Origin of the sequence: Pseudomonas sp. HMWF021 (assembly GCF_003061005.1) — a bacterium.
Classification (GTDB): Bacteria; Pseudomonadota; Gammaproteobacteria; order Pseudomonadales; family Pseudomonadaceae; genus Aquipseudomonas.
This window is the reverse complement of the sequence record NZ_QAIK01000164.1, coordinates 1278-58948: the sequence shown is the minus strand read 5'-3', so window position 1 is coordinate 58948 and position 57671 is coordinate 1278. Positions and strand designations below refer to the sequence as shown.

Here is a 57671-nt window from a genome sequence, read left to right as displayed (position 1 = left end):
GGCAGGCTCAGCAGAGCCTTGCCCGCCTTGTTCTTGGCTTGCAGATCTTCACCTTTCACCACAAAGCCGTAACCGGCGTCGGAGGCGATCACGTACAGCGCATCGTCTTCGGGCATCAGCACGCATTCGAAGGTCGCGCCCGGTGGCGGGGTCAGACGTCCGGTCAACGGTTCGCCCTGGCCGCGGGCCGACGGCAACGTATGCGCGGCGACCGAATAGCTGCGGCCAGTGGAGTCAATCACCACGGCAGACTGGTTGGAACGCCCCGCCGCCGAGGTCTTGAAGCCGTCGCCAGCCTTGTACGACAGGCCGGTGGCGTCTATATCGTGACCCTTGGCGGAACGGATCCAGCCTTTTTCCGACAGGACAACGGTGACTTTTTCGTTCGGCAGCAGATCGTGCTCGGTCAACGCTTTCGCTTCAGCGCGCTCAACGATCGGCGAACGACGGTCATCACCATAGGTTTCGGCATCTTTCAGCAGCTCGGTGCGCACCAGCTTCTTCAGCTTGGCTTCGCTGCCCAGCAAGGCTTGCAGCTTGGCTTGCTCCTTGAGCAGTTCATCCTGCTCGTCGCGCAGCTTCATCTCTTCCAGGCGCGCCAACTGCCGCAGACGGGTGTCGAGGATGTAGTCGGCCTGAATCTCGCTGAGGGCGAAACGCTCGATCAGCTTGGCTTTCGGGTGTTCCTCGGTACGGATGATGTGGATCACTTCGTCCAGGTTGAGGTAGGCAATCAGCAAACCGTCCAACAGGTGCAGGCGACGCTCGACCTTGTCGAGGCGGAATTGCAGGCGGCGGCGCACGGTCAGTACGCGGAATTCCAGCCATTCGACCAGCAACGCACGCAGGTTTTTCAGCTGCGGCTTGCCGTCCAGACCGATGATGTTGACGTTGACCCGGTAGGTCGACTCCAGCTCGGTGCTGGCGAACAGATGCTGCATCAGCGCTTCGTGATCGACGCGGCTGTTGACCGGAATGATCACGATGCGGCACGGGTTTTCGTGGTCGGATTCATCACGCAGGTCAGCGATTTGCGGCGCTTTCGAGGGCTTGGCCTGCATCAGTGCGGCGATCTGCTCCAGCACCTTGGCCCCGGAGACCTGGTGCGGCAGCGCGGTGACGATGATGTCGCCGTCCTCGACGTGGTACACGGCGCGCATGCGCACCGAGCCCTTGCCGGTTTCGTACATTTTCAGCAGGTCGGCGCGCGGGGTGATGATTTCCGCTTCGGTCGGGTAATCCGGGCCTTGAATGTGCTCGCAGAGCTGTTCGACCGTGGCTTTGGGCTCATCGAGCAGACGCACGCAGGCCGTGGCGACTTCGCGCAGGTTGTGCGGCGGCACGTCGGTGGCCATGCCGACAGCGATGCCGGTGGTGCCGTTGAGCAGGATATTCGGCAGGCGCGCCGGCAGAACCAAAGGCTCCTGCAGGGTGCCGTCGAAGTTCGGTCCCCAGTCGGCGGTGCCTTGGCCCAACTCGCTGAGCAGCACTTCGGAATAACGCGACAGGCGTGCTTCGGTGTAACGCATGGCAGCGAAGGACTTGGGATCGTCCGGCGCACCCCAGTTGCCCTGGCCGTCGACCAGCGTGTAGCGATAGCTGAACGGCTGGGCCATCAGCACCATCGCTTCGTAGCACGCCGAATCGCCGTGCGGGTGGAACTTGCCGAGCACGTCACCGACGGTACGCGCCGATTTCTTGTGCTTGGAATCGGCGTCCAGCCCCAGCTCGCTCATGGCGTAGACGATACGCCGCTGTACCGGTTTCAGACCGTCGCCGATATGCGGCAGGGCGCGGTCCATGATCACGTACATGGAGTAGTTGAGGTAGGCATTTTCGGTGAAGTCAGCCAGCGAGCGGCGTTCTACACCGTCCAGGCTGAGATCAAGGGAGTCGCTCATGCGGGCCTCATCGGTTCGTTGTCTGGCGCAGCAGCATGGTGCCACCGCGCTGGGTAAATTCAAGTTTGTTCAGGGCGCTCATGCCGAGCAGCACCTGATCGCCATGCAGCCCCGGCGCCACCAGTGCACGGACATCCCGCAGCACGATGTCGCCCAGTTGCAGGCGGTCGATCTTTGTCCGGTAACCCTGGCTCAGGCCGTTGGCCGTGCTCAGGGTCACACCGAAGCCTTCTTCCAGTTTCAACCGTTTGGCCAGATCCGCCGGGATCGCCACATCGGTGGCGCCGGTGTCGAGCATGAACTCCACCGGCTCCCCGTTGATCTGACCGCTGGCGACAAAATGCCCTTGGGCATTGCCCGCCAGTTTTACTTCGATCACGCCGTCATGCTGCTCGGAGCTGACCACGACATTCGGATTCTGCTGACGCTCTTCCCACTGGCCGAAAAACCGCGTGGCCAGAAACAGCCCGGCGCACCAGGCCAAAATCATCAATACCCGGCCGGCGCGTTTGCCCGGCGGTTGCTGGCTCACGGCTTGGCGCTCCAGCCGCCTTCAGGCGCGGCGAAGCGCCAGACGACCGGGCGAACCTCTCCGTCTGCCCGCGGGCCGAAATTATTGTCGACGCCGACCCACGCACCCTCAGCGTCAACGATCAGCGCCTCTTCCAGCCCGAAGTTCTGCGAGTAACGGCGGTTGGCCTGCAACAGTTCAGCGGCGTAGGACCAGCAACGCTCGACCTTGGCGGTCTGCGCATCGCGCCGACAAATCTGGAAGGCGTTGCGTTCAAGGGTAAACAATTTGCCGTTGAACAACGAAAGGTCGGAAAAATCGCGGTCGACCGCTTTGGCATGCGGGAACTGCGGCGGCTGCATCTCCTTGCCGCCCTCGCTGAGCAGCACGCAACGACCGTCGCAATCCCACACCGTCTGCTGACGCTTGATCAGCAGCAAGCCACGGCTTTGCCGTTCGGCGGCCAGCCACATCTGATCACCCGCCGGGTTGATCGCCAGACCTTCGAAGATCGCATTGAAATGCAGGAGCATGCCACTGGCCCGCGCTTCGCGAACCATCATCGGCGAGATCTTCAGCCAGTTGACCGGGCCGCTGACGGGCACCTGCAAGACCGCCGCGTGGCCCTCGCTGACAATGTAGCGATTGCCGGCGCTGTCGCAGCTGATGCCTTCGAAATCCAGGTCGCCACCGCGCACGAACGACGCGGCCCAATTGCGCGAGCGCAATCCCCACGGCAAACCGGTCTCCGGCACCAGAGGCACATCAATGTGCAAGGCTTCGGCCTGCCAGACCTGATCGGCGGTATTGAGCCGATAGATCTGGTCGTCATCGCGGTCCGACACCGTCCACAACTCGCTGCCACACATGGCCAGGCCCGACAGGTTACCGCCGCGCATGCCGTCGACCGGGTGTTCGGAGAGCACACGCAGTTCCTGCAGCGGTTCAGCCGATACGCTCATCGCACTCAGCAGTAACGCACCCGCCAAGGCCCAGCCAAGCCGCATCAGGCCGTCACCTCAGCCAGATTGCCCTTGGATTCGAGCCAGGTTTTGCGGTCACCGGCGCGTTTCTTCGCCAGCAGCATGTCCATCATTTCCGAAGTCTCGGCGTAATCTTCACCCAGCGTCAGTTGCACCAGACGTCGGGTGTTCGGGTCCATGGTGGTTTCACGCAGCTGCGGCGGGTTCATTTCACCCAGACCTTTGAATCGGGTGACCTGTGGCTTGCCGCGCTTCTTCTCGGCCACCAGACGGTCGAGAATCCCGTCGCGCTCGGCCTCATCAAGGGCGTAGTAGATCTCTTTGCCCAGGTCGATACGGAACAGCGGCGGCATCGCCACGTAGACGTGACCGGCATCCACCAGCGGGCGGAAATGCTGGACGAACAACGCGCAAAGCAAGGTCGCGATGTGCAGACCGTCGGAGTCGGCGTCGGCGAGGATGCAGATTTTGCCGTAACGCAGCTGGCTCATGTCTGCGGCGCCCGGATCAACCCCGATGGCCACGGCGATGTTGTGCACTTCCTGGCTGGCGAGCACTTCGCTGCCGTCGACTTCCCAGGTGTTGAGGATCTTGCCGCGCAACGGCAGGATCGCCTGGAATTCCTTGTCCCGCGCTTGCTTGGCGGAACCACCGGCGGAATCACCTTCGACCAGGAACAGCTCGGAACGCATCGGGTCCTGCCCGGCACAGTCCGCCAGTTTGCCCGGCAGCGCAGGGCCCTGGGTGACGCGCTTGCGCTCGACCTTTTTGCTTGCCTTGAGGCGGCGACCGGCGTTGTTGATCGCCAGTTCGGCCAGCGCCAGACCGGTTTCCGGGTTGGCGTTGAGCCACAGGCTGAACGCATCCTTGACCACACCGGAGACGAACGCCGCCGCCTCACGGGACGACAGACGCTCTTTGGTCTGGCCGGAGAATTGCGGTTCCTGCATCTTCATCGACAGCACGAAAGCGATGCGCTCCCAGACGTCTTCCGGCGCCAGCTTCACGCCGCGCGGCAGCAGGCTGCGGAATTCGCAGAACTCGCGCATCGCGTCGAGCAGGCCCTGACGCAGACCGTTGACGTGGGTCCCGCCCTGCGCCGTCGGGATCAGGTTGACGTAGCTTTCCTGCACCGCGTCGCCACCTTCCGGCAGCCACAGCAGCGCCCAGTCCACCGCTTCCTTATTACCGGCCAGGCTGCCGCAGAACGGCTCGTCCGGCAGGCGTTCGAATTCGCTGACCGCGTCCACCAGATACGAGCGCAGGCCATCTTCGTAATGCCACTCGACTTTCTCGCCGGTGCCCTTGTCTTCGAAGCTGACCAGCAACCCCGGGCACAACACAGCCTTGGCCTTGAGCACGTGCTTGAGGCGACTGATGGAGAATTTCGGTGAATCGAAGTATTTCGGGTCCGGCGCGAAGTACACGCTGGTGCCGGTGTTGCGCTTGCCGACAGTGCCGACGATTTCCAGTTCGGTGGCCTTGAAGCCATCCTTGAAAGTCATCTGGTATTCGTTGCCGTCACGCTTCACGCGTACCCGGACTTCGGTCGACAAGGCGTTGACCACGGAAATACCCACCCCGTGCAGACCGCCGGAGAACTGGTAGTTCTTGTTGGAAAACTTGCCGCCCGCGTGCAGCTTGGTGAGGATCAGCTCGACACCCGACACACCCTCTTCCGGGTGGATGTCGACCGGCATGCCGCGACCGTCGTCGCTGACTTCCAGCGAGTGATCGGCGTGCAGAATGACCTGCACCGATTTGGCGTGGCCGGCCAGGGCTTCGTCGACGCTGTTGTCGATGACTTCCTGGGCGAGGTGGTTCGGCCGACTGGTGTCGGTGTACATGCCGGGGCGTTTGCGCACCGGGTCGAGGCCCGAGAGGACTTCGATGGCGTCGGCGTTATAAGAGCTAGCGCTGGGAGTGGCCATAGGGTCTCGTCGTCAGTGATTCAATGAAAAAGGGGCAAGACTTCACAGTGCGGTGAAATCGATTGCCTGATACAAATCGGCGCCAATGCCGGCAAAACTCAGCAACGCCGGCAATTGCCCGGCAAAACCCTGAAAACTGTGGTCGCCGCCGGCCTGAATGCGCAAGGCACAGGCCCGGTAATACTGCTGGGCGAGGCGATAATCCAGTGTTTCATCACCGGTCTGCAACCACACCTGATAGCGCTGCGCGTCCACGGGTGCCGGCACTTCCAGCTCGGCCAGGGCCGTCACATGGTCGTGGGTCAGTTCCCAAGTTTCATCGGTATACAGGTTTTTCTGCATGCCCAGATAGCCGTCGAACATCCGGTGCGGGCTGACCGCCGGGTTGACCAGCAGGGCTTTCAAGCCGTGGCGCTCAGCCAGGTGAGTCGCATAGTAGCCGCCGAGGGAGCTTCCCACCAGTAACGGCCGGCCGAGTTCGGCAATCGCTTGCTGCAACTGACCGATGGCTTCACGCGGGTGGTGGTGCAGCGCCGGGACACGCAATTGCTCGCTCAAACCCAGCCGCTCCATCACCGCGACCAGCTGACAGGCCTTTTTCGAGGCCGGAGCGCTGTTGAAACCGTGGATATAGAGGATCGAACCGGACATTTGAGCTCCCTGGGTGTCGGCGAAAGATAGCGGAGTTTACAGGGAGTCGCGGTGGGATGGGCCATACAAATGATGTGCATGCCCGCGATGCAATGCTGCCCTCCCGGCCCCCGCTACCTCCTGTAGGAGCTGCCGAAGGCTGCGATCTTTTGATCCTGTTTTTAAAATCAAAAGATCGCAGCCTTCGGCAGCTCCTACAGGGAGTGTCAGTAACCGTTTGAGCCGTAATCGACGGTGAACTCGAAGCCGGTCACGCGCTCCACGACGGTTTCCAGCCGCCCGTCCGGCCACAGCCGCAACCAGCGATACCCCGGCGCCTGTTCGCCAACCTTGAAGTCATGACTGCCCGGTTCGAACTGAATGCAGGTCGAAGGCGAGGCCAGCAGTCGCACGCCGTTGCGTTCGCGGTCGATTTCCTGATGCACATGGCCCCACAGCACCGCGCGGGCCTGCGGGAAACGGTCCAGCACCTCGAAGAACGCTTCAGGGTTACGCAAACCGATCGGCTCCATCCACGGGCAACCGATCGACACCGGATGATGGTGGAAGCACACCAGATGATGACGCTCCGGGGCTTCGCTCAGCGAACGCGCCAGCAGTTGCAACTGATCGTCCTGCAGATAACCGGGCACAGAACCCGGCACCGCCGAATCGAGCAAGGTCACGCGCCAGTTGCCGACATCGACCACCGACTCCAGCAATGCACTTTGCACCGCAGCCTCAGCCATGATCAGCGGCTCATCGTGGTTGCCCGGAATCCAGCGCGCCGGCGCATTGATCTGCGCGCTCATCTGGCGAAATTGTTGGTACGACTCCAGCGTGCCGTCCTGGGATATATCACCGGTGGCGAGGATCAGATCGATCTGCGGCTGCTGCCCCAGCACCAGTTCAATGACCTTTTGCAGGCTCTCGCGGGTGTTCATGCCCAGCAGCGTGCCGTCCGCCTCGGCGAACAGATGACTGTCGGATAACTGCACCAGCAACGCCGGATCGGCGGTGGTCAATGCGGATACGCTCGGCAAGGCGTTCTCCCAGGGCAAAAGCACGGAATCGGTTGAGTGCCGCAATTATGCTGGGGGAAGACGCAAAGGGGAAACCGGCGAACCGGACGCAGTTCACAACTAGCGTACGACTTCGTACTCGTGCCCCAGGGCCAGACAATGGCTCAGCCATTCCCCCAGGAACAGATTGAGCTGGGCCTTTTCATCCGGCTGATGCATCGCGGCGTTCGGGTAAGAATAGATGCCGCGAAAGCGTCGTGCATGTTCGGCGCTGATGACCTCGGCCATGCGTGCGTCGTGATACACCTGCACTTCCAGCTGCGGCACCGGCAGCCACGGCAGGCTGTGTTCCTGACGCACCTGCAAAGTGGTGGTGTACGGGCAGGTCTGCAGCACTTCGAGGGCCAGCACGCCGAGCATCTGCTCGCCCTGGGTCACGGCGATGCGCCGCGCCTCGGGGTCGTTGCGCATGTCTGGCACCAGCCGCATCAGGCGCGCGTAGTTAGCCTCGCAGGCGGCCTGCAGCCCCGCAAGGTCAACCCGATAACGATCGCGCAGCTTGTTTACGACCATAACCCCCTCACTTCGGCGCGGTTGAGCGCCAGCCATTGCAAGGCGATGATGCTCGCCGCGTTGGCAATGCGTCCGTCACGGACGGCCTGCAAGGCATCTTCGAAGGCCCAGACCGTGACGCGGATATCTTCTGCTTCTTCCTCCAGCCCATGCAGGCCGCCTACGCCTTCGGTGCTGCAACGCCCCAGAAACAGATGCACGAATTCGTTGCTGCCACCCGGCGACGGGAAATATCGAGTCATCGGCCACAGGGCCTTGATGTCCAGCCCAGCTTCCTCCTGCGCCTCGCGGTGAGCAACTTCTTCCGGCACTTCGGCCTTGTCGATCAGACCGGCGACCAGTTCGACCAGCCACGGGTTATCGGTCTTGCCCATGGCACCGACGCGAAACTGCTCGATCAGCACCACTTCGTCGCGCTGCGGATCGTAAGGCAGCAGGCACACCGCATCGTGACGCACGAAGACTTCGCGGTTGATTTCACGGCTCATGCCGCCGGCGAACAGTTCATGGCGCAGGTGCAAACGGTCGAGCTTGTAGAAGCCCTCGTAGCAGCGCTCGCGCTTTACGACATCGACGGTGGCCGGCGTGGCGGTGGCAAAATCTGTCATGAGCATCCTCTCTTGCTGCAAATCCAATACGAGGTTGCTTGTTGTGACTGGCGACCTCGACTTCGCGCCATCCTAACGCGCCCGCGATGATTGATGCAGCCCCTTTACCGTCAGCGGGATGGACGGTGGCGGCGAAACCCACTCTAATTAGCTTAGTGGCGAACTGACTGCTTCGGCGAGAGTCGAAGCGGATAACTTTTTGCCTTCCCCTGTTTCAGAAAGGACGCCCATGTCGCTTTTCAAAATTGCCTCCGTGGCCGCCATCGCCCTGACCCTGGGCGCCTGCGCCAACCTGTTCCAGCCCAACTACCGCACGCCGCTGGACACCACCCGCGACGCCTCGGAAACCCTGAAACCCGGTTGCTCCAACCCGGACTGCCCGCTGGTGAACATCGACACCCTGCACTTTGCGGCTGAACCTGCGCTGGACGGCATCATCGAAAAACGTCTGCTGCAAATGACCCGCACCGAGGCCAACGCCCCGGTTGCGCCGACGCTGGCCGCCTATCGTGATCAATTCCTGCGCAACGCCGGCCCGCGCAACAGCAGCTATCTGCAGGCCAAGGTACGCGAGCAGCATGACGGCTTGGTGATCATCGAACTGTCGAGCTATCTCGACACCGGCGGCGCCCATGGCACGCCGGGTCGCGGCTTCATCAACTACTCGCGCCAGCAGCACAAGGTGTTGAACCTGTCGGACATGTTGCTGCCGGGTCAGGAAGACGCATTCTGGAAAGCCGCGCAGGTCGCGCACAACAGCTGGCTGATCAGCACCAAGCTCGATCAGGAAGCGGATTTCGTGAAGAGCTGGCCGTTCGTGAAAACTCCGAACGTGGCGCTGACCTACGGTGGCGTGATCCTCAAGTACGACGTGAGCACCATCGCGCCTTACGCGCTGGGTCACGTCGAACTGAAGATTCCTTACCCGCGTCTGAACGGCATTCTCAAGCCTGAGCTGTTTCCCGGCCGTAACTGAAGGCCCGGCCAAGCACCAGCTGCAACAGCCCTGCCAGCACCAGTGCCGGCAGGGTCGCGCCGATGTCCGGATACAGATTTGCCAGCAAGTGGTAGGTGCTGATACCGCCCAGCCACGCCAACAGCGCCGGCCAGCGCAACGCGGCCGAAGCGACCTGGCCCCGGCGCTTGCGCAGGATGAAGTGATCCACCAGCACCACGCCGAACAGCGGCGCGAACACCGAGCCGATCAGCAACAGGAAGTTCTGGTACTGCGCCAGTGGCGCCAGCAGGGCGATCAGGGTGCAGAGCACGCCGATGGCCAAGGCCAGATGCTCGACTTTCAGGCGCAACAGAATCCCGCTCGATACCGCTGCCGAATGAATGTCGGCGAAGGCGTTTTCCGATTCGTCCAAAAGAATCAGCAACAGCGGAATCCCCAGGCCGGCACCGGCCAAAGCCAACAGCAGCGCATTGACTTCACCACTCGGCGCGAACGCCAGGGTGTAGGCCACGCCTAGGCTCATCAACCAGAAATTGCCGATGAAGAACCCGATGGCGGTGCCGCCGAATACATTCTTCGCACGCTTGCCGAAACGCGAGTAATCGGCAATCAACGGCAGCCACGACAGCGGCATGGCGATGGCAATGTCAAAGCCCACGGCGAACGGCATCGAGCCATCACCGCTGCGCGCCCAGAGTGCCGCCAGATCAGCCTTGGCGAACAGATTCCAGGTCAGCCAGATGCACGCGGCCAGAATCAGCCAGATGCCCCATTTGCGCAGGATCTTGCGCACGAACGTCAGCGGCCCGCTGACCGCGAGCAGAGTCGCCAGCGCACCAAAGCACAAGGTCCACAACATCGGGTTGGCCCACAGCGAACCTTCGCTGAACGCGCGGGTGCCGAGCAGGCTGGCGGCATCGCGCATGACGATGATTTCGAACGAGCCCCAACCGATCAGTTGCAGCAGGTTGAGCAGCGCCGGCAGGCTTGCGCCTTTGCTGCCGAGGCTGAGCTTGAGGGCAGCCATCGATGACAGACCGGTGTCGCTGCCGATCACGCCAACGGCGGCCAGCAGCAGCACGCCAACCAGGGTGCCGAGGAAAATCGCCAGCAACGAACCGGACAGCCCCAGACCGGGGGCGAGCAATGCGCCGGTCTGCAAGACCATCAGGCCGATGCCGAGGGAGAACCACAGGGAAAACAGATCGCGACCGCCGAATACCCGCTTGTCGGCGGGTACGGCGAGGTCGGGGGAATAAGTGCCGGGTTGAATGCTCAAGGGTGTTATCTCGGAGGAGTATTTTTGTCATTGAGATCCTTGGTGCCTGTTCTGACGTCTTCGCGAGCAAGCCCGCTCCCACACTGGATCGCCTGTGAACACAAGTTTCGTGAACAGCTGGATTCAAATGTGGGAGCGGGCTTGCTCGCGAAGGGGCCAGCACAGACACCGCAGACTTCAGGTCAGATCAAACTTTCTTGTACAGCTGACTGCCTTCCTTCTTGAACCGCTCGGCCTGCTCCGCAAGGCCCTGGGCGACGTCCACGTCGACCGCGTCGATCCGCTGGTTGGCCGCGTATTCGCGGACTTCCTGGGTGATCTTCATCGAGCAGAATTTCGGCCCGCACATCGAACAGAAATGCGCGACCTTGGCCGAGTCCTTCGGCAGGGTTTCGTCGTGATACGAACGCGCGGTGTCCGGGTCCAGGCCGAGGTTGAACTGGTCTTCCCAACGGAATTCGAAACGCGCCTTGCTCAAGGCGTTGTCGCGAATCTGCGCGCCCGGGTGGCCCTTGGCAAGGTCGGCGGCATGCGCGGCGATCTTGTAGGTGATGATCCCGGTTTTCACGTCATCCTTGTTCGGCAAGCCGAGGTGTTCCTTCGGCGTCACGTAGCAGAGCATGGCGCAACCGAACCAGCCGATCATCGCCGCACCGATACCCGAGGTGATGTGGTCGTAACCCGGCGCGATGTCGGTGGTCAGCGGGCCGAGGGTGTAGAACGGCGCCTCGTCGCAGCACTCCAGCTGCTTGTCCATGTTCTCCTTGATCAACTGCATCGGCACGTGGCCCGGGCCTTCGATCATGCACTGCACGTCGTGCTTCCAGGCGATTTTGGTCAGCTCACCGAGGGTTTCCAGTTCGCCGAATTGCGCTTCGTCGTTGGCGTCGGCAATCGAGCCCGGACGCAGGCCGTCGCCCAGCGAGAAGCTGACGTCGTAGGCCTTCATGATTTCGCAGATTTCGTCGAAGTGGGTGTAGAGGAAGTTCTCTTTGTGGTGCGCCAGGCACCACTTGGCCATGATCGAACCGCCACGGGAGACGATGCCGGTCACGCGCTTGGCGGTCAGCGGCACGTAGCGCAACAGCACGCCAGCGTGGATGGTGAAGTAGTCGACGCCCTGCTCGGCCTGCTCGATCAGCGTGTCGCGGAACAGCTCCCAGGTCAGGTCTTCGGCGACGCCGTTGACCTTCTCCAGCGCCTGGTAGATCGGCACCGTACCGATCGGCACCGGCGAGTTGCGGATGATCCACTCGCGGGTTTCGTGGATGTGTTTGCCGGTGGACAGGTCCATCACGGTGTCCGAGCCCCAGCGAATGCCCCAGGTCAGTTTCGCCACTTCTTCTTCGATGGACGAACCCAGGGCGCTGTTGCCGATGTTGCCGTTGATCTTCACCAGGAAGTTACGGCCAATGATCATCGGTTCCAGTTCGACGTGGTTGATGTTGGCCGGAATGATCGCGCGGCCACGGGCGATTTCTTCGCGCACGAACTCGGCGGTGATTTCTTTCGGGATGCTCGCGCCGAAGCTGTGGCCGGCGTGTTGCTGGTTCAGCAGGCCGGCAGCGCGGGCCTCTTGCAGCTTCATGTTTTCGCGGATGGCGACGTATTCCATCTCGGCGGTGATGATGCCTTTGCGCGCGTAATGCATCTGGCTGACGTTGGCCCCTGCCTTGGCCCGGCGCGGGTTATTGACGTGGGCGAAACGCAGTTTGGTCAGCTCAGGATCGGCCAGGCGTTCCTGACCGAAATTCGAACTCAGGCCCGGCAGACGCTCGGTGTCGCCACGGTCGTCGATCCACGCCGAACGCACGTCGCCCAGCCCCTTGCGCACGTCGATCACCACGTTCGGATCGGTGTACGGGCCGGAGGTGTCGTAGACGGTGACCGGTGCGTTGATTTCGCCGCCGAAGTCGGTCGGCGTCACATCCAGGGTGATTTCGCGCATCGGCACGCGGATGTCCGGGCGCGAGCCCTGAACGTAGACTTTTTGCGAACGGGTGAACGGCTTGACCGATTGCTCGTCGACCTTGGCCGAGTCACTCAGGTTGATCGCGTTTTTTGCTTTTGTCGTCATCACGGGCTCTCCAGACAGCATCCAGGCAGTGGATTGTCGGAGCAGAACCTGAAAGGCACGGACGCACCAGGACTGGTGCTGTGCATCGTCGTCGAGCGTTCGATTGTCGAACAATTTCCCGGACGAAGCACAAGAGGACTCGCCGGGTGACGAGAAATCTTGTTCCCTACGCAGGCGCTAACCTGATCAGGTTCAACGGGATCCGAAATTATTCGATCTCAGCCTCATAGCAAGGCACCCCGACAAGAACCCGGCCAGTCTAGACACAACCGGCAAAGAACGCCAACACCGCGGCAAACACCATGATGAATGGCGCAATTACCGGGACTTGCAGGATTGTTGCCGCACGTTTGCACAACTACACTCGCTGTGCTTCGCGCGCCTTGACGCTGCGGGGGCTGCGCCGTAGCCTTGGCGCGCACATTATTTTCATAATATTTTTTTGCTAGGGATCGCCTCATGCTGCGCAAACTTTCACTGGCTCTTGCCGTGTCTTGTGCGTCCAACGCAATGGCCTGGGCAGCAGAAGCGCCCTTGTCGACCAAAACCGATCTGGTCAGCGTCTATCAGGAAGCGGTCGACAACAACGCCGATCTGGCCGCCGCCCGCGCCCAGTATGGCGCCCAGAAAGAAGTGGTGCCCCAGGCCCGCGCCGGCCTGCTGCCCAACCTGTCGGGCGGTGCCGAAGTGGCGGACGTGCGCACCTCCATCGATCAGCCTTCGGCCATCGCCAATCGCAGCGCGCATTCCTATCAGGCGACCCTCGCCCAGCCCTTGTTCCGCGCCGACCGCTGGTTCCAGTACCAGGCCGCCAAGGACGTCAACGAACAGGCCGCCCTGCAACTCTCGGCCACCGAACAGAACCTGATCCTGCAATCGGCCGAAAGCTACTTCAACGTTCTGCGCAGTCAGGACAACCTCGCCTCGACCAAGGCCGAAGAAGCCGCGTTCAAGCGTCAGCTCGACCAGTCCAACGAGCGCTTCGATGTCGGCCTGTCGGACAAGACCGACGTGCTGCAATCGCAAGCCAGCTATGACACCGCGCGCGCCAACCGCATCGTCGCCCAGCGTCAGGTCGACGATGCGTTCGAAGCGCTGATCACCCTGACCAACCGTCAGTACAACTCGATTCAGGGCATCGTCCACACGCTGCCGATCCTGCCGCCGATACCGAACGACGCCAAAGCCTGGGTCGACACCGCGGGCAAGCAGAACCTCAATCTGTTGGCGAGCAACTTTGCGGTCAGCTCCGCCGAACAGACCCTCAAGCAGCGCAAGGCCGGCCACCTGCCGACCCTCGATGCCGTGGCCAAATACGAAAAGGGTGACAACGACGCTCTGGGCTTCGCCAACCCGAACGCCTTCGGTACGCCGTACAGTGGCAACGTCGAGCAGAGCACGCTGGGCCTGCAACTCAACATTCCGATCTACAGCGGCGGGCTGACCAGTTCGCAAGTGCGTCAGTCCTATGCGCAACTGGATCAGAGCGAGCAACAGCGCGAATCCCTGCGCCGGCAAGTGGTGGAAAACACCCGCAACCTGCACCGCGCGGTGAACACCGATGTCGAGCAGGTGCAGGCACGCCGTCAGTCGATCATCTCCAACCAGAGCGCGGTGGAAGCCACGGAAATCGGTTATCAGGTGGGTACGCGCAACATCGTCGACGTGCTCGACGCCCAGCGCCAGCTGTACACCTCGGTGCGCAACTACAACAACACCCGCTACGACTACATCCTCGACAACCTGCGCCTGAAGCAGGCGGCGGGGACCTTGAACCCGGGTGACCTGGAAGATCTGCGGCGTTATCTGAAAGCCGACTACAACCCGGACAAGGACTTCCTGCCGCCGGATCTGGCCAAGGCAGCCGAGGCGCAGCTCAAGGCTCGGCCTTAAGTCTTAAAAGCAAAAGATCGCAGCGTGCCGCAGCTCCTACAGGAAAATGCATTCCAATTGTAGGAGCTGCGGCACGCTGCGATCTTTTCGCTTTTGGGTGTGAAAACTTACTTGATCAACCGGCCCAGCCCATCCAGCAACCGCTGCAACGCACCCTGATTACGCCGCATCACTGCCAGCCCGGCCTCGGCCATGCGTTGCGCATCGCGGGGCAATTCGAACAGCCGCTGCACTTCCACCGCCAGCCCTTCGGCGTCATCCACTTCGGCCAGCGCGCCGGCTTCGCGCAACTGCGCTGCGATGTCGAGGAAGTTGAACAGGTGCGGGCCGCTGATCACCGGTTTTGCCAGTGCCGCCGGCTCCAGCAGATTGTGCCCGCCGTTCGGCACAAGGCTGCCACCGACGAAAGCGCTGTCAGCCAGTGCATAGAGAAACAACAACTCGCCCATGGTGTCGCCGAGCAGCACCGAGGTGCCTGCATCGACATTGGCACCGGTGGAACGGCGCACCGTGGCAAAGCCTTCGCGCTGGCACAACTCGAACACCGAGTTGAAACGTTCGGGATGACGCGGCACCAGAATCAGCAACGCATTGGGGTAGTTCGCCAGCAGGCGACGATGGGCGTCGAGCACCACTTCGTCTTCGCCTTCGTGGGTGCTGGCGGCGATCCACACCGGACGCTCCAGCGCCTGCCACTGGCCGCGCAGTTCATGGGCGCGCTGCAGCAGTTGCGGGTCGATGGTCAGGTCGAACTTGATCGAGCCGGTGACCTCGACCGTTTCCGGGCGCGCACCCAGATCGCGGAAACGCCGGGCTTCGGCCTCGGTCTGCACCGCAAAAAAACTCATTTCAGCGAGCATCGGCGCAGTCAGTTTGCTGAAGCGGCCATAACCTCTGGCGGAACGCTCGGACAGTCGGCCGTTTGCCAGCGCAACGGGAATCCCGCGCATGGCGCACTGATGAATGTGATTGGGCCACAGTTCGGTTTCCATGATCACCGCCAGTTTCGGCTGGGCGCGATCCAGAAAACGCGCCGCTGCGCACGGCAAGTCATAGGGCAGATAACAATGCTGGATACGCGGCTCATTGGCGAACAGTGCCTGAATCCGTTCCGAACCGGTCGGAGTCATGCAGGTCACGGTGATCGGCAGCTGTGGATAACGTTGCAGCAAGGCGCGAATCATCGGCGCAGCGGCAATGCTTTCGCCTACCGACACCGCGTGCACCCAGATCCCGCCGGGCTGCAGTGACGGCATCCCGCAGGAAAAGCGCTCGCCAATCCGTTTGGCATATGCCGGGGCCTTGCGCGAGCGCAGCCACAGCCGAATCGCCACCAATGGCAGCCCCAGGTAAAACAGCGCGGTGTAGAGAGTTCTATTCATGGCGGCGGAGTTTATCGACTTTTGTCGCCAATCGCCCGCAAGTGCACGGCAAAACGTTCCGCCAGCCAGCGCGCCGCCGGCCCCAAAGGCTCATCCCGACGCCAGACCAGCTCCACCACCAGCGCCGGCGGAGTCCATTCACTGTCCAGCTCAACCATCAAACCCTGATAAGCCGAGTACTGAACCACATGCCGGGGCAGCCACGCCCAGCCCAGATCCCGCACCAGCCATTCGGCCATCACGTAGAAGCTGTCGGCGCGCCACACCTGCGGGCTGGCCGGTTCGTTGCCGGGATAGACGCTGGTTTGCGTCGACATCAACAGTTGCCGATGTTGCGCCAGTTGCTGGCAGGTGACGTAGGACTGCTTCGCGAGCGGATGATTGATCCCGCAGACGGTGACCATTTCCACCCGGCCCAATACCCGACGCTCCAACGCTTCGGGAATCTCATCGTGATAAAACAGCAAACCCAGATCGGCGCGACGCTCGACCAGTTTGCGGGCGACTTCACCCTGGGCGGCGCTGGTCAGTTGCACTTCGAGACTGGGAAATTGCTCGGCCAGCGCGTCGAAGCTTTCCACCAGTGCCTGATACGGCATCGCTTCGTCCTGCGCCACGCGCAACTGTGCTTCCTGACCGCGCATCATCGCCATCGCCCGACCATTGAGGCGCTCGCATTGGCGCAACACCTCCCGCGCCTCTTCGAGCAGCGCTTCACCGGCTTCGGTGAGCCGGGGCTGGCGACCACTGCTACGCTCGAACAGGCTGACGCCCAGATCATCTTCCAGCATGGCAATGGCGCTGCTGATCGCCGACTGCGCCTTGCGTTGCTGGCGCGCCACGGCGGAGAACGAACGCTGTTCGGCGACGCTGACGAAAGCGCGCAGTTGTTCCAGATTCCACTGGGTGTTCATGCTGCAACCCATCTTCAAAACAGATAGGTAATGACTTTACCGCATCTGACGAACGACTAGAATGCCGCCTCAGCAAGCAACGTTTTACATGAGGATTTACACATGAACGCTTACGCCTTTCTGGCTATCGCCATTTGCGCCGAAGTGATCGCCACGGTTTCGATGAAAGCGGTCAAAGGCCTGAGTACGCCGCTGCCGCTGATTCTGGTCATCGTCGGATACGGTATCGCGTTCTGGATGCTGACCCTGGTGGTGCGCACGGTGCCGGTGGGCGTGGCGTATGCCGTGTGGGCGGGCATGGGCATCGTGATGGTCAGCGTCGCGGCGCTGTTCATTTACGGGCAGAAGCTGGATGTGCCGGCGATGCTCGGCATGGCGCTGATCGTGCTCGGCGTGGTGGTCATCCAGCTGTTCTCCAAGACCGCAGGGCACTGATTGGCAGTAACGCAAATCCCCTGTGGGAGCGGGCTTGCTCGCGAATGCGGTGTATCAACAACATCTCTGTTAACTGACACACCGCATTCGCGAGCAAGCCCGCTCCCACATTTGGTTTTGCATCAGCCCTGTTGATCATCGACAAATCCCGCTCTTTCCCGAGTCTGTATACTGCGCCCTCGTCTTGAACACTGAGGTCGTTGCATGCCATCCGTTATTTCCACCGACGTTCTGATTGTCGGCGCTGGTGTCGCCGGCCTCTGGCTGAACGCGCGTCTGCGCCGTCAGGGTTTTTCGACCGTGCTGGTGGAAAACGCCAGCCTCGGTGGCGGGCAAAGTGTGAAGTCCCAGGGCATCATTCACGGCGGCGCCAAATATGCGTTGCACGGCGCGCTCACCGGCGCCTCGGAAGCCATCGCCGACATGCCGCGCCGCTGGCGTGAGGCGCTGGCCGGCAACGGCGAGCTGGATCTGTCCGGTGTACGTCTGCTGTCCGAAGCGCATTACCTGTGGTCACCCGGCACCCTCGCCGGCAACCTCACCAGTTTCTTCGCCAGCAAGGCCGTACGTGGCCGGGTCGATCAGGTCAAGGGCGATCAACTGCCGCCGGCCCTGCAAGACAAGCGCTTCAAGGGCAAGGTCTATCGCCTCGCCGAACTGGTGGTCGACGTACCGAGCCTGATCCAGCGCCTGGCGGATCAGGCCGGTGATGGCCTGCTTGCCGGGCAAACCATCGAACCGCTGCTGGAAGCGGGCGTGCTGGTCGGCCTGAGAGTCGACGGCCGCGAGATTCGCGCCCAGCGCATCGTTCTCAGTGCCGGTGCCGGCACTGCCCGGTTGCTGGAAGACCTGGGCCTGACTCATCCGCAGATGCAACGTCGACCCCTGCACATGATCATCGCCAAAGGCCCGAGCCTGAAGCCGCTGTACGCCCACTGCCTGGGCGGCGGCACCAAGCCGCGCATCACCATCACCACCCACCCGGCCGCCGACGGCAACTGGGTCTGGTACCTGGGCGGCGACATTGCCGAAAGCGACGGCGTCGCCCGCGAGCCCGCCGGACAGATCGCCACCGCACAGAAAGAACTCGGCCAGTTGCTGCCATGGATCGACCTGAGCCAGGTGCAGTGGGCGACGTTGCGCGTGGATCGCGCCGAGCCGCTGCAAACCGGCCTGACCCGCCCGGACAACGCCTTCCTCGCCGAGGAGGGTCGCCTGCTGGTCGGCTGGCCGACCAAACTGGCACTGGCGCCGGACTTCGCCGACCGGGTCATCGCCTCGCTGGAACGCGACGGCATCCAGCCGCAAGCTGCCGAGCCATTGCCGGCACTGCCAAAACCACCGATGGGCGTACCCGCCTGGGAGCAACTGTTGCCATGAGCGTAGCGACCCTGCACGAACTGCATCGTCCATTGGGCAGCACCGGCCTGATGGTTTCCCCGCTGGGCCTGGGCACGGTCAAGCTTGGCCGTGACCAAGGGGTGAAATACCCCAATGGCTTCCAGATTCCCGACGATGACGCCGCACGCCTGCTGCTCAATCAGGCCAAAGGGCTGGGCATCAACCTGATCGACACCGCCCCGGCCTATGGCCGCAGCGAAGAACGCCTTGGCCCGTTGTTGCGCGGTCAGCGTCAGGACTGGGTAATCGTCAGCAAGGTCGGCGAAGAATTTGCCGACGGCCTGTCGCGCCATGACTTCAGTGCGGCGCACACGCGGATGTCGGTGGAGCGCAGCCTGCAACGTCTTGAAACCGATTTTATCGACCTGGTGCTGGTGCACTCGGACGGCAACGACCTGGCGATCCTCAATGACAGCGAAGTCTATTCAACCCTCGCGGCGCTCAAGGCCGAGGGCAAAATTCGCGGCTTCGGCTTCTCCGGCAAAACCGTCGAGGGCGGCCTCAAGGCGCTGGAGCAAGGTGACTGCGCGATGGTTACCTACAATCTGAACGAACAGAACGAGAAGGCAGTCATTGACTATGCTGCTGCCCACGGCAAAGCCATTCTGGTGAAAAAAGCCCTGGCCAGCGGCCATGTATGCCTGAGTCCGGGTGTGGATCCGGTGCGCGCCAGCTTCGAGTTGCTGTTCCGGCAGCCCGGCGTTGCCAGTGCTATTGTCGGAACGATCAATCCGCTGCACCTCGCCCATAACGTTGCGACCGTTGCCCAGGTCCTTCGTGGTCACTGACGCCGCCTCGCGGCCTTAAGCAGGAGCCGACATGCCGCGCACGCTCATCAGAAAGAACCCGAGCAACTTCAAGACCCTGCCGCTGTTCGTCGAAGCCACGCCCGAAAGCCTGAGCTATCAGAGCGTCGGCATGCCGCTGAACTTCGCCCAGACCTTGCAGCGGCGCAAACCGGTGAGCGTGGCGGATGCCGAGCGTTTCGCACTGGAGCTGGCCAATCTCGGGGTCTCGGTGCGCCTGACCCTGCACTGGCAGAATCGCGATTACTGGGTGCTGGTGCGCCAGCGTCGGCAGGATCGCGGTGACGTAGTGCTCAAGCTGATTTCCGGTTACGTGCCTGCTCAAGAACTGAACATCCCGCTGCACACCGCGATTCAGGAGATTGCCGAAGAGTGTCTGCTGGAAACCCCGGAAGGCTGGCTCGGCGGGCGCTTCAACGACACCTGGCTGCCGGCGCCCTACTCGTCCGCGCTGCATTATCGCGAGGCTCTGCCGTTTCGCCTGACGCCCTTGTCCGGTTCGGCACGGCCGGTGCGTTGCGCCAATCTGCAATTGCTGGAACGGCCACGAGCCTATGTGCACCTGCCCACCGCATCGCTGCAACTGATCTATGACTTGCGCCTGGAAGTGCCAAAGGAAGCCAAATCCCTGAGCCTGTTCCACGTGGACGAGCGCCTGGAAGGTGATCAACTGGTGGCGCGACTGGATCGCAAACGCCCCGATTTGTATTTGATGCCGTTGCAGGACGGCGAACCGCTGGCCGAGCTGTATACCTTGAAGAAAGGCCAGTTGTATCCGGCAGGAACCCGTGGTCTGTATCTAGCCGAAAGTTTCGCCAGACAGGACGGCTGGCTGGTGCGTGACGAGCGGATTCGCTGGAAGGACTGGTTACGCCAACAAGGCCTGACCCCGCCGGACAAACCCACGGGCCTGGCGCGGTTGCGCGGCAAGGCGAAGCAACTGCTGAAGAAGATCGTGCCACGCAAGAAAGTCAGTTCCTGAACAGCAAAAGATCGCAGCCTGCGGCAGCCCCTACATGGGAATGCATTCCCTGTAGGGCTGCCGCAGGCTGCGATCTTTTGTTTGAATCAATGACCTCGGATTTTTTCCACGATTGCCGTGGTCGAGCTGTTTTCCACCAGCCCCAACACCTTCACCGTGCCGCCATAAGCCTTGACGATATCGGCGCCGACCACCTGATCGATACCGTAATCACCGCCCTTGACCAGTACGTCCGGCTTGACCTCGCGCAGCAGGTTTTCCGGGGTGCCTTCCGGGAAGCTGATCACCCAGTCCACCGCGCCAAGGCCGGCGAGGACCGCCATGCGCCGGTCGACGCTGTTGATCGGACGTCCCGGCCCTTTCAGGCGGCTGACGGAGGCGTCATCGTTGATCGCCACGATCAGACGGTCGCCTTGGGCGCGTGCCTGCTCGAGGTAGGTCACGTGACCGGCGTGCAGAATATCGAAACAGCCATTGGTGAAGACGATGCGCTCGTTGTGCGCACGGGCATCGGCCACCGCCAGTACCAACTGTTCCAGCCCCAGAACACCACGTTCCGAGCCTTCTTCACGCTGGATCGCGCGGCGCAGTTCCGGGGCGCTGATCGCCGCCGTACCGAGCTTGCCCACCACGATCCCTGCCGCCAGGTTGGCCAGCGCCACCGCGTGCGGCAGTTCTTCACCGGCGGCAATCGCTGCTGCCAGGGTGGATATCACCGTGTCACCGGCACCGGTCACGTCAAACACTTCGCGGGCGCGGGCCGGCAGGTGCAGTGCAGGATGATCCGGGCGCAGCAGGGTCATGCCGTGCTCGCCCCGAGTCACCAGCAGTGCGCCGAGGTCGAGGTCATGCATCAGCGTTGCGCCCTTGCTCACCAGTTCGTGCTCATCGGCGCAACCGCCGACGATGGCTTCGAACTCGCTGAGGTTCGGGGTGATCAGGCTCGCACCACGATAGATCGAAAAATCCTTGCCCTTGGGATCGGCCAGCACCGGAATGCCTTTGGCACGGGCCGCCTGAATCAACGCCTGATGGTTTTTCAGTGCACCTTTGCCGTAGTCGGACAGCACCAGGACCTTGATCCCTTCGAGCAGATCATCGACCTGCGAAGCCAGGGCCAGCGCATCGGTGGCAAACGGCTCTTCGAAGTCGATACGCAGCAATTGCTGGTGCCGGCTCATGACCCGCAGCTTGACGATGGTCGGCTGGTGCGCAATGCGCTGGAACAGCGCCCGCACGCCCGCACCCTTGAGGCTGTTGCTCAGGCTGTCGGCGGCTTCGTCGTCACCGGTCACACCGACCAGCGACGCCGGCGCACCCAGCGCGGCAATGTTCAAGGCAACGTTGGCAGCACCGCCCGGGCGGTCTTCGATTTGCTCGACTTTTACGACCGGAACCGGTGCCTCAGGGGAAATCCGTGAGGTTCCACCATGCCAGTAACGGTCGAGCATGACATCGCCGACCACCAAGACAGGGGCTTGATCGAATCGCGGCATGGACAACTTCATGGAGCAACCCACATACAAAATGAACAGGGGCGCGATATTAACACAGGGTTGGCGATGGCTTGTGCGACGGCTGCAACAGGATGAAACGACAGGCTTTTTTGCTCATTTTTTGATCAGAAAAGAAGCCAGGCGATGACAGGCATGACTCAACTCGACCTCGTCGGTATCGATCCGGCACTCGGCGGCCAAGGGCGCCTCATACGGGCTGTCGATTCCGGTGAAGTCCTTGATCCGCCCTTCTCGCGCCGCCCGGTACAGCCCCTTGGGATCGCGTCGGGCGCAGACTTCCAGAGACGTGCTGACGTGCACTTCAATAAAATCACCTTCGGCGAACAGCTGCCGCGCCGTGTCGCGCTCGGCCCTGAATGGTGAAATGGCCGCCACGATCACGATCAACCCGGCATCCACCATCAACCGCGCTACTTCGGCGGTGCGCCGAATGTTCTCGCGCCGACAAGCCTCGGCCATGCCCAGATCCCGGCAAAGACCGCTGCGCAGGTTGTCGCCATCAAGCAGGAACGTGTGCAACCCGAACTGATGCAGATGCACCTCCAGCGCATTAGCCAGGGTCGATTTGCCGGCACCGGACAACCCGGTCAACCACAGACAACGTGGCTGCTGCAACTTCAACGCGGCGCGGGCCTGCGCGGGAAGTGCCAGACTATAGGGCCGAATGGCCGGTGGCGGGGGCAAAACCGAGCGCGCTTCATTCATAGCCAAGCATCTCGTAGTCACGTGCATAGACCCGCCGCACCAGACGCCGGGTGCGTTGCGTGCAGAATTCACGCGCCGGCAGCGGACGCCGTTGCCGGGAACTGTTGACGTGTTGCAACTGACTTGTCAGCCCGAGGTGTTCGCAGACCAGACTGAAGTCCCGCTCCAGATGTTCCTGGTAACCGATGAAGTCCAGCGCCAGGCGGCCCAGCGAATCGGTGAGAAAGTCGGTTTGTGCAGCAAAGTGCAATTGTCGTGCGATGGTGTCGGCGTGTAGCCAGCGCGCGACAAAATCATCGAAGTCGCGGTAATGCCTGACCAGTTGCTGCGCCGCGTGGTCACGGTTGCTCAGCTCGTTGCCGCGCAGGAAAGCGTACGCCGAGTAGGCTCGCTCCAGCGGATCCCGTACAAAGGCGAATTTGTACGCCGAGGCGAACTGCGCCGGAAACTGCTCTTCGTACCAGTACAGCGGCAAATGCCCCGGCCGCCACCCCTCGAACATGGCCGCACACACGCTGCTGCCAGCACATTTGGGCACATGGATGAACAGACACGAGCGCTGTTCGAAAGCCTGGGGAAAACGCAGGTTGGCCGACATCGACTTGTTCACCACTTGCCGATCAACCACCGACAGGCGTCCGAGCAGGAAAGCCCGCTGCGACTTGGGCAGCAGTTTCCACAGATAGCGTTGCAACATGAGAGTACCCGCGCGACGGGGATGGCCCCCTCGATGGAAGTCAGAGTTCGTTGAGGAACCTTAACAAGCGCGGTGCCCGGATTTATTCCGGTTTGGTCAAGAAGGGTAAAGGTCTGGATACAAACCACTGTGGGAGCGAGCCTGCTCGCGATAGCGGGTGAACATTCGACACGGACGTCGTCTGTTGCAGCGCATTCGCGAGCAGGCTCGCTCCCACAGGGCAGGGCCTGAAGTCAGGCGATGTCTTCGGCCGGAGCATCGAGGCCCATGGCGTTGAGGCGTGCGTAATAGCCGTTTTGCGCCAGCAGCTCGTCGTGAGTGCCGCGCTCGACGATCCGGCCCTGATCCATGACCAGAATCAGATCGGCCTTCTCGATGGTCGACAGACGGTGAGCGATTACCAGCGTGGTGCGGCCCTTCATCACCTGATCCAGCGCTGCCTGAATGTGTCGCTCGGACTCGGTGTCCAGAGCCGAGGTGGCCTCGTCGAGAATCAGCAGCGGGGCGTTCTTGAGTAGCGCGCGAGCAATCGCCAGACGCTGGCGCTGACCGCCGGACAGCAGCACGCCGTTCTCGCCGACCTGAGTATCCAGACCTTGCGGCAACTGCGAAATGAAGTCCATCGCGTAGGCGTCACGTGCCGCTTTCTCGATGTCTTCGCGCGGTGCGCCAGCCAGATCGCCATAAGCGATGTTGTTGGCCACGGTGTCGCTGAACAGGGTCACGTGCTGGGTCACCTGGGCGATGTGGCGGCGCAGGTTGAGCAGTTTGTACTGCTCGACTTCCACCTCGTCGATGAGGATTTCGCCCTTGTCGTGGTGATAGAAGCGCGGAATCAGGTTGGCCAGCGTCGACTTGCCGCTGCCGGAACGGCCGACCAGCGCCACCATCTGCCCCGGCTCGGCCGAGAAGCTGATGTTGTCGAGCACCTGACGTTCAGTGCCCGGGTAGGTAAAGCTCAGGTTGCGTACATCCAGACGTCCGGTGACCGAGTCACGCTCGACCGTCCCGGTGTCGACTTCCGGCTCGACGTCCAGCTGTTCGAAAATGCTTTCGGCACCGGCCACCCCTTTCTGGATGGTCGAGCTGACTTCGGACAATTGACGGATCGGCTTGGGCAACAGGCCAGCGAGGGTGATGTAGGCAACCATGTCACCCGCCGAGGCGTCACCGCGCAGGAACAGGACGAGGAACATCAGCACCGCCATCGCGGTGTAGATCACCAGTTGCAACATCGGCGTATAGATCGCACCGGTGCGGGTCATGCGCAACTGCTTGTCGGTGTTGCTCTGGCTGGCATTGAGGAAGCGTTTTTCCTCATAGGCCTCGCCGCCGAAGCTGCGTACCACGCGATAGCCCTGGATGGTTTCCGAGGCCACATGGGTAACATCGCCCATGGCCAACTGGATCTTCTTGCTCTGCTTGCGAAATTTCTTGCTCGCGGTGCGCACCATCACGGCGATCAGCGGCAGGATTGCGACCATTACCAGCGTCAGCTTCCAGTTCATGAACAACAGGGAGGCGAACAGGAAGATCACCGTCATGCCTTCACGAATTACGACCTTGATCGCATCTGTAGCCGCCCCCGTGACCATCGTCACGTTGAAGGTGATACGCGAAATCAGGTGACCGGAGTTATGCTTGTCGAAATACCGGTTCGGCAACACCAGCAGGTTGTTGAAGAGTTGCACCCGCAGATCGTGGACAAGGCCCAGTGAAACCTTGGCCAGAAAGTAATTGCCCAGATAGGACCCGAGGCCCTGCCACGCAGCGATCAGGATGATCAGCAGCGGCACGGCCTGCAGCAGTTGCAGGTCACGCAGGTAAGGTACGGAAGGAAACAGAACAGCTTCGGGATTGGACAGGCCGTCGACGAAGTATTTGAGGATGTAGCCAAGCATCGGCTGAGTCGAGGCGAAAATCAGGAAACCGACGATGCTGATCAGAAAAAGGCTGATGTACGGCCGGACGTAGCCGAGCAGGCGGAAGTAGATTTTCAAGCTCGATGGGCTTGCGGCGGCACTGGAGTCGGTCATATCACGCGAAAGTCGATAAAAAGGACGCTGACTTTAGCACAGCTTCTTCAGGGTTCTGGCAATCGGCGAAAGGCTGTTATTGTTAGGCATCTTTTTTTGCATCAAATAGCCATCATTCGAATGGTCATCAACTTCAGGATTGAATCTCACAGCATGCAACTTCGCGGCTTCAGCAGTACGTCCAGTCGAATCTTCGATTTCATCAGCCTGTGGATACTTCCCGTCGGCTACTTCCTGCTCCTGTGCGCGCTGTTCTTCCTGCCAGGTCGCAGCCTGCATCACAAGCTGTTTTACGGGTTGTTCAGCATTCCGGCGTTGATTGCCCTGTGCCTGCGCCCACGGCAGTTCAGGGAACTGCTGCAAGAACCGGTGATTGTCGCTGTACTCGCGTTCGTCTTGTGGGCGCTGCTCAGCCTGTGCTGGGGACCGCACAGCGACGACTCGTTCGGCGGGATGCTCAAGCCTCCCCTGCACACTTTGATGCTGTTCGTCGGCTGCTATCTGGTGGTGCGCTATCGCAGTGACGTTCTTTCGCCGATGCTGTTTGTCGCAGCTGTGGTCGCGCTGATCGCCACATCCTTTTTTCTGATCCGGTTCATCCATCATTACGAACCAGGCGCACGGCTGATAGGTGGCGGTGCGTTCGATAACCCGTTGCTGAGCTCACACCTTTTCGGGTTCTTCTGTGCCTATTGGCTAAGCATCAGCATGTCCTGCAGACATGGCCGCCTGTTATGGCTGAGCCTGCCGGCAATGCTGATCATGTTCGCAGCGGTGATCGCGACGGGTTCCAGAACGCCGCTGGTCGCCCTGACGCTGGCCGCGCTGTGGCTGGGCTTCATTTGCTGGAATCGCCGTTCGCTGGTGATGCTGGGCGCGCTGGCCGCCCTGGGCGTTGCAGTCACCACCCTGTTCTCGAAAATGATCACCGAACGCGGCGACTCCTACCGTTTCGAAATCTGGCAGATCGCCTTGCAGAAAATTGCCGAAACCCCCTGGATCGGCCATGGCTACAGCGCCAGTCTGGCGATCGACCCGGGTGTCGGTTACAGCTTTCAGGAGCCGCACAGTTTTGCGTTGGGTGTGCTTTATTACGTCGGCATCCTGGGCTTTCTGCCCTGGCTGTTCTTCCTCGGCTGGGGCTTGTTGAGCAGTTGGCGTCAACGCGTACAACCGTTGTTGATTATTGCCTCCACCTGGTTGGTGTTCGGTATCGGCGCCGGGTTGACAGAAGGTGGCGGCATCATCTCGCGCCCCAAGGAACACTGGTTCCTGCTGTGGATTCCACTGGCGCTGATTGCTGCACTGAGCATCAATCAACGCGCCAGACGCCTGCTCACCTTCCCGGTGCAGAGGCTGTCGGCGAGCGGTCTGCAGCAGCTCGGGACCGATGCTCAGGTGATTGAAGAAGATGGCCTGGGCCCCAAGGTACTGCGCCTGTCCGATGGCAGTTTCCTCAAGTTGTTCCGTCGCCGCCGCTGGTATACCTCCGGCAGCTTCAACCCTTACTCCGAGCGGTTTGCCATCAATAGCGAACAATTGCGCACAATGGGCATCCCGACCCCGCAGGTGTTGAATCTGTATCGCCTTGACGACGGCAGCAGCGCAGTGCAATACGCTCCGCTGCCAGGCCACACCCTGCGCCAGGTGCTTCAAGGCATTACCGCTCCGGCGGTGCGTCAGGCGCTGGTCGAGCGGTTTGGCAAGTTCATGGCCCGCCTGCACGAGCAGGGCGTGTATTTCCGCTCATTGCATCTGGGCAACGTGCTGGTGCTGGAGGATGGAGAGTTCGGCCTGATTGATCTGGCGGACCTGCGGATCTACCCTTCGCCGCTGAGCCTTTCGCTGCGTCAGCGCAATCTGCGCCACATGCAGCGTTACACCGTCGACAAGCGCTGGCTGTTCGAGGATCATCTCGACGCGTTGCTCCAGGGGTACGCCATGACGGCGTCTAAATCCGCGGTAGACAATCTGCACAGGCAAGTGCTGGCCGGCAATACGGCGGCCCGGGTTCATTGATGATCGAAACCAATCCGCTGATCGCGCCGGCCGCTTACCTGCTGGCCATCGCAACCGCCGCACTGCTGTTGCGCGCGGTGCCGACAATAGCCCGGCATCTGCAGCATTCCAATGAAAGCCGTTACGCGAGTATCGACGGCCTGCGCGGTTACCTGGCGTTCGGCGTGTTCGTGCATCACTCGGTCATCACCTGGATTTTTCTGCGCACCGGGGTGATCGACTTCCCGCCCAGCCCCTTCTATTCGATGCTGGGCCAGGGCAGTGTCGCCCTGTTCTTCATGATCACCGGTTTCCTGTTCTGGAGCCGGCTGCTGGCCCAGGGTCGGCAGTTCGACTGGATGGCGTTCGGCATCTCGCGGCTATTTCGCCTGTACCCGCTGTATCTGCCATTGATGCTGATCGTGTTCACCACGGTGTTCCATTTGCAGAACTGGGAGCTGAAGGTGTCGGTTGTAGATCTGCTCAAGCAAACCCTGGCCTGGCTGACCTTCGACCGTCCGGATGTCAATCTGTACCCGCACACCGGCATGCTGATTTCCAACGTCACCTGGACGCTGGCCTACGAAGTGTTTTTCTATCTGGCGCTGCCGCTGGCCGCCACGGTATTCATCTTCCGAGGCAACTGGCGCCAGGTAGTGCTGTGCCTGATCGGGATCTATGCGCTTTATCAGGTGGTCGGCTGGGAGCACTCGCTGAAGAAACACTTTCTGGCCAGTTTCCTCGGCGGGATCGCTGCGGCGTACTGGGTACGTCGGCCGCAACTGGTGGCCTGGAGCAAGACCGCGCTGGCCGGCGCGGTCGCACTGGTAGCGCTGGCCATCGCCTTCACCGCCTTCAGCCGTGCGTTCAAGACTGCGCCGTTGTTGCTGCTGACGCTGTTTTTCGTGATCGTGGCTTCCGGCAACACCCTGTTCGGCGCACTCAAGCCCCGCAGCATCCGCTGGCTGGGCGAAATCAGCTACAGCACTTACCTGCTCCATGGTTTTGTACTGTGGCTGATGGTTCAGCGCCTGCCGCCGGCCTTGAACCTCGACGCCCGGGACGCCTGGATCTACCTGCCGTTGATCGCATTGTGCACCTGCCTGCTGATCCTGATCAGCAGCACGACGTTTCTGTTGATCGAGCAACCCGGCATGAACGCAGGCAAGAAAGTCGTGAACTGGTTTCGCCAGCGTCAGCAGGGCGGCAAACGCCTGACGGAAAAAACCGCTCGCTGACGTTGAACCGCCGGGACCTCAGTCCTTTTCCAGTGGCGAAAACAGCAAGCGACCCAGGCCACGCCAGGTTTTCTTGTTCCAGGCCTTGAACGGGATCTGCGCCAGCAGCTCCCGCGCCAGTTTGCGGTCGCGGTTGGCGGTTTTCAGAAACATCGAGTTGAGCGACTTGTAACGCACCTCGTCGTACAGCGGATGGTCGCTGAACAGCGCATAGGTACGCAGGATGTTTTCGATCATGAATCGGTGGTTCTTGTAGGAATTGGTGGCGTGCTTGCGGTAGCGCGCCATCACCACGTTCAGACCATCGATGAAGTACCCGGCGCGGGTGACCTTCAGCTCGATATACAAATCTTCAAGGCGAATCGTCGGATCGAACCCGCCTACCTTGTCCAGCGCTTCGCGGCGGATCATCAGGGTCGGCGCTGGCGGATACGGCTTGCGCTCCAGAAACATGTCATCGAAATCCAGACGCCGGAACGGCACGTCGCGACGCTGACGTTTTTCCGGGTAAAGGCTGCCATCGGCGTGCATCAACTCGATGTTGCCGGCGCAGATCCCGACCTCGGGCTTGCCATCCATGTACGCCACCTGAGTGGCAATACGCTCCGGGTACATGATGTCGTCGGAGCCAAATGGCACGATCAGGCTGCCCTTCGAGCGGGCGATGGCGCCGTTCAGCGTATTGGTCAGGCCCTGATTCTGCTGCACGCGAAAATCGAAGCCGTGCTGCGCCTGCAACGCGCTGATGCGTTCGACGCTGTCGTCCTTCGAACCGTCGTCAACCACCAGCAGCTCAATGTTCCTGTAGCTCTGGTCGAGGACGCTGCGAATGCTTTCCTCGATGTACGGGCCGTGGTTGTAAGAGGCGATGATGACAGTGACGAGGGGTTGCGCATCGCTCATGTGTTGTTCAGCGCTCACGGCTGCTCCTTGCGAGCCTGTTCCAGGCCGGAATCGATCAGGTTCAGATATTCCTGACGGAATACCTCGATGTCGTGTTGTTCCTGCAAGTAGCGATAAGCCTGCTCGCCCTTGGCCTTGAGGTCGTCGTCCGCCAGTGCGAGATAGTTATCCAGCGCAGCGACCAGGCTCGGTACGTCCTTGGGCGTGATCGCCAGACCACCGGCACCTTCGATCAGCGGCAACATCGCCGGCACGTTTGACGCAATCACCGGCAGGTGCCCGCTCATGCCTTCGAGCAAGGCCAGCCCCAAGCCTTCAGCCAGCGACGGCATGGTCCAGATATCGAACGCCCGCACGTACTGCAGTGCGTTTTCCTTGAAGCCCAACAGGTGCGCACGACCGCTCAAGCCCAATTGTTCGATCTCGGCTGCCAGCGGCGCCTGCAAACGCCCGGCGCCAATGATCGCCAACTGCGTATTGGGGTACTTGTCCTTGAGTTGGGCGAAAGCCTGCAACAGATAGGTGTGGCCCTTGACCGAAACCAGCCGGCCCAGCGCACCAATCAAGCGCACATGCGGGTCGATGCCCAGCAGCTCGCGCGCTTTCTCACGACTGTGCTGCAAGCCTTCCGCCTGCTCGATATCGATGGCATTGGTAATGGCATAGGTGTTCTGGTCGGTGAAGCCGCAATCGCAATCGAGCAGGTATTGTTTGACCGCTGGCGACACGCCGACGAAGCGCCAGTGCCGATCGATCAGACGCTGTGTCTGGCGACGCCGGTAAAAGCGATCGTATTCGCCAAAACCGTGGGAAATGCCAATGCACAGCGGCACTTTCAGCCAGCGGTTTAGCGCTAGCATCATGTTGACCGGTTTGAAGCGGTTGCAAATCACCACGTCGAATTTTTCCCGGCGGCAGAACTTGTACAGCTGCCACATTGCCCGCAGGCGCATGCCTTTGAGGGACTTGTCGGAAAACTCGAAATACACCGAACGGTCGGCCCGGCTCACTGGCTCGCCCGGCCCGGGTTTGCCCCGCAGGAACGCAGCGGTCACTTCATAGCGCTCGCTCGGCAATGCCTTGACGATCTGCTCGGCGAGGTCGGCAAAGTCATGGGCTTTGACGTTGTAGTCGGGTTGCAGCTGCAACACCTTGGACCGTTGACTCATGACTCTCCCCGCTGGACGCCTGTCTCACCGTGCTTCAATAGCCAGAGCAATTCCTGGCGTCTGACCGCTTTTCGAAAAAATTCGTTTTCGCCGTACACCGACGAGGCCCGCCCGGCCAACACGCGCTGGATCAGTCGGCGCAGGCGACGCTTGAACGGCGCCGGTGGCTGCAGGTCATGCATCATGCCCAGCGCCATGGCTTTGTCGCGCTGCTGCTCGATGGACAGCGACAGGCACAGCGGCTGCATCGGCACCGCCGGATCGAAGGCCGGCGGCAAGGCGATGCCCTGCCCGCTGTCGCCCATCGGCCAGCGGTCGTTGTCATGCAAATGGTTGGCGTAACCGAGTAACGTCGGCTGCCAGTCGAGACCCTGGAGCGCCTGCAAAACCGCTTGCTGGGCGCAGATATGGTCAGGATGCGGATCGAGGGTCGGGTGCGGCAACACGATCACGTCCGGGCGCGCGCGCAGCAGCACTTCACGCAAGTCAGCCAGCAGATTGTTCCAGGTCGGCGCGCCATCGGCGTCGCCCGGCAAAGTGAGCGGGTTCAACTGGCGAAACAGTCGTGTGTCGTTCAGGTCGGCTTCGCGCGAGCCCACGGTCTGATTGGGTGCGGCCTGCATCGCCGCCAGTTGCAGGCAGAAGTAACCGAGTTGCACGCAGTGTTCCTGCGGCACACCGGCCCAACGCGGCACGGCGAGGCTGTCCCAGGCACGCAGACGACCCTTGAGCCGCGCGGCCTCGACCTTGTTCATGCCCATCTGTTGATAGTGTTCGGCTTCGATCTCACCTGCGGTCAGGGTGACGATCCAGGCGTCATCGGCCTGACTGTACAAGCCATAGGCCGCCAACTCGGCATCGTCGGCGTGCGGGGCGATCACCATCACCCGCTGACGGCGGTAGTCCGGTTGCTCCAGCGCCCACAGCAGCGGCTCGCCGGACACCCGGCAGAAGTGCCCGCGCAAACGCAACTGACCTTGCGAAAGGGCCTGTGCCTGACCACTGAGGTTCAGATAACGCAGACCATTGACGCCACGCTCAAAGGTTTGCGCATCAGGATGGGTGCCGCCGATCAGCTCGACGCGCGGATCAAGGAAGCGTCCCAGCCAAGTGCTTTTGACCTTTACCGCGAGGATCAACGTCGCTTCGTCGACCAGCATCACGCCTTCATCCAGACGCAACTGCTCGCCGCTCAAATGCACCTTCGGTTGTGGAGTGAACGGTGGAAAGCTGTACTGGTAATCGTCTTTTGGCGAATAGAACAGGTGATCGGCAAACCACGCCTCGTGGGCGATCCAGCCAACCACTGCGAGCACCAGCGGCAACCACCACGCCACCAGCACCCCGAGCGCAATCAACACGATCAGGGCGATCAGCAAGGTGATGCGTTTATTGCGACGATGACGCTTGAGCAGTTGCTGTTTGCGGCTCATGGGCTGACTCATACGGTGAACACCGGCACAGGATTGCACCAGCGATCCTTGTATTCACGGTCGGCGCGACCGAAGGAAAACCGCAGCGGCTTGTTCAGCGCCCGCGCATGCTCCCAGGCGCTTTGCGTATTGAGGAAGCTCAACACACTGCCTGGGCTGAATTCGCGGGTTTCAGGATCGACGCCGCCATTGATGTACTCGACGCTGATCCACTCCGGCGCTTCGACGCGGTACACCAGTTGAATGGCGATCGGCGCGTCGTTGAGGAAGATCACCGAGCCGATCAGCAGTTCGCGCAGCAGCTCGATGACTTCGGCCATGCGCGCTGCGCCTGTAGCCGGGAAGCCCCAGCGGCGCTGGAACAGATCACAGTAGATCGCCGCCAGTTCTGCACTGGAAAACTCAGTAACGGGACGCACCACACCGCCGGCTTCCTCCAGCAGACGCAGTTCGCGGCGCTGGTTGTAGCGAAACTTCTTCGACAGCTCTTCGGGGGTTCGGGCCATCGCCAGTTGTTCGGCTTGCAACTTGATGCCGCTGAAGCGGCTTTCGTTGAGTGCCGACAGGTAGCGTGCGCGATGACGCAGCGGGGCCTGGGCGTCAGCGGCGGCCGGCAGGATCAGTTCGGCGTTGCCGAGATCGAACAGGCCTTTCTTGCCATTGCGCTTGAGCACGTCCTTGGACAAGGCCAGATCACGGCCCCAGGTCGGGATCGCCGCTTTCACTTCGCCCTGCTGTTCCCAGGCCAGATAACGCACCGGGATGCCGGCCAGATCCGCCAGACGTTCGACAACCATGGGATGTGTCGCGACGCTGCCGCCAAAGCGCTGCCAGGCCTGTGCATAAGTTGAGGCGTCAACGGGCGACCAGCCACGTTCGCGCCAGCCTTGAAATCGGTTGAGCATCAGCCCCTCGGTGCCAGATCGGTAACTTGCGGCAGACGCCAGAAGGTGTCGCGCACCGCACGGTCGGAGAAACGCTCACGCAGACGATCGAGCATCAGCTCGGCGCACTGCCGGCGTTGCTGATCATCCATACCGGCCAAATGTTGCAAGCCTTGTGCAAGATGTTCGGCATCGCCCAGCGGGAACAGAATGCCCACGCCTTCGACCACTTCCTTGGCCCCGCCACAGGCAGTGGCGAGCAATGGCACGCCGGCGGCCATGGCTTCGAGCAGCACCATGCCGAACGGTTCGTGATCGGAACTCAGGGCAAACACATCGAAGGCGCGGAAGTAGTTGCGCGCGTCCGGCACCTGACCGAGAAACAGCACGCGGTCGCCGATACCCAGCTCCCGGGCCAGTTCCTTGAGGTCCTGCTCCAGACGGCCCTTGCCGAGAATCACCAGTTGGCTGTTGCCCGGCAAACCCGGCAACGCGGCAGCAAAACCGTGCAGCAGAGTGGCTTGATCCTTGTCCGGGTGCAGCCGACCGACGTTGCCGACAATGAACGCATCCGCTGCCAACCCAAGGGTTTCGCGCGCTTCGCGGGCCGACACCTGACTGGCCTGCAAGGCCGGCACATCGATGCGGTTGTACAAGGTCTGGATGCGGGTCGACGGCCATTTCGGCAGACAGCGCCGCATGTCGTCGCGCACCGCGTCGGAGACGCCGAGCAGGCTCAGGCGCTTGCGGAAAATGTGTGCGAACAGCTTGCGCGTGCCGCGCTTGTAATCGTCAAACGCGTGGTGCACGCCAATCACCGGCAGCGACGTGCCGAGCAAGGCGATGTAGATCGGCTTGAAGCGATGGGCGATGCAGAAACTGAAATTGCGTGAAGCGGCGATCTTGCGCAGATCGCCGATGGCGCCCAGCTTCAGGCCACGAATGGCCTTGGAGCTGTATTCCATGAACAACACTTCATCGGAAGCACACGCTGCGGCCACTTCGCTATCGGCGGCCCCGGTCAGAAAGACCGTGGTCACCCGATAACCGGTGCCCGCGAACAGGCTGGCGTACTGCCGTGCGCAGTCGAGGAACGGCCCGTCATAGCCGTGACAGAACTGCAGCACATGGCGTTCAGCCGAGCGAGTCATAAGCGTTTGCGCCCTCTTTGACCACCAGAATGTCTTCCATGATCAGGTACTGCAGATCGGAGCCGAAGAACATGTTCAGGGCATCGGTCGGCGAGCAGATCATCGGTTCGCCACGGCGGTTCAGCGAGGTATTCAGCGATACGCCGTTGCCGGTTAGGTTTTCCAGCGCCTTCATCATGTCGTAGTAACGCGGGTTGTATTCGCGCTTGAGCACCTGGGCACGGGAAGTGCCGTCTTCGTGGACGACTTCCGGCACGCGGGTCTTCCACTCTTCCGCCACTTCGAAGGTGAAGGTCATGAACGGTGCCGGGTGATCGATCTTGATCATCTGCGGTGCAACAGTGTCGAGCATCGACGGGCAGAAAGGCCTCCAGCGCTCGCGGAACTTGATCTGGTGGTTGATGCGGTCAGCCACACCGGCCACGCTCGGGCAACCGATGATCGAACGACCGCCGAGCGCACGCGGACCGAACTCCATGCGGCCCTGGAACCAGGCCACCGGGTTGCCATCGACCATGATTTTGGCGATCTGCTCCGGCATGTTGTCGAGCTTGCGCCAGGTCGGCTTGTTCTCGTGACGGGCGCACGCGGCGATCACGTCTTCGTTGCTGTACGACGGGCCGAGATAGACGTGTTCCATCTTCTCGACCGGCACACCACGGGCGTGGGACACATAGGCCGCTGCGCCAACCGCGGTGCCGGCATCGCCGGATGCAGGCTGTACGAACAGCTCCTTGACGTCATCGCGAGCGATGATTTTCTGGTTGAGCTTGACGTTCAACGCACAGCCACCGGCGTAGGCCAGCTTGCCGGTTTCCTTGAGCACGTCGCCCAGGTAGTAATCGATCATCTGCAGCGCGATTTTTTCGAACAGCGCCTGGATGCTCGCGGCGTAGTGAATGTACGGCTCGTCGGCGATGTCGCCTTCGCGCTTGGGACCCAGCCACTCGATCAGTTTCGGCGAGAAGTAGTAACCCTTGCCCTTCTCCTTGTAGCGACGCAGCCCGATCACGTTGGCGTAGTCAGTGTTGATTACCAGCTCGCCGTTCTCGAAGGAAGCCAGACGCGAGAAGTCGTATTTGCTGGCGTCGCCGTACGGCGCCATGCCCATGACCTTGAACTCACCGTCGAGCATGTCGAAGCCGAGGAACTCGGTGATCGCGCCGTACAGGCCGCCCAGGGAGTCCGGATCGAAGAATTCCTTGATCTTGTGGATCTTGCCGTTTTCGCCATAGCCGAAGAAGGTCGTGGCGTACTCGCCCTTGCCGTCGATGCCGAGGATCGCGGTTTTCTCTTTGAAACCCGAGCAGTGGTAGGCGCTGGAGGCGTGAGCCAGGTGGTGCTCGACCGGCTCGATCTTGATCTTCTTCGGATCAAAGCCCAGTTGCTCCAGGCACCAGACGATCTTGTTGCGATAACGCTTGTAGCGACGGTTGCCCATCAGGATCGCGTCGAGTGCACGATCCGGGGCGTACCAGTAACGCTTGGCATACTGCCAGCGGGCCTTGCCGAACAGGCTGATCGGGGCGAACGGAATCGCCACCACGTCAACGTCGGACGGCTTGATGCCGGCCTGTTCCAGGCAGAACTTCGCCGATTCGTAGGGCATGCGGTTCTTTGCATGCTTATCGCGGACGAAGCGCTCTTCTTCAGCCGCCGCCACCAGCTTGCCGTCGATGTACAAGGCGGCTGAAGGGTCATGGCTAAGGGCGCCGGACAGGCCAAGAATCGTCAATGCCACAGGGTCTAGCCTCTTTAGTCTGCATTCAGGCGCGATGCGCCTTGAAAATTGATGTGCCTGCGCACCGGGCGCGAGACAGCTAAAGGGCGGGATTATAGCGTAAACGTGGTGGGAATGACCCAGTGCGAATTGCCCTAAGTGAATCGGCCCCGTAAAGCCTTGCCTTCACATTCAATACCCCCCCGCGCGCCAATATATACCGAGGTTACCGCCACTGACCTGTTGATAAACCGTATACGGCAGCACAACCGTGTCCAGCACCCCGGACAACGGCAGGTCCAGCAGCACGAATGGCAGCAGCACGCCGGTGGGGTCGGGCGGCGCGTGGAGCACGCAGAAGTCGAAGGCCAGCCCGCTGTAGATCCGTGGAATCGACTGGCAGTAGGTTTTCTGTTTGCGCAGGTCTCGGGCGACGTCGGCGTCCATTTGCAGCACCGAGGAGGCGGTGCCGCAGCCGGACAAGATCAAGGCGCAGGCGCTGAGTGCTACAGCGTTTTTGATGGTCAAGGTTTGCCCTCCGAAGTGGTCAGGGCAAGCTAGCATCGGGGCTGGAGCGGGCACAGTTCATGGCTTCTGGAGAAGCTGTAGGACAAGTCAGTGTTGCTTGTCCGCCATTGCTCAATGGGCAATTTATGGGGCTTTGAAGCCCTATCGCGAACAGGCTCACTCCTACAGGGAATGCTTTCCCATGTGGGAGCCAGCCTGCTGGCGAAGGCGGCTCAGGCCGCGCTGGAGATGTCCTTGGGCAACCGCTGATCGATCACCTGATACAGCGCGCTGCTCTCGGGCCAGTTGCGCATGAACCGTGCCCGATCCCGCGCATAGGCCGGTGCGAAACTTCCGACAGAGCCGTGCTGGCACATCGAATCCAGATCGATCAGCGCCCAGCGATCTTCCTGCCAGAACAGGTTATGGCCCTTGAAGTCGCCATGACTGATGCGCTCGGCGATCAATCGTGCAAACAGTTGATCCAGCGCCAACAACTCGGATTCCGGCGCCGCACCGCTTTCAACATACGGCGCAAAGCGCTCGATGATGTCCGGGCCCGGCAGAAACTCGGTCACCAGATAGGCACGGCTGCGCAGCCACAGAAAGCGCTTTTCCAGCACCGCCAGCGGTTTGGGCGTGGCAATGCCGAGGAACGCCAGGCGATTGCCTTCACGCCACGAGTGCCAGGCGCGGCTCGGGCGCCAGAAGCGCTTGAGCCAGTGCGCTAAGCCTTTGATGTTGTAGCGCTTGATCACCAGCGTGCGCCCGGCCACTTCGACCTTGCCAACGCTCGCCGCGCCGCCGGTCTTGTACAGATGACCCTGATCGAGCAGCGCATCGGCCTGATCCAGCACCGGCAACATCGCCGCTTCTTCTTCGCGACGAATAGCCCGCAAGCCAAACGCACCGCGCTGCACACTGAACAACGTGCACTCGCGGCCCACCTTGATCAGGTAATCCTTCAGCCGCCAGGCGCGCACCTTGGCGATCTGCTTCTGCAGGGCTTCCAGCGGCAACGCATGCTCGCTGTTGCTCAGCAGGTAATACACCAGCAATTCCTCGGTGAACGGCTCCAGTGATTTGGGCAACTGGGCGAAAAACACCCCGAGGTTTTCCAGCACTTTCTGCCGCGACAGCGGCTGGCCAGCGGTCTCGGCGCAGATCCCGGCGCCATCGATCAGGTACAACTGACTGCCCTGGCGCAGCAGGTTGTCCAAGTGCAGATCTTCCTGCCACAGCCCTTTGCCATGCAGTTGACCGATAGCGCCCAGCGCCTCGGCGAGTACCGCCGATTGTTCATCCGCCAGCACCGGCAGCGATTCGACCTTCTGCCAGGCCTCGCCGAGGCTTTCAGCGCCTTCGAGGAACTCGAACAACAGCCAGCCACCCTCGCCGTCCTGCAAGCCATCGGCCAACAGCAAAGGCGTGGTCAGACCTTGTTCGGCGAGCAATCTGACGCCTGCCAGTTCACGCTGAAAATGCCGCGCAGCCTTGCTGCCCACCAGCAGCTTGGCCAGCACCGGCCGCCCGCGCCACACCCCGGCGCCGACATAGCGCTGCCCCGGCAGCACCCGCAGCAAGCTCAACAACTGCAAATCCGCAGGACCGGCCGCGTCGGCCAGGCTGATCGTCAGCGGCAGACTCGGCGTACGCCCGGCACTTTTCAGTTCGGACAACCGCATCAGCGGGTCTCCTTGCGACTGCGACGCGCAGTCAGTCGCGAAACCCAACTGTCCACCAGCGAACCGTCGACGGACTGATCGAGATAAGCCGCCAGCAACTCGCGCAATTGCGCCTCGCTCCATTCCGGCGCGCGACGCAGCAACGGCTCCAGATCCTTGACCCGATCACGCAGGCCAAACAACAGGGGCCGGGTCTTTTCCAGGTCGATCAACTGCGCCTTATACGCGTCGCCATCAGCCTGCAAAAAGATGTGTTTCGGATAAAAGCAGCCGTGCACCTGACGCACACCGTGCAGCCGACGCGCCAGTTGTCCACAGGCCTTGAGGATGGCCGACTGCTGCGCTGCAGTCAGGTCGGACCAGCGCCGCAGCAGCGAATCGAGATCATCCCAGCCATCGAGGGCGCGTGTCAGCAGGATTGCCCGGACGTCGCCCTTGACCTTGCGCTCACCGAAAAACACCGCCTGCAGCGCCGGAATCCCCAGTTTCTGGTAACGGCTGATATTGCGAAACTCGCGAGCAAAGCTCGGCTCGCCGAACGGCGCATGCAGGGTGCGGGTCAGGTAGTTGCTCTGGCGCTTGAGGTAGTAAGCCTGCCCTTCCAGCTCCAGGCGAAACACGCTGCTCCAGCCTCCGCCATCGGTATTCGGCTCGTCCACCGCTACAAGCTGCTTGGCCCAGAGCGCATCGAAAGTGCCGAGGCCATGGCGCTCAAGCAGCGCCCGGTCTTCAGCGGCCAGAAAATCAGTCATTCGCGTCCCTCGAAAAATCTCACCACGTGGCGCACCCGTTTCTTGTCGGCAGCATTGAGCCGATCACGTCCGCGATATTGCAGGTAGAAGCGCAGGCGCTGGGTGTTCGACAGATGATACTTGGCCACCTTGTCAAGGCAGGCCAGATCCTTGGTGATGCGGTACTTGAGCCAGAAGCCGCGCCAGAATTCGCCGTTCGGGCAGTCGATGAAATACAACTGCGCCTGATCGTCGATCAGCAGGTTGCGCCACTTCAGATCGTTATGGGTGAAACGGTGGTCATGCATGATCCGTGTGTAAGCGGCCAATTGCCGGCTGACACCATCGACCCAGGCGCGATCCTTGAGTTTCGGATCATTGCGCTCGGCCAGCGCCGACAGGTCCTCGGTGCGCGGCAACTCGCGGGTGATCATCGCGCCACGGTTGTACGCCGCGCCACGTCGCTCCAGCCCCCAGGCCACCACTTCGGCGGTGGGGATGCCCCACTTGGCGAAGCGCTTGAGGTTCTGCCACTCCATCTTCACCCGTGGCTTGCCCAGGTAACGGCGCAAGCCTTTACCGGCGCCGACGTAGCGTTTGACGTAGTAATTGACGCCATTGCGCTGCACGCGGATGACTTCGGACAGCGGATCACGGGTCAGACGTTCGCCCTGCAGGGCAAACACCGCTTCGAGGCTACCAAAGTCTTCGGCCAGTTCGCTGTATTGCGGTTCAAGCGTCCAGCCCGCCATCAGAGCGCATCCCCGTAACGCTGTTTGCGCGCATAAAGCTTGTTGGCCTTGCCTTCGAGCCAGCTCAGCAACGGCGCTTCTTCGGCGAGGATCTGCCGTAGCGGCTGCTGGAAGTAGCCCTTGAGGAAACGCAGCTTGTCGCGTCGGGTCAGGCCGATGTCCAGCGCCGAGAAATACAGCGCGGCCAGGTCCTTGTTGCGCCAGCGTTGAGTAATACGTGGGCGGGTCTGGGCGCGGTGCAGGTCGATCACCGAGAGCTTGAAATCGTCCGGGGTGATCGGCTTGTCGGTGTGCAACAGGAAGTGGCAGATGTAGCAGTCGCGGTGGTTGACCCCGGCGCGGTGCATCATGCCGGTCATGCGCGCGACTTCAGCGATCAGTGCGCGCTTGAGTGCAGGCGCAGGCGGGTTCTTGACCCAATCGATGCTGAAATCTTCGAGGCTGATGGTCGGCGCCAGTTCTTCGGTGACGATGAACGAATGCTGATCGGCCGGGTTGCTGCCCTTCTCACCGTAAGCCACGGCGGTCATGGTCGGCACGCCGACTTCCTGCAGACGCTGGATTGCCTTCCACTCCTGACCCGCGCCGAGCACCGGCAGCTTGGCGGTCAGCAGGTTCTTGAAGATCTCGCCCCAACCGATGCCCCGGTGGATCTTGACGAAAAATCCGTTGCCGTCGACTTCCGTGCGCAGCGTGCGTCGAGCTTCCAGCTCGCGGTAGACCTCGCCCTGCAAGCCTTCGACTTCGGCGAACGGGTCGCGCCCGGCCCAAAGGCTCTTGAACGGTTCAGCCAGCATCAACTTCATTTAAGCGTGCTCCGCCAGAATCACATCGGCCGCGTGCTGCGGCATGCTGTAGAGGTCGGCCGTCTCGGCGAAGGCCAGACCATTGCGGCTCCAGGCCGCGCGTGCAGCGTCGTCATTCAACATGTCAGTCAGGTATTGCGTCAGTTGCGCCTGATCGAACGGTTCGTCCAGCACGCGCCCGGCGTCCGCCTCGGCAATGTAATGGGCATAACCGCAGACCGCGCTGACCAGCACCGGCAAACCGGCGACCAGCGCTTCGAGCAGCACGGTGCCGGTATTTTCGTTGTACGCCGGGTGGATCAACAGATCGGCGCCGAGCAGGAAACGCGGGATATCGCTGCGGCCCTTGAGAAACGTCACGTTGTCGCCCAGGCCCAAAGTGGCACTCTGCATCTGGAACAATTTGGGGTCATCCTGGCCGATTACAAACAGCCGGGTGCGCTTCTTCAGCTCGACGGGCAATGCGGCCAGGGCTTTCAGGCTGCGATCGACGCCCTTGGTCTTGAACCCGGAGCCGATCTGCACCAGCAGCAGTTCGTCGTCCTTGAGGTTGAATTCGGCGCGGAAACCGGCACGAATCTCGTCGGCATCCGCCGGCCGCCGACGATCCTGGGCGATGCCCGGCGGCAGCAAGTGGAAGCGCTCAAGCGGCGTGTCGTAATGCTTGATGAACAGCGGCTGCTGCACTTCGGAAATCATCAGCACTTCAGTTTTTGCGTCCTTGGCGAACACCGCGCGCTCGTACTCGGCGAAGTGGCGATAGCGGCCCCAGCGGCGGTACAGCGAATGGCGCAGGTTCTGCGCCTTGTCTTCAAAGCAGCCGTCGGCAGCGTAATAGACGTCCAGCCCCGGCATCTTGTTGAAGCCGATCAGGCGATCCACCGGGCGCTTGGCCAGATCCGCTTCCATCCACGCGCTGAGTTTTTCATTGCGCCGATGGTTGAAGAACGCCTTGACCGGCGCCACCAGCACTTCGAAACCGGGCGGCACGTCGCCTTCCCAGATCAGGGTGTAGACGCGAATCTGATGGCCGCGCTTCTGGCATTCGAGGGCGATGCGCATGAAATCGCGCTGCAAGCCACCGAACGGGAAATATTTGTACAGGACGAATGCCAATTGCATCAGCGCAGCTCCTCAGCCATTAACAACGTGCTCAGTCGGCTGGCGACACGCTCGGGGTTTACACGCGTGAAGCACAGAGGCTGCTCGCGTTTCAGGTCAAACTGACGGGCATCCTGCGCGGTCGGTTGATACGTACATTTCTTTTGCAGGCAAGGGGCGCAGGGGAAATCACTGGCCATATGAATCTGCACCTTGCCGTAGGCGCCAGTCAGGCCCGGATTGGTCGGGCCGAACAGCGAAATCGTCGGCACATCCAGCGCGGCTGCAAGGTGACCGAGACCGGTGTCCACCGCCACGCAGGCCTGGGCGCCGGCCAGCACTTTGCCGACGCCGGCCAGATTCAGCTTCGGCAGCACTTCGGCGTGTTTGAACCCAGCAGCAATGCGCTCGGCTCGGGCCTTTTCCAGCGGGTTGCCCCACGGCAGTTTGACCCCGACGCCCAGATAGCCGACGCGCTCGGTCAGCTCGCGCCAGTAGGCTTCCGGCCAGTGTTTGGTGTCCCACGTGGTGCCGTGCAGGAACACCACGAAGGCGCTCTTGCGCGGCAGTTCCACCAGACGCTCGACATTGAGGCCGTAATCGCCCAGGCCCTTGGGCAGGTCGTAGCCGAGGGCGATAGCGAACAGTTGACGCACTCGCTCCACCGCATGTTGTCCACGGGCCACTGCCAGTTTGCGGTCGTAGAAACGCGCGGCGATCGGCTCGCGCGCCGAGCCTTTGTCGAGGCCGGCCACCGGGGCTTTGACGTAGCGGGTCAGCCAGGCGCTTTTCAGCAGGCCCTGGGCGTCGATCACCAGATCATATTTGCTGGCGCGCACGCTTTGCTTGAAGCGCTTCCACTCGCCGCTCTTAATGGTCTGCCAGAGGTTCTTGCGCCAGCGGCGGATCGCCACCGGAATCACCTTGCCGACGGCCGGGTGCCAGGTCGGGATCTCGGCGAAGCCTTCTTCCACCACCCAGTCGAACTTGATCCCGGGGATGGCCCGGGCCGCGTCGGTCAGCGCTGGCAACGCGTGAATCACGTCGCCCAGCGATGAAGTCTTGATCAGCAATACCCGCAACTTAATGAACCTCGACCACAGTGCCCTGCAATTTCTGCAAGGCATCGTTGACCGCATCCGGCATCAGCTGGCGCAGGCAATTGTAATGGCCGAATCGGCAGGTACGGTCGAAACAGGGGCTGCAATCGAGGCCCAGACGGACGACTTCGACATGCTCGGCCAGCGGCGGGGTGAAGCCCGGCGACGTCGAGCCGTAGACCGCCACCAGTGGACGGTTCAGCGCCGCCGCGACGTGCATCAGGCCGGAGTCGTTGGACACCACCGAGTCGGCACAGGACATCAGGTCGATGGCCTCGGCCAGCGAGGTGCTGCCGCTGAGGTTGACCGACTCTTCACGCAGACCGGGAATCAGCCGTGCGCGGATATCTTCACCCACCGCGTGATCGTTTTTCGAGCCGAACAGCCACACCTGCCAGCCTTCGCGAATCCGCGCTTCGGCGACCTTGGCGTAATGCTCGGACGGCCAGCGTTTGGACTCGCCGAACTCGGCGCCGGGGCACAGGGCCAACACCGGACGGTCGAGGGTCAAGCCGAATTTGGCCAGCGCCGCTTCGCGGGTCACCGGGTCGATTTGCAGGCTCGGACGCGGATACGGTTTCGGCAACTCGGCGTTCGGCTCGTAAGCCAGGGCCATGAAGCGCTCGATCATCAGCGGATAACGTTCTTTATCCAGCGTGCGCACGTCATTGAGCAGGCCGTAGCGGAATTCACCGCGCCAGCCGGTGCGTTGCTTGATGCCGGCGAAAAACGGCACCAGTGCCGATTTCAGCGAGTTGGGCAGCAGGATCGCCTGATCGTACTGGCCGGCCAGGGACTTGCCGATCCGCCGACGCGTCGCCAGCTCCAGCGCGCCGTGGCCGAGCGGAAAGCTCAAGGCCTTGCGCACTTCGGGCATGCGTTCAAGGATCGGCCGGCTCCACTCGGGGGCCAGCACGTCGATTTCGCATTGCGGGTGGCGCTGCTTCAGACACTGAAACAGTGTCTGCGCCATCACCATGTCACCGACCCAACTGGGCCCAACGATCAGAATATTCATGTGGTTTCCATAAACGAACCGGGGAGGCATTTACGCCTCCCCGCCTCGAGAATCACTGAGGGAGCGGCGCTGCTTGCGATGGGTCATTACCTTCAACATGACTGTCGACTGTCACTCCGCTATCGCGAGCAGGCTCGCTCCCACATTGTTTGTTCGTGTCTCAATCTGCAAATCACCACAAGTCCCTGTGGGAGCGTGGCTTGCCCGCGATGAGGCCATCACATCTGAAAGTGACGGTGGCTGACACTCCGCCATCGCGGGCAAGCCCGCTCCCACAAGGTATTCGGTGCTTCAAATATCCGCTTTCAGCTTAGCCCCAGGTCTTTCCAGATCCGCAATACCTGCCGGCGCTCCTCGACAAACTGGTCGCCTGCAATCACCCCGGCGTCCTTCTGCAACGCCTGCCGGTGGGCAGCGGAGCGGTAGGCTTTATAGGCCTCGCGCAACAGGCTGGCGTCTTCGGCGGGCATCAGCCCTTCGTGTTCCAGCTCTTCCAGAATGCGGATGTTATCGGTCCAGCGCAGCAGTGGCGGGTGGCTGTGCGACCACGCCAGGGCCGCGTATTGCACCATAAATTCAATATCGACGATACCTCCGGCGTCCTGCTTGAGGTCGAACGGCGCCGTGGCCTCGAAGGCATTTGCCGCCGTACCGGCCGCGGTGCCCTTGCTGCCGAGGTTGTCGCGCATCTTGGCGCGCATCTCGCTGACTTCCTGTTGCAGCTTTGCCAGATCCCGTGCCTTGCCCAAAACCTGCGCCCGGACTTTCTCGAAGGCCTGACCGACATCCTGACTGCCCACCAGCACCCGCGCCCGTACCAGCGCCTGATGTTCCCAGGTCCAGGCTTCATTTTCCTGATAGCGCTCAAACGCCCCGAGCGAACTGACCAACAGCCCCGACGCACCGGACGGCCGCAGGCGCATGTCCACTTCATACAGCTGGCCGGAGTTGGTCTGCGCCGTCAGCAAGTGAATGATCCGCTGCCCCAGCCGGGTGAAGAACTGCGCGCCATCAATTGGCTTCGGCCCGTCGGTTTCCGCCTGCGGATCGCCGTCATGGATGAACACCAGATCCAGATCCGAACCATGCCCCAGTTCCAGCCCGCCGACTTTGCCATAACCGACAATGATGAAGCCGGGATCGCACAAGCTGCCATCAGTGCGCAGCGGCGTGCCGTACTTGGCCACCGTCTGACGCCAGGCCAGCGCCAGCACTTGCTCGAGAATCGCTTCGGCGAGCCAGGTCAGGTAATCACTGACTTTCATCAGCGGCAGGCTACCGGCGATTTCCGAGGCAGCGACGCGCAAACGGTGCGCCAGTTTGAAATGCCGCAGCGCTTCCATCTGTTGTTCGAGGTCGTCTTCGGGGATCCGCGTCAGGCGCTCGCGCAGCTCGGCGGCCAGTTCCGGCGCCAACGGTGGCTTGAACAGCCGGCCTTCGTTAAGCAACTCGTCGAGCAGCAACGGGAAACGGGTGATCTGCTCGGCGATCCACGGACTGGCCGCGCACAGCGTCAGCAAACGCCGCAGGGCGCCGGGGTTTTCCGTCAGCAACACCAGATAAGCCGAACGCCGGGCAACCGCTTCGACCAGCGGCAGTACCCGCTCCAGCACCAGATCCGGGTTGTCATGCTCTACCGCCTGAGCCAGCAGACGCGGAATAAACGCATCGAGACGCTCGCGACCCAGCCGCTGCATGGCGCGCAATTGCGGGCTGCCGCGCAAACCGGCAAGTGCTTTCAGCGCTTTGCTCGCGTCCTTGAAGCCGCCCTCTTCCAACTGCCGGCAAGCAGCCTCTTCGTCCTGCTCTTCTTCCCAGAGCGGCAACCACTCACCGCCGACCACCACTTCACAGTCGGCGCCCTCCTCTTCATCGGGATCGGCAATTACCTGCGCAAAGTGCCAGGCCACCCGACCGCGCCAGAACATCAGTTTTTCGTGGAAGGCATGCCAATCGGCGAAACCGAGCATGAACGCGATACGCGCCTGATCCTGAGCGCCGTCCGGCAACATCTGGGTCTGGCGGTCGGCGATCGCCTGGATCGCGTGTTCGGTGTAACGCAGGAATTCGTAACCTTCGCGCAGCTCGCTGATCACCGCCGGCGGCAGATAGCCCTGTCCTTCCAGCGTGCCCAGCACCTTTAATAGAGGACGCTGTTGCAGGCTCAGGTCGCGCCCGCCGTGAATCAACTGGAAGGCCTGGGCAATGAACTCGACTTCGCGAATCCCACCGGAGCCGAGCTTGATGTTGTCGGCCATGCCCTTGCGCCGCACTTCCTGCTGGATCAACTGCTTCATGGTGCGCAGCGCTTCGATCGCCGAGAAGTCCAGATAACGCCGGTAGACGAACGGGCGCAGCATGTCGAGCAACTGCGCGCCGGCGGTTTGATCACCGGCCACCACCCGCGCCTTGATCATCGCGTAGCGTTCCCAGTCGCGACCCTGATCCTGGTAATACTGCTCGAGCGCATTGAAGCTCAGCACCAGCGCGCCGGACGAACCGTACGGGCGCAGGCGCATATCGACGCGGAATACAAAGCCGTCGACGGTCATCGGGTCGAGGGCCTTGATCAGGCGCTGGCCAAGACGAATGAAGAACTCCTGATTATCCAGCGCGCGCTTCACGCCGACGGTTTCGCCGCCCTCGGGGTAGGCGAAGATCAGGTCGATGTCCGACGACAGATTCAACTCGACCGCACCAAGCTTGCCCATGCCGAGGATGACCATCTGCTGCGGCAAGCCGCTGCGCCGGCCGGTCGGCGTGCCGAACTGCTGGCAATGGCGGCTGTACAGCCATTGGTAGGCCTGGTCGATGGTGGCGTCGGCCATGTCGGAAAGGTCGCGGCAGGTCTGCACCAGATCGGCCTGGCGGTTCAGATCACGCCAGATGATCCGTACCTGATGACGAGCGCGCTGACGACGCAGAGCCCGACCGAGTTCGTCTTCGCTCTGCGCGGCAGCCACGGCGGCGGCAATCTGCGCGCACAGCTCACCTGGCGCGAACGGCCGGTCGAGTTCGCCGGACTGCACCAGCGACAACAACATCAAAGGGTCACGAACGCTCTGTTCAATGACGAAATCGCTGGCGGCACTGACCCGGGCGAATTGCGCCCAGCGTTCCGGCGTCCAGCTGGAGAAGCCGTGATCGTCTTCCAGCGCGGCGACGGCCGTACGGAACGACTGCTCGGATCGAGTGACCAACGGCAGGAGAATGGCGGGCAGTTCGGCAAGCGCGGGCAGGGTCATGGTCTATCCTTGATCGGCGTGTAAATGGCCGCTTGTAGTGTTTGATGAAAACCCGCTACGCGAAGGACTGTCGAACAAAAGTTAGAAATAGCTGAAATTTCTTCTTCTTTGGCATCCAGCATCAAAGTTTCACCTTTTACGGATGGTAATCGACCAACCTTAACGATTATTCTCACAACGCAGTCGGAGGCCACAAGCCTTTCCTCTGTAGTTTTACTACTCGTCTATACATCCGAAAGGCTGAAATGCTCAAAGATTTGTAGTAAAACTACACGCCGCCGGAACAACCTGTCGGCAATCCAAGAATTTTAAATCGTCTGCCCACAAGGCCAGTCGCAAACTCAGGCAACCGATTCTGGAAGCCTTTCCGCCCTGGAGCAAGCCATGCAAGACCTCGATCCCGTCGAAACCCAGGAATGGCTGGACGCCCTGGAATCGGTTCTCGACAAAGAAGGCGAAGACCGTGCTCACTATCTGATGACCCGTATGGGTGAACTGGCGACCCGCAGCGGTTCGCAGCTCCCTTACGCCATCACCACGCCTTACCGCAACACCATCCCGGTAACCCACGAAGCACGCATGCCTGGCGACCTGTTCATGGAACGCCGCATTCGCTCGCTGGTGCGCTGGAACGCGATGGCCATGGTAATGCGTACGAACCTGAAAGATTCTGACCTGGGTGGTCACATCTCCAGCTTCGCTTCCAGCGCGACCCTGTATGACATCGGCTTCAACTACTTCTTCCAGGCCCCGACCGACGAACACGGCGGCGACCTGATCTACTTCCAGGGCCACACCTCGCCAGGCGTTTACGCCCGTGCATTCATGGAAGGCCGTATCACCGAAGACCAGATGAACAACTTCCGCCAGGAAGTCGACGGTCAGGGCCTGTCGTCCTATCCGCACCCTTGGCTGATGCCCGACTTCTGGCAGTTCCCGACCGTATCCATGGGTCTGGGTCCGATCCAGGCGATCTACCAGGCACGCTTCATGAAGTACCTGGAACACCGCGGTTTCATTCAGCCGGGCAAACAGAAAGTCTGGTGCTTCCTGGGCGACGGCGAGTGCGACGAGCCGGAATCCCTGGGCGCGATCTCCCTGGCCGGCCGCGAGAAGCTGGACAACCTGATCTTCGTCATCAACTGCAACCTGCAGCGCCTCGACGGCCCGGTTCGCGGCAACGGCAAGATCATCCAGGAACTCGAAGGCGTGTTCCGCGGTGCACAGTGGAACGTGACCAAAGTCATCTGGGGCCGTTTCTGGGACCCACTGCTGGCCAAAGACGTCGACGGCATCCTGCAACGTCGCATGGACGAAGTCATCGACGGCGAGTACCAGAACTACAAAGCCAAAGACGGTGCGTTCGTTCGCGAGCACTTCTTCAACACGCCTGAACTCAAGGCGATGGTTGCCGACCTGTCCGACGACGAGATCTGGAAACTCAACCGTGGCGGCCACGACCCGTACAAGGTCTATGCGGCGTACCACGAAGCGGTCAACCACAAAGAACAACCGACCGTCATCCTGGCCAAGACCATCAAGGGTTATGGCACCGGTGCCGGCGAAGCGAAAAACACCGCGCACAACACCAAGAAAGTCGATGTCGACAGCCTGAAGTTGTTCCGCGACCGCTTCGACATCCCGGTCAAGGACGAAGAGCTGGAGAACCTGCCGTTCTTCAAGCCAGAGCCAAACAGCGCCGAAGCCCGCTACCTGAGCGAGCGTCGTGCAGCCCTGGGCGGTTTCGTGCCGCAGCGCCGCGCGCAGAGCTTCAGCGTACCGACCCCGGACCTGGACACTCTCAAAGCCATCCTCGATGGTTCGGGCGACCGTGAAATTTCCACCACCATGGCGTTCGTGCGGATCCTCGCGCAACTGGTCAAGGACAAGGAAATCGGTCCGCGCATCGTGCCGATCATCCCGGACGAAGCCCGTACCTTCGGCATGGAAGGCATGTTCCGTCAGCTGGGCATCTACTCCTCCGTCGGCCAGCTCTACGAGCCAGTCGATAAAGACCAGGTGATGTTCTACAAGGAAGACCAGAAAGGTCAGATCCTTGAAGAAGGCATCAACGAAGCAGGCGCCATGAGCTCGTTCATCGCCGCCGGTACTTCGTACTCCAGCCACAACCAGCCGATGCTGCCGTTCTACATCTTCTACTCGATGTTCGGCTTCCAGCGTATCGGTGACCTGGCCTGGGCCGCTGGCGACAGCCGTACCCGTGGCTTCCTGATCGGCGGCACCGCCGGCCGTACCACCCTGAACGGCGAAGGCCTGCAGCACGAAGACGGTCACAGCCACCTGCTGGCCGCGACCATCCCGAACTGCCGCACCTACGATCCGACCTACGGCTACGAGCTGGCGGTGATCATTCAGGACGGCATGAAGAAGATGACCGAAGAGCAACAGGACATCTTCTACTACATCACCGTGATGAACGAGTCGTACCAGCAGCCAGCCATGCCGGCCGGTGCCGAAGAAGGCATCAAGAAAGGCATGTACCTGCTCGAAGAAGATACCCGCGATGCGGCGCATCACGTACAGCTGATGGGCTCCGGCACCATCCTGCGTGAAGTGCGTGAAGCGGCGAAGATCCTGCGTGAAGAGTTCAACATCGGCGCTGATGTATGGAGCGTCACCAGTTTCAACGAACTGCGTCGCGACGGCCTGGCCGTAGAGCGCAGCAACCGTCTCAAGCCTGGCCAGAAGCCCAAGCAGAGCTACGTTGAAGAGTGCCTGAGCGGCCGTAAAGGTCCGGTCATTGCCTCTACCGACTACATGAAGCTGTTCGCCGAGCAGATCCGTCAGTGGGTACCGTCCAAGGAATTCAAAGTCCTGGGCACCGACGGTTTCGGCCGCAGCGACAGCCGCAAGAAACTGCGTCATTTCTTCGAAGTCGACCGTCATTTCGTGGTGTTGGCAGCCCTGGAAGCACTGGCTGACCGTGGTGATATCGAACCTAAAGTCGTGGCCGAGGCCATCGTCAAGTTCGGCATCGACCCGGAAAAACGCAACCCACTGGACTGCTGAGGAGACATTTTGTGAGCGAACTCATTCGCGTACCTGACATCGGCAGCGGTGAAGGTGAAGTAATTGAACTGTTTGTGAAGGTCGGCGACCGTATCGAAGCCGACCAGAGCATCCTGACCCTGGAATCGGACAAGGCCAGCATGGAAGTGCCGGCCCCGAAAGCCGGCGTCATCAAGAGCCTGAAAGTGAAGCTGGGCGACCGCCTGAAAGAAGGCGACGAACTGCTCGAGCTGGAAGTCGAGGGCGCCGCGCAAGCGGCTCCTGCGCCTGCCGCTGCACCGGCGGCAAAAGCTGAAGCCAAACCGGCTGCTGCGCCTGCTGCCGCTGCACCTGCGCCAGCCGCCGCCCCTGCTGCCGCTTCGGTGCAGCAAGTGCACGTGCCGGACATTGGTTCCTCGGGCAAGGCCCAGATCATCGAGATCCAGGTCAAGGTCGGCGACACCGTCGAGGCTGATCAATCTTTGATCACCCTGGAGTCCGACAAGGCGAGCATGGAAATCCCGTCGCCTGCCGCTGGCGTGGTCAAGGCCATCAGCGTCAAGCTCAACGACGAAGTCGGCACCGGCGACCTGATTCTGGATCTGGAAGTGGCGGGTGCTGCGGCCCCTGCTGCGGCCGCTCCGGCTCAGGCTGCTGCACCAGCCGCTGCTGCTGCGCCGGCGACCGCCGCCGCTCCGGCTGCTCCAGTGGCTGACAGCGTTCAGGACATCCATGTTCCGGACATCGGTTCGGCCGGCAAGGCCAAGATCATCGAAGTGCTGGTCAAGGCTGGCGACAGCGTTGAAGCCGACCAGTCGCTGATCACCCTCGAATCCGACAAGGCCAGCATGGAAATTCCATCGCCTGCCGCTGGCGTGGTGGAAAGCATTTCCATCAAGCTGGACGACGAAGTGGGCACCGGCGACCTGATCCTCAAGCTGAAAGTCAAAGGCGCGGCCCCTGCTGCGGCCCCGGCTCCAGCCGCTGCTGCTGCACCAAGCGCTCCGGCACCTGCCGCTGCTGCTCCGGCTGCCGCTGCACCTGCTGCCGCCCCGGCTGCTGCACCGGCCAAGCCTGGCGCGAAAGTTCATGCCGGCCCTGCCGTGCGTCAACTGGCCCGTGAGTTCGGCGTCGAGCTGAGCGCTGTTGGCGCCAGCGGTCCGCACGGTCGCATCCTCAAGGAAGACGTGCAGGTTTACGTCAAGGCGATGATGCAGAAGGCCAAGGAAGCGCCGGCTGCTGGTGGCGCAACCGGTGGCGCGGGCATCCCGCCGATTCCGGTCGTGGACTTCAGCCGCTTCGGCGAAATCGAAGAAGTGCCGATGACCCGCCTGATGCAGGTCGGCGCTGCCAACCTGCACCGCAGCTGGCTGAACGTGCCGCACGTGACGCAATTCGACTCGGCGGACATCACCGAGCTGGAAGCCTTCCGTGTTGCGCAGAAAGCCGTCGCAGAGAAGGCCGGCGTCAAGCTGACCATCCTGCCGCTGCTGCTCAAGACCTGCGCACACCTGCTCAAGGAGCTGCCGGACTTCAACAGTTCGCTGGCGCCAAGCGGCAAGGCGATCATTCGCAAGAAGTACGTCAACATCGGTTTCGCGGTCGACACCCCGGATGGCCTGCTGGTCCCGGTGATCAAGAACGTCGACCAGAAGAGCCTGCTGCAACTGGCTGCAGAAGCGGCTTCGCTGGCTGAAAAGGCCCGCACCAAGAAGCTGTCTTCGGACGAGATGCAAGGCGCCTGCTTCACCATTTCCAGCCTCGGCCACATTGGCGGCACCGGCTTCACGCCGATCGTCAACGCGCCGGAAGTGGCGATCCTCGGTGTTTCCAAGGCAACCATCCAGCCAGTCTGGGACGGCAAAGCCTTCCAGCCGAAACTGATGCTGCCTCTGTCGCTGTCCTACGATCACCGTGTGATCAACGGCGCTGCTGCCGCACGCTTCACCCAGCGTCTGGGCAGCCTGTTGGGCGACATCCGCACCATCCTGCTGTAAAGCAATCGGCCCTCCGGCAACGGAGGGCCGATCGCGTTCCACGTTTTCGAGCGCCACACGCTCGTACCTCAACCCCGTCAGTTTGACGGGGCTTTTTTTTGCCCGCAGAAACGTTGCAGCGCTTTTATTCCTACAAGCCCGGTCTACTTAAGCCACATGCCCAGTCCACTTTGCGCCGATATTTTTCTCTGATCGCCAACTAACCTTGGCAACGCAAGTTAAACAACTTCTTTTTCAGCACGCACTAGTGCGCAACTATCAATCGAATGGATTCGAACATGTTCAAACCGATTGTCGGCCCCGTTATTGGCCACGCCACAACTAACCACACACGCATATTTATTCGCGGCGGCTCATCCAACAACAATACGGTATTTGCCGGACTACGTTATCGCAAGCTGGACAGCAAACCCTGGTCAAAAGGCAGCCTTGCGCAATTGCATGAATCGCGGGATCTATGTCATGTATTTTCTCTGAACGATCTGGACAGCGATTGCGAATACGAATACCAGACCGGCTGGTTCAGCCCGATGAGCCCGGTGCACAACCTCCAGAGCATTGCCGAGTTGCCCCTGCAATGGCCGCGCGAGACTTACCGCTTCCGTACTCGCAGCGCAGATCCGGCCAAGGCCCGCGCCTATATTCTCGGCTCCTGTCGTTACCTGCGCATGACCGCAGGCGCGGCAGTCCTGCCGCATCTGGGCGACCGCATATTTGCCTCGATCAATCAGATGATCGAGGGCGCCGAGCCGGCCATCAGCGCAACACTGATGACCGGCGACCAGATTTACGTCGACGACCTCAACCTGATTGCTCCCGACCGCGAATACAAGGACATTCTCAACAAGTACCGCACGGCTTTCTCGCAACCGAATATACAAAGACTGATGTCCGGCACTTCGACTTACATGATGCTTGATGACCATGAAATTGAAGATAACTGGCCTGCCAATGCCAGCAACTCCGATCACGAATTATTTCGCAATGCGATGGCCGCTTATGAGCTGTATCAAGCCAGCCATAGTCCGGCACAAAAGTTGAACATCAACAATGAGGTCGAACATACGAAACTTGCGCACTATTGGTATCAATTCAGCGACGGCGATATTGAATGGTTTGTGACGGACAGCCGTACACAACGCAGTTTGTCGCTGGATGATCCTCGTATTCTGGATATCGAGCAGGAACAAGCATTGATCGAATGGCTGTGTAACAGCGAGGCGAGGGTCAAGTTCGTGGTGACCAGCGTCATGTTCTACCCCGATCGCAAGCTTAACGGCACTGACGCCTGGCAGGCATTTCCCGCGCAGCGCTTGCGCCTGCTGGAAACCATCCGCACGCGCAAGATCAGCAACGTCGTGTTTGTCTCGGGCGATGTGCATGGCTCGCTGACCTCGCGCCTGACCCACAGCGAAGATCCGGACTTCGAAATCCACACCATCGTGGCCTCACCGTTTTACAACAGCAAGCTGCTGCCCTACGCCAAGGCGTCGATGTTCGTCCTCGATCAGCCGCTGGTGCGCACGGTAGCAGGCGATTATCAACATGAGTTGACCAGCACGGTGGTCAGTGAGGACAACTTCGCCCATGTGGTGGTCGAGACTGATCAGATTTTGATCAATTACCATGATCGTGATGGCAAGAAGCTGCAGTCGATCAGCATTGAATTGCGTTAAATTCTGAAAAGATCGCAGCCTGCGGCAGCTCCTACAGGACATCGTATTCCCTGCAGGAGCTGCCGAAGGCTGCGATCTTTTGCTCTTTTCAACCAGACACTGGAGAAATGCCTCACGCGGCCGACACATTCTTATAGCACTTGGCCTTCATCTCTCTTGTCAGTCAGTGCCGCAATGATGCAACCTTGCCGCAGGCAACAGTAAAGAGGGCGAGAGCCCGGCGCGTTCAGCATATTTCCAAGCGAGTTCCTTCATGAAGAGCCAACCCGATGCCGCCAGCCGTTTGGCGGCCGAGGTAGTGACGCAGTTGCCTGTGCCCTCGCGGCTCGGCATGCTGCGTTTCGAGCGCTTGAATGAAGCCAGTTGGGCGATGCTGTTTCTCGATCCCAACTGCGAGCGCCAGTTCGGTCAGCCAGCCGTCGAATTGTGTGCCCTGGTCGGCTCGCCCTACGCCAGCCTGATGGAGCCCGAAGCGCGCTATCAGCTGCACGACACCATTCAGCAGCAACTCGGCGCCAGCCCGCATTATCTGGTGCGCTACACCCTGCACACCGCCGCCGGCGCGCTGAGCATCCTCGAACTCGGTGAAGCCTACAAACAGCACAATCGTCACCTGTTGCGCGGTTATCTGCTGGCGGTGGACAACGTGTTCGACGAAGCGCCCGCGCTGCCGTCCGTCGACCTCGAAACCCAGAACTCGCGCCTGCAGATCGCCCTGGAACTGAACCAGCGCGCCCAGCAGGAACAACTGCAGCATCTGGAGCGGGTGCGCGCCCAGCAGGATCTGATTCTGCTGCTGGCCCGCCAGCGCTACAGCAGCCACAACTCGCTGCAGGAAGCCGCCGAACTGATCACCCGCTGCGCCTGCGATATCTATGAGATCGACTGCGCCAGTTTGTGGAACCTCGAAGGCAACCTGCTGGTGCCGATTTCCGCGTACCACCGCGCGACCCAGGAATACCTCCTGCCGGAGGTGATCGACATCAGCGGCTTCCCCGATTACATGGAAGCCCTGCACGGCAGCCGCGCCATCGACGCACACAACGCGATGCGCGACCCGCGCACCCGCGAGATGGCCGAAGCCCTGCGCCCGCGCGACGTCAACGCCATGCTAGACGCCAGCATCCGCGTCGACGGCCAGGTGGTCGGTGTGCTCTGTCTGGAGCAGACCGGCGTCACCCGCGCCTGGCAGTCCGATGAAATCGCCTTTGCCGGTGAGCTGGCCGACCAGTTCGCCCAGGTCATCAACAACCACAACCGCCGCACCGCCACCAGCGCCCTGCACCTGTTCCAGCGCGCGGTCGAGCAAAGTGCCAACGCCTTTCTGCTGGTCAATTGCGACGGCGTGGTGGAGTACGTCAACCCGAGCTTCACCGCGATCACCCAATATTCCACCGAGGAAGTCCACGGCCAGCGCCTGTCCGAGCTGCCGGCCCTGGAGAACCTCAGCGAGCTGTTGTTCGACGCGCCCTCGGCGCTGGCCAAGAGCAACAGCTGGCAGGGCGAATTCAAGAGCCGTCGGAAAAACCTCGAACCGTACTGGGGCCAGTTGTCGATTTCCAAGGTGTACGGCGACAACCGCGAGCTGACGCACTACATCGGCATTTACGAAGACATCACCCAGACCAAACTGGCGCAGCAGCGCATCGAGCGTCTGGCCTACACCGACAACCTGACCAACCTCGGCAACCGCCCGGCGTTTATCCGCAATCTGGACGAACGCTTCGCCCGCGATACCGACACACCGATCAGCCTGCTGCTGGTGGACATCGACAATTTCAAGCGGATCAACGACAGCCTCGGTCACCAGACCGGCGACAAACTGCTGATCAGCCTGGCCCGGCGTCTGCGCAACAGCCTGAGCCCGAGCGGCAGCCTCGCGCGGTTCGCCAGTAACGAATTCGCCGTGCTGCTCGATGACACCGATCTGGAAGCCGGGCAACAGATTGCCAGCCAGTTGCTGATGACCCTCGACAAGCCGATGTTTGTCGACAACCAGTTGATCAGCGTCACCGGCTCCGTGGGCCTTGCCTGTGCGCCGTTGCACGGTCGCGATCCGCAAACCCTGATGCGCAACGCCGGCCTGGCCCTGCACAAGGCCAAGGCCAACGGCAAGCATCAGGTGCAAGTGTTCACCGAAGCGCTGAACGCCGAGGCCAGCTACAAGCTGTTCGTCGAAAACAACCTGCGCCGCGCCCTGACCCAGAACGAGCTGGACGTGTTCTATCAGCCCAAGCTGTGCCTGCGCAGCGGTCGCCTGCTGGGCATGGAAGCGCTGCTGCGCTGGAACCACCCGGAGCGCGGGATGATCCGCCCGGACCAGTTCATCAGCGTCGCCGAAGAAACCGGCCTGATCATCCCGATCGGCAAGTGGATCGCACGTCAGGCCTGCCGCATGAGCAAGGCACTGACCGCTGCGGGCATGGGCAATCTGCAAGTGGCGATCAACCTGTCGCCCAAGCAGTTTTCCGACCCGGATCTGGTCGCGTCCATCGCCAACATCCTCAAGGAAGAAGCGCTGCCGGCCAATCTGCTGGAGCTGGAACTGACCGAAGGCCTGCTGCTGGAAGCCACCGAAGACACGCACCTGCAGCTCGACCAGCTCAAGCGTCTGGGCCTGACCCTGGCCATGGACGACTTCGGCACCGGGTATTCGTCGCTCAGCTACCTGAAGAAATTCCCGATCGACATCATCAAGATCGATCGCAGCTTCATCCACGAAATCCCCGACAACCAGGACGACATGGAAATCACCTCCGCGGTGATCGCCATGGCCCACAACCTGAAGCTGAAGGTCGTGGCCGAAGGCATCGAGACCGCCGAGCAACTGGCGTTCCTGCGGCGTCACCGTTGCGACGTCGGCCAGGGCTACCTGTTCGACCGGCCGATCCCCGGCGCCGAGCTGATCCAGGCGCTCAAGCGCTACCCGCGCGGCCCGCTCTGCCTCTAGCCCTCGCCGCCCTTTTTATGTAGGAGCTGCCGCAGGCTGCGATCTTTTGATCCTGTTTTTTTAAAGACAAGATCAAAAGATCGCAGCCTGCGGCAGCTCCTACATTGAATGGTGCGAAATCCGGCATCATTGGGCACACTGGCGGTCTGACTTTTTACATCCCATCCTGACTGAGAGGAACGATCATGGTTCTGCGCTCGGAAATTCTGGTGAACAAAAACGTGCTACCGACCAAAGATCAAGCTCTGCCCGGCCGCGAAACCGCGATGACCCTGCCTGAAAAGCACTTCGTCTTCGAAGAAACCCCACTGCTCGGCCCGTTCTTTCAGGACGTCGACTTTGCGATTTTCGGTCTGGGTTGCTTCTGGGGCGCTGAACGCCGCTTCTGGCAGCGCGAAGGCGTGGTCAGCACGGTCGTAGGTTATGCCGGCGGCTATACGCCGAACCCGACTTACGAAGAAGTCTGCTCGGGCCTGACCGGCCACGCCGAAGTGGTGCTGGTGGTGTATGACAAGGCCAAGGTCAGCTACGAAGAGCTGCTGGCGATGTTCTGGGAACTGCACAACCCGACGCAGGGCATGCGTCAGGGCAACGACATCGGCACCCAGTACCGTTCGGTGATCTACGCCACTTCGCCAGAGCAACTGGACGCGGCGCTGAAGAGCAAAGCGGTGTATCAGGCCGAGCTGTCGAAGGCGGGCCTGGGCGACATCAGCACCGAGATCGAGCAGGCGCCGACCGTGTACTTCGCCGAGGCGTATCACCAGCAATACCTGGCGAAGAACCCTGAAGGTTATTGCGGGATTGGCGGCACTGGCGTATGCATGCCAGCGAGCCTGGCGGGTAATTGATTAAAATCTGAAAGCAAAAGATCGCAGCCTGCGGCAGCTCCTACAAAGTTCAGTGTCGCCCACACATGCGCGGACCTGTAGGAGCTGCCGCAGGCTGCGATCTTTTGACCTTGCCGTTGATCAGCTCTCGGCAATCAACCAATCCATCTGCCATCCACCCTGAGTCTGCCCAAGCTTCTTCGACAACCACGGCAGCAGCTCACGCAATTCTTCCTCCAGCCCCCACGGCGGATTGGCAATCGCCAGCCCGGAGCCGTTCAGGCTGTTCGGCGTATCCAGCGGATGCACCAGCAGTTCCACGCGCAGCAATTTCGGCGCGCCGGTACCGGCCAGATCCTGATAGAACCGGCGCAACGCACGCTGATCCTTCACCGGGTACCAGATCGCCGCCACGGTCTGACGCATCCGGCCAATCGCTTCTTTCAGCGACGCCGCACACTTTTGCATCTCATCAAGCTGCTCGAACGGCGGATCAATCAGCATCACCGCGCGCTTCTCCTGCACCG

46 protein-coding genes and 1 riboswitch (1 of these 47 only partly in view) are annotated in these 57671 nt (G+C 61.3%); of the genes, 13 read left to right on the top strand and 33 right to left on the bottom strand.

The genetic code is table 11. The features are described from left to right. From parC to DBR18_RS23550, 8 genes are all read right to left on the bottom strand, one after another. On the bottom strand, positions 1 to 1901 hold the 5' portion of the coding sequence (parC, locus tag DBR18_RS23585) for a DNA topoisomerase IV subunit A (protein WP_108592130.1). The gene continues 364 nt to the left of window position 1, outside the view; only the first 1901 of its 2265 coding nucleotides appear in the window; it begins with the start codon at positions 1899 to 1901; the stop codon falls past the left edge of the window. Between the two features lie 7 nt (positions 1902 to 1908). Beyond that, positions 1909 to 2433 (bottom strand): TIGR02281 family clan AA aspartic protease, encoded by a 525-nt coding sequence (locus DBR18_RS23580; RefSeq protein WP_108592129.1) that lies wholly within the window; start codon positions 2431 to 2433, stop codon positions 1909 to 1911. Next, on the bottom strand, positions 2430 to 3419 hold the full coding sequence (locus DBR18_RS23575) for an esterase-like activity of phytase family protein (RefSeq protein ID WP_108592128.1): 990 nt from the start codon (positions 3417 to 3419) through the stop codon (positions 2430 to 2432). Before DBR18_RS23575 ends, DBR18_RS23580 begins: the two co-directional genes overlap by 4 nt. Beyond that, positions 3419 to 5326 carry a DNA topoisomerase IV subunit B gene (parE, locus tag DBR18_RS23570; RefSeq protein WP_108592127.1) on the bottom strand — a complete coding sequence of 636 codons (1908 nt, stop codon included), beginning with the start codon at positions 5324 to 5326 and terminating at the stop codon, positions 3419 to 3421. Before parE ends, DBR18_RS23575 begins: the two co-directional genes overlap by 1 nt. A 42-nt stretch (positions 5327 to 5368) precedes the next feature. Continuing rightward, complete coding sequence (locus DBR18_RS23565) at positions 5369 to 5977, bottom strand: YqiA/YcfP family alpha/beta fold hydrolase (RefSeq protein WP_108592126.1); 609 nt, start codon at positions 5975 to 5977, stop codon at positions 5369 to 5371. 206 nt (positions 5978 to 6183) lie between these two features. After that, a complete protein-coding gene (cpdA, locus tag DBR18_RS23560) occupies positions 6184 to 6999 on the bottom strand; it encodes a 3',5'-cyclic-AMP phosphodiesterase (RefSeq protein ID WP_108592125.1) in 816 nt (271 codons plus the stop codon). A gap of 99 nt (positions 7000 to 7098) precedes the next feature. Next, positions 7099 to 7551 carry a DUF1249 domain-containing protein gene (locus DBR18_RS23555; RefSeq protein WP_108592124.1) on the bottom strand — a complete coding sequence of 151 codons (453 nt, stop codon included), beginning with the start codon at positions 7549 to 7551 and terminating at the stop codon, positions 7099 to 7101. Continuing rightward, positions 7542 to 8159 (bottom strand): NUDIX domain-containing protein, encoded by a 618-nt coding sequence (locus DBR18_RS23550; RefSeq protein WP_108592123.1) that lies wholly within the window; start codon positions 8157 to 8159, stop codon positions 7542 to 7544. Before DBR18_RS23550 ends, DBR18_RS23555 begins: the two co-directional genes overlap by 10 nt. Before the next feature lie 229 nt (positions 8160 to 8388). Between DBR18_RS23550 and DBR18_RS23545 the strand changes: the two genes are divergently transcribed. Continuing rightward, positions 8389 to 9135 carry an RsiV family protein gene (locus DBR18_RS23545; RefSeq protein WP_108592122.1) on the top strand — a complete coding sequence of 249 codons (747 nt, stop codon included), beginning with the start codon at positions 8389 to 8391 and terminating at the stop codon, positions 9133 to 9135. On the opposite strand, the gene cytX is transcribed toward DBR18_RS23545, so the two are convergent. Both cytX and thiC read right to left on the bottom strand, forming a co-directional pair. Next, complete coding sequence (gene cytX / locus DBR18_RS23540; RefSeq protein WP_108592121.1) at positions 9104 to 10396, bottom strand: putative hydroxymethylpyrimidine transporter CytX; 1293 nt, start codon at positions 10394 to 10396, stop codon at positions 9104 to 9106. The two genes, DBR18_RS23545 and cytX, sit on opposite strands and share 32 nt — an antisense overlap. A 187-nt stretch (positions 10397 to 10583) precedes the next feature. After that, complete coding sequence (thiC, locus tag DBR18_RS23535; RefSeq protein WP_108592120.1) at positions 10584 to 12473, bottom strand: phosphomethylpyrimidine synthase ThiC; 1890 nt, start codon at positions 12471 to 12473, stop codon at positions 10584 to 10586. A 146-nt stretch (positions 12474 to 12619) separates the two neighbouring features. Further along, a riboswitch (TPP riboswitch) is annotated at positions 12620 to 12725 on the bottom strand. 207 nt (positions 12726 to 12932) lie between these two features. On the opposite strand from thiC, the gene DBR18_RS23530 reads away from it, so the two are divergent. Further along, positions 12933 to 14366 carry a TolC family outer membrane protein gene (locus DBR18_RS23530; RefSeq protein WP_108592119.1) on the top strand — a complete coding sequence of 478 codons (1434 nt, stop codon included), beginning with the start codon at positions 12933 to 12935 and terminating at the stop codon, positions 14364 to 14366. A 107-nt stretch (positions 14367 to 14473) separates the two neighbouring features. Here DBR18_RS23530 and waaA read toward each other — a convergent pair whose 3' ends face one another. Continuing rightward, positions 14474 to 15748, bottom strand: coding sequence for a lipid IV(A) 3-deoxy-D-manno-octulosonic acid transferase (gene waaA, locus DBR18_RS23525; RefSeq protein WP_108592118.1), 1275 nt, complete (start codon positions 15746 to 15748; stop codon positions 14474 to 14476). Positions 15749 to 15759: 11 nt separating this feature from the next. After that, positions 15760 to 16662 carry a LysR family transcriptional regulator gene (locus DBR18_RS23520; protein ID WP_108592117.1) on the bottom strand — a complete coding sequence of 301 codons (903 nt, stop codon included), beginning with the start codon at positions 16660 to 16662 and terminating at the stop codon, positions 15760 to 15762. 102 nt (positions 16663 to 16764) lie between these two features. On the opposite strand from DBR18_RS23520, the gene DBR18_RS23515 reads away from it, so the two are divergent. The 4 genes from DBR18_RS23515 (at position 16765) to DBR18_RS23500 (ending at position 20286) form a co-directional block, all read left to right on the top strand. Continuing rightward, the gene (locus tag DBR18_RS23515) at positions 16765 to 17097 is read left to right on the top strand and encodes a multidrug efflux SMR transporter (protein ID WP_003221050.1); all 333 of its coding nucleotides are present in this window, start codon (positions 16765 to 16767) and stop codon (positions 17095 to 17097) included. Between the two features lie 204 nt (positions 17098 to 17301). Further along, on the top strand, positions 17302 to 18477 hold the full coding sequence (locus tag DBR18_RS23510; RefSeq protein ID WP_108592116.1) for an FAD-binding oxidoreductase: 1176 nt from the start codon (positions 17302 to 17304) through the stop codon (positions 18475 to 18477). After that, complete coding sequence (locus DBR18_RS23505; RefSeq protein ID WP_108592115.1) at positions 18474 to 19286, top strand: aldo/keto reductase; 813 nt, start codon at positions 18474 to 18476, stop codon at positions 19284 to 19286. The genes DBR18_RS23510 and DBR18_RS23505 overlap by 4 nt, the downstream gene beginning before the upstream one ends. 31 nt (positions 19287 to 19317) lie before the next feature. Beyond that, on the top strand, positions 19318 to 20286 hold the full coding sequence (locus DBR18_RS23500) for a metal ABC transporter ATPase (RefSeq protein WP_108592114.1): 969 nt from the start codon (positions 19318 to 19320) through the stop codon (positions 20284 to 20286). Positions 20287 to 20372: 86 nt separating this feature from the next. Here DBR18_RS23500 and hldE read toward each other — a convergent pair whose 3' ends face one another. The 4 genes from hldE to msbA all read right to left on the bottom strand — a co-directional run bounded on the left by hldE (position 20373) and on the right by msbA (position 25241). After that, positions 20373 to 21794, bottom strand: coding sequence for a bifunctional D-glycero-beta-D-manno-heptose-7-phosphate kinase/D-glycero-beta-D-manno-heptose 1-phosphate adenylyltransferase HldE (gene hldE, locus DBR18_RS23495; RefSeq protein ID WP_108592169.1), 1422 nt, complete (start codon positions 21792 to 21794; stop codon positions 20373 to 20375). 102 nt (positions 21795 to 21896) lie between these two features. Then, positions 21897 to 22508, bottom strand: a complete 612-nt coding sequence (gene cysC, locus DBR18_RS23490) for an adenylyl-sulfate kinase (RefSeq protein ID WP_108592113.1) — start codon at positions 22506 to 22508, stop codon at positions 21897 to 21899. Next, positions 22501 to 23205, bottom strand: a complete 705-nt coding sequence (locus tag DBR18_RS23485) for a sulfotransferase family 2 domain-containing protein (protein WP_108592112.1) — start codon at positions 23203 to 23205, stop codon at positions 22501 to 22503. Before DBR18_RS23485 ends, cysC begins: the two co-directional genes overlap by 8 nt. Positions 23206 to 23438: 233 nt before the next feature. Then, positions 23439 to 25241 carry a lipid A export permease/ATP-binding protein MsbA gene (gene msbA, locus DBR18_RS23480; RefSeq protein WP_108592111.1) on the bottom strand — a complete coding sequence of 601 codons (1803 nt, stop codon included), beginning with the start codon at positions 25239 to 25241 and terminating at the stop codon, positions 23439 to 23441. Positions 25242 to 25394: 153 nt separating this feature from the next. Here msbA and DBR18_RS23475 point away from each other — a divergent pair, with 153 nt between their 5' ends. Together DBR18_RS23475 and DBR18_RS23470 are read left to right on the top strand one after the other, a co-directional pair. Beyond that, positions 25395 to 27260, top strand: coding sequence for a bifunctional O-antigen ligase/aminoglycoside phosphotransferase family protein (locus tag DBR18_RS23475; RefSeq protein ID WP_108592110.1), 1866 nt, complete (start codon positions 25395 to 25397; stop codon positions 27258 to 27260). Next, positions 27260 to 28477: an acyltransferase gene (locus DBR18_RS23470; RefSeq protein ID WP_108592109.1), complete on the top strand. Its 1218-nt coding sequence runs from the start codon at positions 27260 to 27262 to the stop codon at positions 28475 to 28477. The genes DBR18_RS23475 and DBR18_RS23470 overlap by 1 nt, the downstream gene beginning before the upstream one ends. 18 nt (positions 28478 to 28495) lie before the next feature. Here DBR18_RS23470 and DBR18_RS23465 read toward each other — a convergent pair whose 3' ends face one another. The 16 genes from DBR18_RS23465 to DBR18_RS29785 all read right to left on the bottom strand — a co-directional run bounded on the left by DBR18_RS23465 (position 28496) and on the right by DBR18_RS29785 (position 46804). Beyond that, positions 28496 to 29380 (bottom strand): glycosyltransferase, encoded by an 885-nt coding sequence (locus DBR18_RS23465; protein WP_108592168.1) that lies wholly within the window; start codon positions 29378 to 29380, stop codon positions 28496 to 28498. A gap of 14 nt (positions 29381 to 29394) precedes the next feature. Then, positions 29395 to 30549, bottom strand: a complete 1155-nt coding sequence (locus tag DBR18_RS23460) for a glycosyltransferase (protein WP_108592108.1) — start codon at positions 30547 to 30549, stop codon at positions 29395 to 29397. After that, positions 30546 to 31982, bottom strand: a complete 1437-nt coding sequence (locus DBR18_RS23455) for a PIG-L family deacetylase (RefSeq protein ID WP_108592107.1) — start codon at positions 31980 to 31982, stop codon at positions 30546 to 30548. Before DBR18_RS23455 ends, DBR18_RS23460 begins: the two co-directional genes overlap by 4 nt. Before the next feature lie 8 nt (positions 31983 to 31990). Next, a complete protein-coding gene (locus DBR18_RS23450; protein ID WP_108592106.1) occupies positions 31991 to 32887 on the bottom strand; it encodes an antimicrobial resistance protein Mig-14 in 897 nt (298 codons plus the stop codon). Then, the gene (locus tag DBR18_RS23445) at positions 32887 to 34017 is read right to left on the bottom strand and encodes a glycosyltransferase (protein ID WP_027611372.1); all 1131 of its coding nucleotides are present in this window, start codon (positions 34015 to 34017) and stop codon (positions 32887 to 32889) included. The genes DBR18_RS23450 and DBR18_RS23445 overlap by 1 nt, the downstream gene beginning before the upstream one ends. After that, complete coding sequence (locus DBR18_RS23440) at positions 34001 to 35758, bottom strand: carbamoyltransferase (protein WP_041065832.1); 1758 nt, start codon at positions 35756 to 35758, stop codon at positions 34001 to 34003. Before DBR18_RS23440 ends, DBR18_RS23445 begins: the two co-directional genes overlap by 17 nt. A gap of 171 nt (positions 35759 to 35929) precedes the next feature. Then, positions 35930 to 36265 (bottom strand): YceK/YidQ family lipoprotein, encoded by a 336-nt coding sequence (locus DBR18_RS23435; protein WP_177482428.1) that lies wholly within the window; start codon positions 36263 to 36265, stop codon positions 35930 to 35932. 212 nt (positions 36266 to 36477) lie between these two features. Beyond that, entirely contained in the window at positions 36478 to 37929 is a 1452-nt protein-coding gene (locus tag DBR18_RS23430) for a lipopolysaccharide kinase InaA family protein (protein WP_108592104.1), read from the bottom strand. Further along, positions 37929 to 38681 carry a lipopolysaccharide kinase InaA family protein gene (locus DBR18_RS23425; protein WP_108592103.1) on the bottom strand — a complete coding sequence of 251 codons (753 nt, stop codon included), beginning with the start codon at positions 38679 to 38681 and terminating at the stop codon, positions 37929 to 37931. Before DBR18_RS23425 ends, DBR18_RS23430 begins: the two co-directional genes overlap by 1 nt. Next, the gene (locus DBR18_RS23420; protein WP_108592102.1) at positions 38678 to 39412 is read right to left on the bottom strand and encodes a lipopolysaccharide kinase InaA family protein; all 735 of its coding nucleotides are present in this window, start codon (positions 39410 to 39412) and stop codon (positions 38678 to 38680) included. The genes DBR18_RS23425 and DBR18_RS23420 overlap by 4 nt, the downstream gene beginning before the upstream one ends. Then, positions 39412 to 40218: a lipopolysaccharide core heptose(I) kinase RfaP gene (gene rfaP / locus DBR18_RS23415; RefSeq protein ID WP_108592101.1), complete on the bottom strand. Its 807-nt coding sequence runs from the start codon at positions 40216 to 40218 to the stop codon at positions 39412 to 39414. The genes DBR18_RS23420 and rfaP overlap by 1 nt, the downstream gene beginning before the upstream one ends. After that, positions 40219 to 41340, bottom strand: a complete 1122-nt coding sequence (locus DBR18_RS23410) for a glycosyltransferase family 4 protein (protein ID WP_108592100.1) — start codon at positions 41338 to 41340, stop codon at positions 40219 to 40221. After that, positions 41340 to 42401 (bottom strand): lipopolysaccharide heptosyltransferase I, encoded by a 1062-nt coding sequence (gene waaC, locus DBR18_RS23405; RefSeq protein WP_047600759.1) that lies wholly within the window; start codon positions 42399 to 42401, stop codon positions 41340 to 41342. The genes DBR18_RS23410 and waaC overlap by 1 nt, the downstream gene beginning before the upstream one ends. Before the next feature lies 1 nt (position 42402). After that, positions 42403 to 43437 (bottom strand): lipopolysaccharide heptosyltransferase II, encoded by a 1035-nt coding sequence (waaF, locus tag DBR18_RS23400; RefSeq protein WP_108592099.1) that lies wholly within the window; start codon positions 43435 to 43437, stop codon positions 42403 to 42405. A 305-nt stretch (positions 43438 to 43742) separates the two neighbouring features. After that, entirely contained in the window at positions 43743 to 46682 is a 2940-nt protein-coding gene (gene glnE, locus DBR18_RS23395; protein WP_108592098.1) for a bifunctional [glutamate--ammonia ligase]-adenylyl-L-tyrosine phosphorylase/[glutamate--ammonia-ligase] adenylyltransferase, read from the bottom strand. After that, a complete protein-coding gene (locus tag DBR18_RS29785) occupies positions 46679 to 46804 on the bottom strand; it encodes a hypothetical protein (protein WP_256198919.1) in 126 nt (41 codons plus the stop codon). The genes glnE and DBR18_RS29785 overlap by 4 nt, the downstream gene beginning before the upstream one ends. 262 nt (positions 46805 to 47066) lie before the next feature. On the opposite strand from DBR18_RS29785, the gene aceE reads away from it, so the two are divergent. The 5 genes from aceE to msrA all read left to right on the top strand — a co-directional run bounded on the left by aceE (position 47067) and on the right by msrA (position 57165). After that, positions 47067 to 49712: a pyruvate dehydrogenase (acetyl-transferring), homodimeric type gene (aceE, locus tag DBR18_RS23390; protein ID WP_003220999.1), complete on the top strand. Its 2646-nt coding sequence runs from the start codon at positions 47067 to 47069 to the stop codon at positions 49710 to 49712. 11 nt (positions 49713 to 49723) lie between these two features. Beyond that, positions 49724 to 51688: a dihydrolipoyllysine-residue acetyltransferase gene (gene aceF / locus DBR18_RS23385; RefSeq protein WP_108592097.1), complete on the top strand. Its 1965-nt coding sequence runs from the start codon at positions 49724 to 49726 to the stop codon at positions 51686 to 51688. 278 nt (positions 51689 to 51966) lie between these two features. Then, positions 51967 to 53364 carry an alkaline phosphatase D family protein gene (locus tag DBR18_RS23380; protein WP_108592096.1) on the top strand — a complete coding sequence of 466 codons (1398 nt, stop codon included), beginning with the start codon at positions 51967 to 51969 and terminating at the stop codon, positions 53362 to 53364. Between the two features lie 253 nt (positions 53365 to 53617). Further along, a complete protein-coding gene (locus tag DBR18_RS23375) occupies positions 53618 to 56314 on the top strand; it encodes a bifunctional diguanylate cyclase/phosphodiesterase (RefSeq protein WP_108592095.1) in 2697 nt (898 codons plus the stop codon). A 185-nt stretch (positions 56315 to 56499) separates the two neighbouring features. Further along, a complete protein-coding gene (msrA, locus tag DBR18_RS23370) occupies positions 56500 to 57165 on the top strand; it encodes a peptide-methionine (S)-S-oxide reductase MsrA (protein ID WP_108592094.1) in 666 nt (221 codons plus the stop codon). Positions 57166 to 57285: 120 nt separating this feature from the next. Here the strand turns inward: msrA and rlmJ are convergent. Continuing rightward, on the bottom strand, positions 57286 to 57671 hold a 386-nt coding region (gene rlmJ, locus DBR18_RS29780; RefSeq protein WP_256588863.1), incomplete at its 5' end, for a 23S rRNA (adenine(2030)-N(6))-methyltransferase RlmJ.

Coding starts and splice junctions, on each gene's coding strand:
- DBR18_RS23460 (WP_108592108.1), bottom strand. CDS start 30,549: ATGAGTCAACGGTCCAAGGTGTTGCAGCTGCAACCCGACTACAACGTC.
- DBR18_RS23505 (WP_108592115.1), top strand. CDS start 18,474: ATGAGCGTAGCGACCCTGCACGAACTGCATCGTCCATTGGGCAGCACC.
- DBR18_RS23430 (WP_108592104.1), bottom strand. CDS start 37,929: ATGCGGTTGTCCGAACTGAAAAGTGCCGGGCGTACGCCGAGTCTGCCG.
- DBR18_RS23420 (WP_108592102.1), bottom strand. CDS start 39,412: ATGGCGGGCTGGACGCTTGAACCGCAATACAGCGAACTGGCCGAAGAC.
- rfaP (WP_108592101.1), bottom strand. CDS start 40,218: ATGAAGTTGATGCTGGCTGAACCGTTCAAGAGCCTTTGGGCCGGGCGC.
- waaF (WP_108592099.1), bottom strand. CDS start 43,437: ATGAATATTCTGATCGTTGGGCCCAGTTGGGTCGGTGACATGGTGATG.
- DBR18_RS23515 (WP_003221050.1), top strand. CDS start 16,765: ATGAACGCTTACGCCTTTCTGGCTATCGCCATTTGCGCCGAAGTGATC.
- DBR18_RS23500 (WP_108592114.1), top strand. CDS start 19,318: ATGCCGCGCACGCTCATCAGAAAGAACCCGAGCAACTTCAAGACCCTG.
- DBR18_RS23510 (WP_108592116.1), top strand. CDS start 17,302: ATGCCATCCGTTATTTCCACCGACGTTCTGATTGTCGGCGCTGGTGTC.
- thiC (WP_108592120.1), bottom strand. CDS start 12,473: ATGACGACAAAAGCAAAAAACGCGATCAACCTGAGTGACTCGGCCAAG.
- aceE (WP_003220999.1), top strand. CDS start 47,067: ATGCAAGACCTCGATCCCGTCGAAACCCAGGAATGGCTGGACGCCCTG.
- DBR18_RS23520 (WP_108592117.1), bottom strand. CDS start 16,662: ATGAACACCCAGTGGAATCTGGAACAACTGCGCGCTTTCGTCAGCGTC.
- DBR18_RS23545 (WP_108592122.1), top strand. CDS start 8,389: ATGTCGCTTTTCAAAATTGCCTCCGTGGCCGCCATCGCCCTGACCCTG.
- DBR18_RS23465 (WP_108592168.1), bottom strand. CDS start 29,380: ATGAGCGATGCGCAACCCCTCGTCACTGTCATCATCGCCTCTTACAAC.
- DBR18_RS23550 (WP_108592123.1), bottom strand. CDS start 8,159: ATGACAGATTTTGCCACCGCCACGCCGGCCACCGTCGATGTCGTAAAG.
- DBR18_RS29785 (WP_256198919.1), bottom strand. CDS start 46,804: ATGCTGGATGCCAAAGAAGAAGAAATTTCAGCTATTTCTAACTTTTGT.
- DBR18_RS23555 (WP_108592124.1), bottom strand. CDS start 7,551: ATGGTCGTAAACAAGCTGCGCGATCGTTATCGGGTTGACCTTGCGGGG.
- waaA (WP_108592118.1), bottom strand. CDS start 15,748: ATGAATAGAACTCTCTACACCGCGCTGTTTTACCTGGGGCTGCCATTG.
- DBR18_RS23450 (WP_108592106.1), bottom strand. CDS start 32,887: ATGCTCAACCGATTTCAAGGCTGGCGCGAACGTGGCTGGTCGCCCGTT.
- DBR18_RS23380 (WP_108592096.1), top strand. CDS start 51,967: ATGTTCAAACCGATTGTCGGCCCCGTTATTGGCCACGCCACAACTAAC.
- DBR18_RS23425 (WP_108592103.1), bottom strand. CDS start 38,681: ATGACTGATTTTCTGGCCGCTGAAGACCGGGCGCTGCTTGAGCGCCAT.
- glnE (WP_108592098.1), bottom strand. CDS start 46,682: ATGACCCTGCCCGCGCTTGCCGAACTGCCCGCCATTCTCCTGCCGTTG.
- msbA (WP_108592111.1), bottom strand. CDS start 25,241: ATGACCGACTCCAGTGCCGCCGCAAGCCCATCGAGCTTGAAAATCTAC.
- DBR18_RS23530 (WP_108592119.1), top strand. CDS start 12,933: ATGCTGCGCAAACTTTCACTGGCTCTTGCCGTGTCTTGTGCGTCCAAC.
- parE (WP_108592127.1), bottom strand. CDS start 5,326: ATGGCCACTCCCAGCGCTAGCTCTTATAACGCCGACGCCATCGAAGTC.
- cysC (WP_108592113.1), bottom strand. CDS start 22,508: ATGAATGAAGCGCGCTCGGTTTTGCCCCCGCCACCGGCCATTCGGCCC.
- DBR18_RS23445 (WP_027611372.1), bottom strand. CDS start 34,017: ATGACTCGCTCGGCTGAACGCCATGTGCTGCAGTTCTGTCACGGCTAT.
- DBR18_RS23475 (WP_108592110.1), top strand. CDS start 25,395: ATGCAACTTCGCGGCTTCAGCAGTACGTCCAGTCGAATCTTCGATTTC.
- DBR18_RS23455 (WP_108592107.1), bottom strand. CDS start 31,982: ATGAGCCGCAAACAGCAACTGCTCAAGCGTCATCGTCGCAATAAACGC.
- hldE (WP_108592169.1), bottom strand. CDS start 21,794: ATGAAGTTGTCCATGCCGCGATTCGATCAAGCCCCTGTCTTGGTGGTC.
- DBR18_RS23575 (WP_108592128.1), bottom strand. CDS start 3,419: ATGCGGCTTGGCTGGGCCTTGGCGGGTGCGTTACTGCTGAGTGCGATG.
- DBR18_RS23410 (WP_108592100.1), bottom strand. CDS start 41,340: ATGCAATTGGCATTCGTCCTGTACAAATATTTCCCGTTCGGTGGCTTG.
- msrA (WP_108592094.1), top strand. CDS start 56,500: ATGGTTCTGCGCTCGGAAATTCTGGTGAACAAAAACGTGCTACCGACC.
- DBR18_RS23375 (WP_108592095.1), top strand. CDS start 53,618: ATGAAGAGCCAACCCGATGCCGCCAGCCGTTTGGCGGCCGAGGTAGTG.
- DBR18_RS23470 (WP_108592109.1), top strand. CDS start 27,260: ATGATCGAAACCAATCCGCTGATCGCGCCGGCCGCTTACCTGCTGGCC.
- DBR18_RS23565 (WP_108592126.1), bottom strand. CDS start 5,977: ATGTCCGGTTCGATCCTCTATATCCACGGTTTCAACAGCGCTCCGGCC.
- DBR18_RS23485 (WP_108592112.1), bottom strand. CDS start 23,205: ATGTTGCAACGCTATCTGTGGAAACTGCTGCCCAAGTCGCAGCGGGCT.